The following is a 55,352-nucleotide window of genomic DNA, read 5'->3' as shown; positions in this document are numbered from 1 at the left end:
TGCACCCGGGAGGGTGTGGGAGAGTAGGTCACCGCCGGAACACCATTCAGGTCGAGGACCCCCAACCACAGGTTGGGGGTCCTCCCGCATTTAACGGACCCTTCCGCAGCGGTGGCGCCTGGTAGCGGCTGCGTCCGGACGGGACCACCCCACGCACGGCACAGCCACCGGGACCAACCACCGACGGCAGGCACCGGCACTGCCGTCGGGAACCAACCACCACCGCGCCCACCACACAACCGGCCCCGACGCCCCACCGGCCCGTCACACGGCCGCGGAAAGTCCGCCAGGCGGGAACCCTGCGGGGAACCCAACATGGACGGCGGCGGACCCCGCAGAAAGACCGCCGGCAAGGGGGCGTCCGCTCTCGGCGCAATTTCACCCGCGATCGGCACCGATTCCAGTGATTTTCCCCAAAAAACGCCGAAAACACGCGGAATTTGCCACCTCGAAGGCGCCAAGCTGGTAAGTTTTCGAACAGTGGTTTGTACGCATGCCGTGTGCAGGCTCCAAATATCGTGACCGTCCAGGAGGACATAAATGGCTAAGAACCGTAGTGAACTTGTTGCAGAGGTAGCAGGCAAGGCCGGCACCAGCCAGGCAGCAGTCAACTCCGTGCTCGACGCACTGTTCGAGGTCTTCGAGACCTCCGTCGCCGCGGGCGAGAAGATCACCATCCCGGGTTGGCTCGCAGTCGAGCGCACCGACCGTGCAGCTCGCACCGGCCGCAACCCGCAGACCGGCGAGACCATCCAGATTGCCGCTGGCCACAGCGTCAAGCTGACCGCCGGCTCCAAGCTGAAGGCTGCAGTCGCCAAGAAGAAGTAGTCTTCTTCCCAGGCTTCAGAGGAGCGGCAACCCTCGGGTTGCCGCTCCTTTTGCGTTCCCCGGCCGTTTCATGGGGGCGCATCCCTCGAGCCGGTCCGCTGGTGCCGATTCGCTGAGCAGGGCGGCGTAGCGGACAATGGAGTTGTGCCTTCCGCAGCAAATCCCACGCCCACAACCGCCGCGCCCGTCCCCTCAGGGGACGCACGCGGCCCTGGCTCAGGTCCCGGCGGGGTTGCCCGGCCGTGGCTGATCGCAGGCCTTGGCGCGTTGTTCGTGGGCCTGGTCGCGGCACTCATCTTTTCCGGCGCTGCAGCCGCCCGCGAAGTCTCGGACCCGGGCGCACTGGTCCGCTGGGGGCTGCCGGTGAGCAAAGCGGTCCACAACGTCGCCGTGGCCACCGTGATCGGCGGCCTCATCTTCGCCGTCGGCATCCTGCCGATGAACAGAAACGGCACCCGGTCCAAGGACCGGGACGCCCCGGAACACCCCGCCTTCACCCGGGCGCTGGCCGTTGCCGCGGCGGCAGGCGCCGTCTGGACCCTGTCCGCGATCTCCGTCCTGGTCCTGGGCTACTCGGACATTGCAGGGCAGGGCATATCCGGAGACCCGGAATTCACCCGCTCCCTCGTGTACTTCATGACGGACATCGAAACCGGACGCGCCTGGCTGGCTGTCGTGATCATCGCTGCCGTCGTCACCACCGCCCTCTTCGGGGTACGGTCCCGCGGCGGCCTGGCATTGACGCTGGTCCTTTCACTGATCGGGCTGGTCCCCGCCGCGTTGATCGGACACTCCTCAAGCTCCAGTGACCACGAGGGGGCCATCAACTCGCTCGGCCTGCACCTGGTGGGCGTCTCGGCCTGGGTAGGCGGGATCATCATGCTGGCAGTGCTTTCGGGCGTGCTGGGCGGCACAGGAACCGGCAGCCGCAACTCAGGGGCATCCTCCGGAACGGCGGACATCACCGAGCCAACCCTGCGCCGGTTCTCCTCCCTTGCAGGTTTCGCCTTCATCCTGGTCTTCGCCTCCGGCGTGATCAACGCCAGCATCCGCCTCACCTCCTGGGCCGACCTCTTTGGATCGGCCTACGGACAATTGGTCCTCGCCAAGACGGCGGCGGTCCTCGTGCTCGGCGGCATCGGGTTCATGCACCGCCGCTGGGTCATCCCGCAGCTGGGCAACCGTGCCATGGGACGCTCTGCCCGCCGCGTGCTGTGGCAGCTGGTGATCGTGGAGCTGCTGGTCATGGGAGCAACGTCCGGGATCGCCGTGGCACTGGGCCGCTCTGCCCCGCCGCAGCCCACCACGTTCGCGCCTGACGCGTCGCCGGCTTTCATCCTCTCCGGCTACGAGCTGCCGCCGGAACTGACGCCGGAACGATGGTTCACTGAGTGGCGGCTCGATTGGCTCTGGATCGCCGTCGCCGTCTTTGGCCTCGCAGCCTACGTCCTCGGTGTCCGGAAGGTGCTGAAACGGGGAGACTCCTGGTCCTGGTTCCGGACCATCAACTGGGTGATCGGCCTCATGGTCCTCACCTACGTGACCTCGGGCCCGCCGTCGGTCTATGGCAGGGTGTTGTTCTCGGCGCACATGGTGGACCACATGGCCCTGACCATGGTGGCCCCCATCTTCCTGGTCCTCGGAGCCCCCGTGACGCTGGCGCTCCGGGCCTTCACACCGCGGCGCGACAGCTCCCGCGGAGCGCGGGAGTGGCTGCTGATCTTCATCCACTCCAAGTTCTCGCAGCTGGTGACCCACCCGCTGTTCGCCGCCGCCAACTTTGCCGGCTCGATCGTGCTCTTCTACTACTCGGACGCGTTCGGCTACGCGATGCGGGACCACGTGGGCCACGAACTGATGAACCTGCACTTCGCCCTCACCGGCTACATCTTCGTGCTCACCATGATCGGCACCGACCCGCTGCCGCGCCGCGCACCGTACCCCATGCGGCTGCTGCTCCTGCTGGCCACCATGGGCTTCCACGCGTTCTTCGGCGTCGCCATCATGGGCGGCACCGGGCTATTGGCCGCAGACTACTTCGGCAACCTGGGACGGACATGGGGTCCCAGCGCCCTGCTGGACCAGCAGATGGGCGGTGCCGTGGCCTGGGGCATCGGCGAAGTGCCCACCTTGCTGGTGGCGATCGGCGTCGCCGTCATGTGGTCCCGCTCCGACGCGCGCGAGTCCAAACGCACCGACCGGGCGGCGGACAGGAATAACGACGCCGATCTGACTGCTTACAACGATATGTTTGCCAAGCTGGCCGAGCGCGATGCCAGGCTTGCCGAACGCAATTCAAAGCTGGAAGGACGCTCATGACCGAAACCGTACGCACCCACCTCCGGGTCCGGGCCTCCGAGCTTGTGGGCCGCAACTGGCTGAACACCGGCGGCAAGTCCTTGGACCTCGAATCCCTGCGCGGCAAGATCGTGCTGCTGGACTTCTGGACGTTCTGCTGCATCAACTGCCTGCACGTCCTGGACGAACTCCGCCCGCTCGAGCAGGAGTACTCCGATGTCCTGGTGACGGTTGGCGTGCATTCGCCCAAGTTCGAGCACGAGGCCGACCCCGTGGCGCTGGCGGCCGCCGTCGAACGTTACGAGATCCGCCACCCGGTCCTGGACGACCCTGAACTGGACACCTGGAAGGCCTACACGGCGCGGGCGTGGCCGACCCTGGTGGTCATCGACCCCGAGGGCTACATCGTGGCGCACCTCTCCGGTGAAGGCCACGCCGACGGCCTCGCCGTGCTCATCCCCGAACTCATCGCCGAACATGAGGCCAAGGGCACCCTGCACCGCGGCGACGGCCCCTACGTGGCGCCGGAGCCGACGTCGGGCACGCTGCGTTTCCCGGGCAAGGCCCTGTACCTCCCCGCCGGCCGTGGCGTCGCGACCTCTGAGGCCGGCTCATGGCTGGTCACCGACACCGGACACCACCGGCTCGTGGAACTCTCCACCGACTTTGAGACGGTTCTGGCCACGTACGGCTCCGGGGACAAGGGCCACGCCGACGGCAACGCCGCCACCGCCCGGTTCAACGAACCGCAGGGCCTGGTGCTGCTGCCCGAGGACGTCGCCGCGGACACCGGTTACGACGTCGTGATTGCCGATTCCGTGAACCACCGGCTCCGCGGGCTGTCCCTCACGGACGGAACCGTCCGGACACTTGCCGGCAACGGCGTGCAGCGGTTGCTGGAAACGGGCCCGGCGCGCGTGGACGAGGAAGGCGCCGCCTACGGTTCCCGGCTCGAGGCGGACCCGCTTACGGTGTCCCTGAGTTCCCCGTGGGACGTCGTCTGGTCCACCAAACTCAACGCCGTAGTGGTGGCGATGGCTGGAGTGCACCAGATCTTCAGTTTCGAGCCCACCTCCGGCGCCGTGAAGATCATCGCCGGCAACGGCCTAGAAGGGCTCCTGGACGGCCCGGCCGCCGAAGCCTGGTTTGCCCAGTCCTCCGGCCTGGCCGAAGACGCCGACGGCAACATCTGGGTGGCTGACTCCGAGACCTCCGCCCTGCGCAAACTCGTGATTGACGACGCCGGCAGCATCACCGTCGAGTCGGCGGTGGGCAAGGGCCTGTTCGATTTCGGCTTCCGCGACGGTCCCGCCGCTGACGCGCGGCTGCAGCACCCTCTCGGTGTGACGGTGCTCCCTGACGGCTCGGTGGCGATCGCCGACACGTACAACGGTGCAGTCCGCCGCTACGACCCCGCAACGGAAACGGTCTCCACGCTGGCGCGCGGGCTGTCCGAGCCCTCCGACGTGATTGTGGACCACACCCACGTTGCCGGGGCCGAGCCGCTGCTGGTGGTGGTCGAGGCCAACAAGCACCAGCTCGTCTACGTGCCCATCCCGAAGGAAGCCCAGCAGGTTGACGAGGGCGCCGCTCAGACCCACCGGCCCAAGAGCCCGGTGGCGCCCGGGCCGCTCGAACTGGCAGTGCGCTTCACGGCGCCCACCGGGCAGAAGCTGGACGACCGCTGGGGCGATCCCACCCAGCTGAAGATCTCGTCCACCCCGCCCGAGCTGCTGGTCTCCGGCGGCGGGACGTCCGTGGGGCTGCTCCGCACCCTGGAGCTTTCCTCCGACGTTCCCGAAGGCGTCCTGCACATCACCGCCCGCGCGGCGGCGTGCGACGGCCCCGAAGACGCCGACGGCGAGATCCCGGACCACGCGGCCTGCCACCTGTACCAGCAGGACTGGGGAATCCCCGTGCTCCTGCAGGCCGACGGCGACACCGAGCTGGTCCTGGACCTGCGCGGAATGGACTGAGGCTCCGCCGACTCTGACATAAAGGCTGCTGTCCGTGACCAAGCGTCACGGACAGCAGCCTTTTAGGTCTCTTCGGGCAGCGCGGGCGCGGAATTCCGCGGCCCGGCGTCGCCAGCGGATTCAAGAGACTGCCCTGCGTGACACGAAATTATCCACATACGGCCGCCTGCCCGGGCTAACCCGGCTCGGCGGGGCGAATCATGGGCCCATGGATGTCTCTTCGGCTTTGGCCCTCTGCGGGGGCGCGGCCCGGCGCCCGTCCCTGGCCCGGTTGGGCATCGACGACGCCGCGCTGCGACGGGCGGTGAGGGCCGGCGTCGTGCAGCCCTCCCGCGGACTGTATGCGCTTCCGACGGCGGCACCCGACTACGTCGCGCTGCTGCAGCGCAGGCAGCTGCTCACCTGTGTGAGCGCCGCGCCGTTCTACGGTGGGTGGACCGTGGTGCCGAATCCCTGCTCGAGACCCTGGCACGAACCTATTTCCGCCACGCCGGGATCCGCGTGGAAACACAGGTTCACATTGACGGCGTCGGGCATGTGGACTTGCTGCTGGAGGGCAGGCTGATCGTGGAGCTAGACGGCCGACATCACGGCGAATGGGCGCAGGTGAAGAAGGACCAGCGCCGCAACAACCGTTCCGTGGTCCGCGGCTACGCAGTGCTGCGGTCCTGCCCTGCGTTACGGCGCGGGACCAGGCGCCTCCCGGGCAGGCAGCTCCGGTTTAGTAGTTGAGCTGCGGCGTGATCTTGACGGTGTCGCCGTCGATGTCCAGGCGGGTCGTGAAGCTGAAGTCGTGGACAGCGTTGATGTCGGATACTGCGCCCGTGAACAGGTCCACCTGGCGGGCCTGGATCCGGGCCTTGCCGTCCAGCGGGGACACGACCCAGCGGCCGCCGAACGGCTCGATGCTGACGGTGGGGTAGTCCGTAATGCTCCAGTCGATGGTCCCGTCGATCACCCGGTTGTTGGTGGCGTGATAGAACGGGCAGTCGGGCTGGAGCTTCTGCTGCTTGTCGGCCTCGTCCGCGCAGGAGTCCAGGAACTCCTTGACCTTGCCGCTCACGGCGTCCTTAAGGGCCCCCGTGGCTTCGGTCAGCAGATTAAGCGAAGCCGGGTGCGCTTCCTCTCCGGCAACGGTGGCCCGGGAGGGCGGGGCGGAGAAGTACTGGCCGTTCAGAGAGGCCTCGTACTCGCCGGGGTAGAAGACCGCGAACGAGTTGCGGCCGTTGGGCATGTTCACCGGTACGCCGTTGACGGTTGCCTCGCTGGAGTTGACCACAGTGACGTCCAGGACGGGCAGCGCAGCGGGAACGAAGGACCATTTGTGGAAGAACAGCCACTCGGTGCCGGAGCGCTCCAGCAGGAACTCGGTCCGCAGCCGGCTGCCATCGATGGTGTAGTCCACGGGCACCATCACCCGGTTCGCGCCGCGCTCTTCGGCTTCGCCGAATTTGACGTCGGAGATGCGGGCGGCCGCGGTTTGCAGGGCGGTTCCATCGAGCATCGCCGGGTTGCTATCCGGCACTGACGCGCGCAGCAGGCCCAGGGCTTTTTCGCCCTCGCCTTTTTGCAGGGCGCTGAGATATTCGCGGATGGGCTGCTGGGGCCCGGCAATGGAGTCGTTCACCAGGTTGATCGACACGATGGCCCCGGCCACGGCAAGCATCAGTCCCAGCAGCCACGCTGCGGCGATTTTGACCAAGGCCTGACTCATCTGCACGATTCTTACGTTACCTGCACCCCACAGGAATCTCCGTGTCAAGGACCGCCTCTGTGACGCGGACCATGCCGGCCGCCGCCCGATTGGTGGCCAGGGACCTCCGGCGGGCCGCTGTGGCGGTCATCCCTAGCGGCGGCGGCGTTTCGAGGATGTGCCGAAGACGCCGCGGAGCAACTCCCTGCCGAGCTGCGTCCCCAATGAGCGGGCCATGCTCTGGAGGCCCCCGCCCAAGGCCCCCGCGAGGTCACCGCCGATGCCACCGCTTCTGGGCTGCGCCGGCCGGGGGGCACGCCGCTCGGGAGCCTCGCCGAAATCGGGCGGCGCCCCCGGCGCCGGAGCAGTACGGCTGCTGGGGCGGCCGAGGATTTCTTCCTCGATCCGCCGGGCTTCGGCGTCGATGGCGTTGGGGTCCAGACCGCCGCGCTGCTGCGCGGGGCCTCCATCTTGCTGCGCTGGGCCTCCCTCGTGCCGCGCGGGGCCGGCGGCCGGCCCGGTGGGGGCAGCGCCCTTCCCGGTGATCTTCTCGTACGCCGAGATGTTGTCGACGGCGGTGCCGTACTTGGGCAGGAGGGCGGAGGCGGCGACGGTGCTGGAGATCAGGGTGTCCGTGCTGGGACCCATCACGGACTCCGGGGCGCGGAGCCGGGTCAGGGCCACGGGCGTGGGCGCGCCGTTCTCGTTCAGGACCGTGATGACGGCCTCGCCGATGCCGGCAGTGGTGAGGGTCTCCTCGAGGTCGTAGTCGCTGGTGGGGAAGGTGGAGACGGTGGCTTTGAGGGCCTTGGCGTCCTCCGGGGTATAGGCGCGGAGGGCGTGCTGCACCCGGTTTGCCAGCTGGCCCAGGACGTCCGCGGGGACGTCCTTGGGGGTCTGTGTCACGAAGAAGATGCCGACGCCCTTGGACCGGATGAGCCGGACAGTGGTGGTGATGGCGTCCAGGAAGGCCTTCGACGCGCCGTTGAACAGCAGGTGTGCCTCATCGAGGAAGAACACGAGCTTGGGCTTGTCGAGGTCCCCGGCCTCCGGCAGGTCCTCGAAGAGGTCAGCGAGCAGCCACATGAGGAACGTCGAGAACAGCATGGGCTTGGTCTGCAGGGTGGGCAACTCCAGGCAGCTCACCACGCCGCGGCCGTCCGGTGCGGTGCGCAGCAGTTCGGCGGTGTCGAACTCGGGTTCGCCGAAGAACTTCTCCATGCCCTGTGCCTCGAGCGTGATCAGTTCGCGCAGGATCACGCCGGCGGTTGCCTTGGAGAGGCCGCCGAGTTCCTCGAGCGCGTCCTTGCCCTCGGCCGAGGTCAGGTACTGGATCACGGCCCGCAGGTCCTTGAGGTCGATCAGTTCGAGGTTGTTCTTGTCCGCGAAATGGAAGACCAGCTGGAGGCTGGATTCCTGGGTCTCGTTGAGGTCCATGACCCGGGAGAGCAGGATGGGGCCAAAGGACGTGATGGTGGCGCGGACGGGTATGCCCTTACCGTCGCCGCCGAGGGCCAGGAACTCCACAGGGAAAGTCTTGCCGGACCATGCCTGGCCGATCCCCTCGGTGCGGGCCAGGAGCTTCTCGCTGCCGGTGGCGGCGGTGGCCAGCCCCGAGAGATCGCCTTTGATGTCGGCCAGGAACACAGGCACGCCCGCAGTCGAGAGCTGTTCGGCCATCATGTGCAGCGTGACTGTCTTGCCGGTGCCTGTTGCGCCGGCCACGAGGCCGTGCCGGTTCATCATCGCGAGCGGCAGCCGGACGGGCGCGTCCTTGTGGAGCTCGCCGTCGACGATTGCCGCCCCGAGCTCGATCGTCGGGCCGTCCAGGGTGTAGCCCTTCTGGATCGTGGCGACTTTATCTGCAGTGGATTTGATGGCCATGCGGTTAGCTTAGCCGGGTCCTGTGTTCCCGGACCCGGCTTTAGCCGGCCTATTCGGCGGCAGTTTCGGTCGCGCCGTGCACACGGACCGCGTGCGGCACATCGACACCGTGAGGAATTACGCCACCGATTTGCGATTTTGCCTTTAGACTGTGGCATGCCCAACTCGCTCCCGCGCATCGTACTGGCCTTTGTTGTAACCCTCGGCCTTGTCCTCTTGGGTGGAGGCGCCGCCTCGGCCGCCACCGCCAGCTCCTCGGGGCCCGGCATCGACGTGTCCTGGCCTCAGTGCGGCACGACCCTGCCGAAACAGCCGGCGTTCGCGATCGTCGGCGTCAACTACGGCCTGGCCAACAACACGAACCCGTGCCTGGCCAGCCAGCTGGCCTGGGCGAAAACGGCCAAGTCCCCCGCAGCCACGGCGCAGCCCAGGGTGGCCCTGTACGTCAACACCGCCAACCCCGGCCGGCAGGGGTCCTGGTGGCCCAAGTCGAACACCTACAACGGGGTGAAGGTCACCAACCCCTACGGCAACTGCGCCCTGGGGTCGTTCAAGGCCTGCTCCTACATGTACGGGTGGGCCAAAGCATCCGACGACGCCAGGCGCCGCGGCGTCAGCAACCCGGAGTCCTACCTCTGGTGGCTGGATGTGGAAACGGAAAACACCTGGCAGGCAGACAAGGCCGCCAACGTCGCTGTCCTCGAAGGCATGACAGCCTACTTCAAGAGGATCGGCGCCCGCGTTGGCCTCTACTCGACTGCCTACCAGTGGGGGCAGATCGCCGGGACCGTGAAGTCGACCAGCCCGCTGGCAGGATTGCCGAGCTGGCTCGCCGGGGCGGGATTGGCGGCCGGCGCCAAGAAGAACTGCGCCCTCCCCGGTCTGACCCCGCGCAGCCGCGTCTCGATGACGCAGTACATCTCCGGCGGACTCGATTACAACTACTCATGCAGCTGAGCCGCTGACCCACTGATCTGCGAAAGCACGTAGCACTCAGCGCGGCCGCGGACGGCCGGGAATGGCAGGGCCGTCCGTGCGGTGCCGAACCACGTGCAGAAATATCCCGGGGGCCGCCGTCGTTGATCCCAGTGTGCCCGCGCCGGAAACCCGGTGCCGCAGGACCGTTGTCCCAAACTCCGGCCCGAACACTGCTCCGCTACGAAAGGCCGGCTTTCCGTGACTGTTCCGCTTTCCATCCTTGACCTCGCAACCATCGGCCCGGGCCAGACGGCGGCGGAGAGCTTCGCAGGCAGCGTGGCCATGGCGCAGCTCGCCGAGGACCGGGGCTACCGGCGGATCTGGTACGCCGAGCACCACAACATGTCCTCGATCGCCTCCTCCGCCACGAGCGTGCTGATCGCCCATGTCGCGGCCCACACCTCCAGCATCCGGCTCGGCGCCGGCGGCGTGATGCTGCCCAACCACTCGCCGCTGACCATCGCGGAACAGTTCGGCACCCTCGAAACCCTGCACCCGGGCAGGATCGACCTCGGGCTGGGCCGGGCGCCGGGCAGCGACCAGAACACCATGCGCGCCCTGCGCCGCGATCCGATGTCGGCCGACAGCTTCCCGCAGGACGTCCTGGAGCTCCAGGGCTACCTGACCGGCCCCACCCGCATCCAGGGCGTGGAGGCGACCCCGGGCAAGGGCACCAACGTGCCGCTGTACATCCTGGGTTCGTCCCTGTTCGGCGCCAGGCTGGCCGCCCAGCTGGGCCTGCCCTACGCCTTCGCATCCCATTTCGCGCCCAATGCGCTGCAGGACGCGGTTGCCACGTACCGCCGCGAATTCCGGCCCTCCGCACAGCTCGACGCCCCGTACGTGATCGCCGGCGTCAACGTCATCGCCGCAGACTCCGCCGCTGACGCGCAGGCCATGTTCCAGGCCACCAAGCGGGCCAGGGTCTCACTGTTCTTCGGCAATGGACGGGTATTCAGCGACGACGAGGCGGACATGATCCTGGACTCACCCCAGGGCCAGCACATGGCGCAGATGATGAAGTACTCCGCCGTGGGCACCCCGGATGCCGTCCTTGCCTACCTCGAGGAGTTCACGGAGCACGCAGATGCCGACGAGCTGATCGTGGCGCATCAGAGCACCGGCACCGAAGCCCGGCTCCGTTCCGTGGAACTTCTGGCCGACGCCGCCCGGCTCGTGCGGGCCTAGCCGGCAGCAGGCTGCCTATCGTTCCCGGCGGGCGCCCTCCGACGCGGTGACGGGGAAGATGTGCGGGGCCGTGTATCCGGCGCGGGCGAAGTCGCGGGCAATGCCCTCGGCCACTGCGCCGATGTCGTCGTTCCGGACCAGCGCGAGGGCGGCGCCGCCGAAGCCGCCGCCGGTCATGCGTGCGCCGATCGCGCCGAGCTTCTGCGCGCTGGACACGGCGAGGTCGAGCTCGGCGGTGGAGATCTCGAAGTCGTCGCGCATGGACACGTGCGATTCGTTGAGGAACGGGCCGATCGCGGCGGCGCCGGAGGTCCGCAGCGCCGCGACGGTGTCCAGCACCCGCTGGTTTTCCGTGATGATGTGGCGGACCCGGAGGTACGTCTGTCCGTCGAGCTGCGCCGCGGCCCGCGGGAGGTCGTCCGGGCCCAGTGCCCGCAGGCTGCCGACGCCCAGGCGGCGGGCGCCGTCCTCGCAGGAACGACGGCGGCTGGCGTAGCCGCCGTCGGCATGGGAGTGGCTGGTCCGGGTGTCGATCACGAGGAGGCCCACGCCGGCGCCGGCGAAGCCGAGGGCCACGCTCTCGGTCTTTAGGCTCTGGCAGTCGAGCAGGATGCCATGATCCGGCTCGCCCAGGAGCGAGGCCGACTGGTCCATGATCCCGGTGGGCGCGCCAACCACCCTGTTCTCGGCCAGCTGGCCGATCCGGGCCAGCTCCGGCCGGTCCAGCCCGAGCCCCCAGAGATCGTTCAGGGCCAGAGCCACCGCGCATTCGACGGCGGCAGAGGAGGACAGCCCGGCGCCGGCCGGGACATCCGAGGTCAGCGCCAGGTCCATGCCGGAGAGCCCGGGGGCGACGCCCGGACCGGACAATGAACCACCGCCAGAACCGGGGAAAGAACCGGTTCCGTCCGCCGCCGCCTTGGACATCGCCCAGGCGACGCCCAGGGGGTAGGCGGCCCAGCCGGTGAGGGCATCCGGGTCCACGTCATCGAGGCTCACCTCCACCGCGCCGGGGAAGGAGCTGCTTGTGACCCGCAGCAGGCGGTCTTTCCGGGCACGGGCCGCTACCGTGGTGCGCTTGTCGATGGCGATCGGAAACGCGAAGCCGTCGTTGTAATCCGTGTGCTCGCCGATCAGGTTGACCCGCCCGGGCGCCGACCACAAGCCGTCCGGCACGCCGCCGAACTGGCTGGCAAAGTACTCGCTTCCCGGTTGAAGGACCTCGTTCATGGCTGGGCGGTTTCCTGTTCTGTTGCTGGGAGTTCCGTGTCCGGGCGTTCTGTTGCCGGGCGTTCTGTTGTTGGGAGTTCGGGTTCGGGGAGATCCGTGCGGAACGGCTCGAGACCGGCTTTTTCCATCGCGTCGCGGAGCCGGGCCGCGGCCGTTTCCGGCGGGATGTCGGCGATGAACGCGCCCATCGCAGCCTCAGAACCGGCCAGATACTTGAGTTTGTCCTCCTCCCGGCGGGGCGAGGTCAGCTGCAGCATGAGCCGGATGTCGTCCCGGTGGGCATGCACGGGGGCCTGGTGCCACGCCGAAATATACGGGGTAGGGGTGTCGTAGAGGGCGTCGACGCCGCGAAGGAGCCGGCTGTACAGCCGGGAGAACTCATCACGTTCCTGCTCCGACGTGGCCGCGAGGTCCGGGACGTGCCGGTGCGGGAGGACGTGCACTTCCAGCGGCCAGCGTGCGGCAAACGGGACAAACGCCGTCCAGTGCTCGCCCTGGAGCAGCACCCGCTCGGATTTCTGCTCGAAGCTGAGGATGTCCTCGAACAGCGAGCCGCCGTAGCTTTCGATCGTGCGGACCAGCTGGGCCGTGCGTGGCGTGATGTACGGGTAGGCGTAGATCTGTCCGTGCGGGTGATGCAGGGTCACCCCGATCGCTTCCCCGCGGTTCTCGAACGGAAAAACCTGTTCGACGCCGGGCAGCGCGGACAGCGCGGCAGTCCGGTCCGCCCACGCCTCCACCACGGTGCGCATCCGGGACAACGGCAGCCCCGCCAGGGAACCGGTGTGTTCCGGGGAGAAGCACACCACTTCACACCGGCCTACAGACTGCCGGCTGCGCCCCAGCCCCACCAGGGCAAGGTCGTCCAGGCCCTCCGGTGCGGCGGCGACACCCGCCAGGTCCGGTCCGAAGGACGGGGATTTGTTTTCGAAGACCGCGACGTCGTAGGGGCTCGGAATTTCCGAAGGATTTTCCGGTGAGGCCGGGGCCAGCGGGTCAAGGTGTGAGGGCGGCAGGACCACGCGGTTCTGCCGGGCGGCCGCGATCGAAATCCACTCTCCGGTCAGGACGTCCTGGCGCATGGTGGCCGTGGGCGGACGGACCGCCGGCTCCCGGAGATCGTCGCCGCGCTCCGGGGGCAGGACGGTATCGGCATCATCGAAGTAGATGATGTCCCGGCCGTCGGAGAGCTTGTAGGAGCGTTTCGTAATCTGGCCCATGGTCAGGAGTTCCTCACGCGGTGGTCGCCGGTTGCCGCCGGATCGGCGGCCGGATCGGCGGATGTGACACGGCGTACGGCCAGGAGCAGCCCGTGTTCCGGGTTGAGGACAGGCATGGGGAGGCCGGACTCCGCCAGGAAACGTCCGGTCGCCTCGACGCCGCAGGCAAGCCATGCCGGGGGCACCACCTCCAGGAACGCCTGCTTGTCATCGGCCGCGGGGTAGACCGCTTCCACCCGGTACGCGGCCTCCGGCAGCAGCCCCGGCAGGCAGATCCGCCCGGGGACTTCGGCGAACGACGTCACCACGGACACCAGCGCGTAGAGGGCCTCGCCGCCGTCGTGGGACACGACGCCATGAAGCCGGAGGGACGGATCGGGCTCGTCGGCGCGGACCATCCGCCCGGTATGCAGCAGCGGACGGTACTGCTTGAACAGCGCGATCACCCCGGCAAGCTCGGTGCGTTCGGAATCGGTGAGGTGCCGGACATCCCATTCGAGGCCGAAGTGGCCGAACATCGCCGTGATCGCCCGGAACGAGAGATCGTGCGTCCGTGCGGTGGTGTGGCTCTTGGTGGGGCCGATGTGCGATCCGACGAGCTCCGGCGGCACCACCATGCCGGTCCAGCGCTGGATCGTCTGCCGCTCCAGGGCATCGTTGCAGTCCGAGCCCCAGACCCGGTCGGTGCGTTCCAGGATTCCCAGATCCACCCGGCCGCCGCCGGAGGAGCAGCTTTCAATCTCGACGTCCGGGTGGGCCAGGCGGAGCTCGTCGAGAAGCCGGTAGACGGCCTGCGTCTGGGCATGCACGGACGGGCGGCCGTCGTGCCCCATCTCGGTCAGGTCCCGGTTCTGGTCCCATTTGAGGTAGCTGATCCGGTTTTCGCTCAACAGGGCATCGAGCCTGTCGAAGATGTACTGCCAGGCCTCCTGGTTGACGAGGTCAAGGACCTGCTGGTGCCGCCACCGTTCCGGCAACCGGGGTGCCGGTCCGGCGATCCAGTCCGGGTGGGCGCGGGCCAGGTCCGAGTCTTCGTTGATCATTTCGGGTTCTACCCAGAGGCCGAATTCCATGCCGTGGCCGGTGACCGCGTCGATCAGCGGCGTGAGGCCTCCGGGCCACAGGTCCTCGTCGACGTACCAGTCGCCCAGGCCCGCCCGGTCGTTGCGCCGGCCGCGGAACCAGCCGTCGTCCAGGACGTAGCGTTCCACGCCCAGCCGGGCGGCAGCGGCGGCGAGATCGAGCAGCACCGGCATCCGGTGGTCGAAATACACCGCCTCCCAGACGTTGAGCACCACGGGACGGGCCTTGCCGGACCGCACGCCGGGGTGGTGCGGGCGGCTGCGGAACCAGGAGTAGAACGCGTCGCTGATGCCATCCAGCCCCGCAGCCGAGTACGCCGCGAACAACCACGGGGTCTCGTAGCTGGCGTTCGCCGCCAGGGTGATCTCGCCGGCGCCGAGCAGTTCCGAGGCGCCCATCACGGTCCGTCCGTCCGCGGCGGCGTCAACGAAGCTCTCGTGGTTCCCGCTCCAGCCCAGGTGCACGGCCCAGACCTGCCCGTGGCGGTTGCCGAATCCGGGGGTGCCGGCTGCCAGCAGCAGCGAGGCGTCATGGCCGGTCCGGCCGTGCCGGCCCGAACGGACCCACGTGCCTTGGCGCAGCGGCAGGCGCTGGGGGTGGGACTCCCGGCACCAGCGGCCGGTCAGGTCCAGGATCTCCGTGGCGCCGCGGCCCACCGGCAGCACGGCCGCGAGTTCGTCCAGGCTGTACCGCTCAGCGCCGTCGTTCTCGAGCCGGTGCCTGAGCTGGAGCAGGCCGCCGTCGTTGATCCTGATCTCCGTGCGGACGGTGACACCGGCGCCGGGGTCGGCCTGGGTGATGACGGCAGAGCACTGTTCCGCCTCGGAACCCTCCCCGCGGGAACGCTCCACATCAACAACGCGCAGGCAGGCCGAGAACGCCCGGCCGTTCCGGTGGCCGCGGAGGCCGGGCCGCCCGCGCCAGCCGGAGGACGCCTGCGGGATCAGCCCCAGCGTGACCGGGACGTCGAGGGCCGAGCGCGGCACGACGTCGCCCAGCAGTGAAAGGTCCGGCAGGACCGGGCCGAGGTCGGCGCCGAAGTGCAGCATGGCGGCCTCGCCGGAGCTGAAATCAATGAGCAGGGATGTTCCGGAGCGGCGCAGATACAACGGTTCCAGGTCCGAGGACTTCAGGGCCGGGACACCCAGGGAGCGGGTCTCGGCGGCAAGGGTGAGGTCCGGGTTGTTCACGGTAGCTCCAGGCGTAGTGGTTGGGGGTGGGCGGGGGCCGTGCGGGTCAGCCTGCGGTGGCAGCAGGGCTGGCGGCGGCGGGATCAACGGCGCTGCGCTGGTCGACGCCGGTGCTGGCCAGGCGGAGCCGCCCGACGCGCTCGCCGAGGATGCGCCGGGCCTCACTGCCGAGGTGGTCGTCGCTGATGAGTTCGTCAGCGTCCTCCAGGCTGGCGATCGTGCTGATGCCCAGGGTGCCCCACTTCGTGTGGTCGGCCAGCACCACAACGCGGCGGGCCGCGGTGACGAAAGCCCGGTCCGTTTCGGCTTCGAGCACGTTCGGGGTGGTGAACCCAGCGTCTGCGTCAACACCGTGGACGCCCAGGAACAGCACGTCCAGGTGGAGCTGCCTGAGCGAGGAGGTGGCCAGCGGCCCCACGAGGGCATCGGAGGGTGTGCGCTCGCCGCCGGTCAGGATCACGGTGGACGCCGACGAGCTCTGATGGAAGACATCCGCGATCCGCACCGAGTTGGTGACCACCGTGATCCGCGGCCCTGCGGACAGCAGCTGCGCGAGTGCCCACGTGGTGGTGCCGGCGCTGAGCCCCACGGCCATGCCCTCCCGCACCTGGGCGGCCGCCTCCTGCGCAATCGCCATCTTCTCGTCCTTGAGCTGGGTCACCTTCAGCTCGAAGCCGGGCTCGTGGGTGCCGGCCCCGCCGGGAAGCTTGGCCCCGCCGTGGATTTTCTCCACGGAGCCTGCAGCGTCGAGGGACTCGATGTCCCGCCGCACGGTCATCAGCGAGACGCCGAGCATCTTGGCGAGGTCCGCGACACGGACGATCCGTTCACGCTGGACCTCCGCGAGGATGGCGGTATGGCGGGCTGCGGCTAGCATGTGGAGTCCTTACAGGCTGGAGTGGTTTGGAAGGCTGGACTGGTTTGGAAGGCTGGACTGGTTTGAGTGGCTGGCGGACGTGCCGACAAGTTGGGCGGCACGTGAACGGACGACGGCGACACCTCCGGCCGGGAGGCCCAGGCCGCCGTCGAGCTCGGCGCCGGTGAGCAGGTCGACGCCGTCCAGCGGCAGGCGGACGTCGTGGGCACCGTGGTTGATGCAGAACGTCCAGTCGGTCCCGTCCTTGCTGCGCCGGGCCACTTCGACATAGTCCGGCAGATCCGGGACGAGCGGCTGCACGCCGGCGTCGGCGCAGATGAGGGTGAGCAGTTCGCCCAGGCCCTCCGGTGCGAGCGTCGTGGCGACGTAGTAGCCACGGCCGCTTCCGGCGCGGTTGCGGGTCACGGCAGGGGAACCGGCGGCCGGTCCCTCGACCACGGCCGCGAGGACCTCGGCGGTGGTGGCCCGGCCCAGCTCGTTCCAGTGCGTGCCCGAGCCGAAGCCGCCGAGCCGGACGCTTTCGCCTGCTCGCAGCGGAAAGAACTCTTCCATCCGGACGCCGAGCAGGGTGCTGAACGCGCCGGGGTAGCCGCCAAGCCTGATGTGGTCATTTTCGTCCACGATACCGGAGAAGTAAGTCACCACGAGGTGGCCGCCGGAGCGCACGTACGCCTCCAGATTCGCGGCGCCGGCATCGCTGATGAGGTACTGCATCGGCGCGACGACGAGCCGGTAGCCGGAGAGGTCCTCGGTGCTCTGGCGGAAGTCGGTGGGGATCCCGGCGCGGTAGAACGCATCATGCCAGCGCCGGGTTTCCGCGATGTTCGAGGCGTCCACGCTCGGGTGCGAGTCCAGTTCCGAGGCCCAGCGGGCGTCGGTGTCGTGGAGGATGGCGACATCCACCCGGCCGGACGCACCTGTAACCACCGAGCCGCTGACTTCGGCAAGGCTGCGCAGCGCCTGGCCCAGCTGGACCACTTCGCGCCACACCTTGGTGTCCGTGCCGGCGTGCGGCAGCAGCCCGGAGTGGAACTTCTCGGCGCCGGCGCGGGAGGCCCGCCACTGGAAGAAGAGCGCGCCGTCGGCGCCGCGGGCAACGTGCTGCAGGGAATTGCGCAGCATCTCGCCGGGCGCCTTGGCGATGTTGCGGGGCTGCCAGTTCACGGCGGAGGTGGAGTGCTCCATGAGCAGCCACGGCTTGCCCTTGGCCCAGCCGCGGGTGAGGTCCGCGGTCGCAGCCAGTTCCTGGAAGTTTCGTGCGTCCTCGGCAATGAGGTAGTGGTCGTTGGAGACCACGTCCATCTCCTCGGACCAGCGCCAGTAGTCCACAGGCTGGTGCAGGCCCATGTTGAAGCCCATGAAGTTGGTGGTCACGGGGTGCCCCGAGTGCGAGCGGATGATCGCGGCCTCGGCCTTGTAGCACTCGAGCAGCTCGTCGGAGGAATAGCGGGCGAAGTCCAGCTGCTGGGTCGGGTTGACCCAGGTCCCGGAGGTCCGCGGCGGCAGGATCTCATCCCAGGCCGTGTAGCGCTGGGACCAGAAGGCGGTGCCCCACGCGGCATTGAGCGCATCAAGGCTGCCGTACCGGCGTTCGAGCCAGGCGCGGAAGCCGGCGGCGGCGCCGTCGGAGAAGTCCGGCTGGTTGTGGCAGCCGTACTCGTTGTGGACATGCCACATCACGACGGCGGGATGGTCTTTGTACCGGACGGCGATCTGCTCGGTCAGAGCCGCGGCCGCCAGGCGGTATTCGGGGCTGGAGGCGGCGAAAGCCTGCCGCGAACCGTAACTGTGCCGGACGCCGTCGGCCGTCACCGGCAGCGACTGGGGGTACTTGTGGCTGAACCAGGGCGGCGGGGAGGCCGTGGCGTTGGCCAGGTCCACCCGGATGCCGTTGGCATGCAGCAGGTCCAGGACGCGGTCCAGCCAGCCGAACTCGTAGACGCCCTCGGACGGTTCCAGCAGGGACCAACTGAAGATGCCCACGCTGACCAGGTTGACGCCGGCCTCGCGCATCAGCCGGACGTCCTCATCCCAGGTCTCCTCGGGCCACTGCTCCGGGTTGTAGTCGCCGCCGAAGGCCAGCATCGGGGAACCCTCAGAACCCAGGCGGGCGGTGATGTAGTCCATCGCTAAGTGATTGCTCTCGTTGTTGTTGTCCACGTTTATCCTTTGCTGGAGCCGAGGGTCAGGCCCGCCACGAAATGGCGCTGCAGGAGCAGGTAGATGACCAGGGCCGGAATGGCCGTAATCATGGCACCGGCGGCGATCAGGTTGTAGTTGGAGAGGAACTGGCCCTGGAGGTTGTTGATGGCGGTGGTCACCGGGAGGCGGTCGCCGCTTTGGATGAACAGCAGGGGCCAGAAGAAGTCGTTGTAAATGAAGATCACTTCGAGGGTTGCCATCGCGGCCAGGGCAGGGCGGCACAGCGGCAGGATGATGTCCCAGTACTGGCGCCAGACGCCGGCGCCGTCCACCAGGGCCGCCTCGGTCAGCTCGGGGGAGAGGGCCTTCATGTAGTTGGAGAGCACGAAGGTCACGAAGCCGATCTGGAAGGCGGTGTCCACGGCGATCACGCTGATGTAGGTGTTGAGCAGGTTCCCGGAGTCGCTGACGGCGTACGGTAGCTCGAAGTGCTTGAACATTTCAAAGAGCGGGGCCGCGAGCACCTGCGGGGGCAGCAGGTTGCCGGCGGTGAACATGATCAGCAGGGTGATGTTGAACTTCCAGCTCACCCGGCTGACGGCGAACGCCATCATGGAGGCGAAGAAGAGGATCAGGAGTACGGACGGGACTGTGATGAGCACGGAGTTCCAGAACAGCTGGGCGAAGCCGCCCTGCGTCCAGGCCTGGGTGAAGTTGTCGAAGTTGAAGGCGCCGCCGGTGCTGAAGTAGCCGTATTTGTCCGTGTCCGCCTTGGGCCGGAGGGCTGTGAAGATGGCCCAGCCCAAGGGCACCAGCCAGATCGCGGCCATGACGATCAGGAAGGCGTGGGTGCCGTAGTGCCGCTTGCCCTGCTTGTTGGCGGGCTGGCCGGGTCGGGGCCCGGTGCTGCCGGCGCCGGAACTGCGGCGCCCGGCGTCGGCCGGGGTGCCTGCGGCGGCGGCATCGGTTGGATGGGCGATGCTCATGCCTCTTTGTCCTTTCCGAACGCGCGGGAGAGGTAGAAGGTGATGGGGATCAGCGAGATGACGAGCAGGATGACAGCCAGTGCCGAGCCGATGCCGATCACCTGCCCCTCGCCCACAAGGTTCTGGATGACCAGGGCGCTGATGAGTTCCAGGCCGTTGGTGCCGCGGTTGATCACGTAGACGATGTCGAACGCCCGGAGCGATTCGATGACGGTGATGACGATGACGATGACGTTGACCGGCCGCATGGCCGGGAAGATTACCCGGAAGAAGGTCTGGACCTCGTTGGCGCCGTCAATCTGGGCCGCTTCGCGCAGGGTGGGGTCCACTCCCTTGAGTCCGGCCAAGTACAGGATCATGACGTAACCGGCGTGCCGCCAGGTGGCGGCGAAGAGGGCCGCCCAGATGTTGACGCTGGAATCCCCGAACCAGTCGACGGCCTGGGGCGTGCCCGCCGTGCCGAGGAGGAAGTTCAGGAGGCCGCTGTCACGGTTGTAGAACAGTTGCCAGATGATCCCGATCAGGGCCAGGGAGAGCATCACCGGGGCAAAGAAGATGCTCTGGTAGATCCTGGTGCCACGGATGTTCTTGTCCAGGAGTACCGCCAGCAGCAGCCCCAGCGGAGTGGCGACCAGCGCCAGGAACGCCAGCCACAGCACGTTGTGCTGCATGGCGGGCCAGAACGGCGGGTAGTCCTGGGCGATGAACTGGTAGTTCTCGACGCCGGCGGGTTTGATGTCGGTCAGCTCCAGCCCGTTCCAGCGGGTGAAGGACAGCCCGACCGACATGAGCGTGGGGATCCAGACCAGGACGAGCTGGATCAGCGTGGGGACGCCCACCATCAGGCCGAGCACCACTTTGTCACGGCGGGACAGCCGCCGAACCCGCCGCGCGGGGGCGGGAACTGCTTGGCGCCCCCGCGCCCGCGGATTGGTAGAGACACTCATGGAGATTCCTTGCCTTGGGAAATACAGGGGGTAATGCGGGACACGCCGTTACTGCGCGGCGTACAGGGACTTGGCCTGGGCTTCCAGGTTCTTCACATCCACGTTGCCGTCCTTGATGAAGGACTGCAGGGCCGGGATCATCACGTTGTTGGCCATGGCGGGCAGGGCGTCGCGGTCGAAGAACTGGCTGATGTTCTTGGCGCCGCTGATGGCCTCGGCCAGTTTCTTGTTGAGCGGAGTGAACTTGGAGGTATCCGCTCCCTTGGCGGTGGCGATGTTGGACGAGTCAACGGAGGCGTACACGTCCTGCCCCTCCGGGGTGCCGACGTAGGCCAGGAAGTCCCTGGCGGCCTGGTTCTGGCCGCCCTTCTTGGAGAGCAGGAGGCCGTCGATCGGTGCCTCGATGGCGTCCTGTCCTTCCACCGCGACCTCGGGGAACGGGAAGAAATCGATGTCGTCGGCGATTGCCTTGTCCGTGTACTGCTGGGTCAGGAAGGACCCGAGCAGGTACATGCCGGACTTCTTGTCCGCGAGCGACTTCGCCGAGTCCTGCCAGGTCATGCCGAGGGCGTTCGGGTTCTGGAACGGCAGCAGGGCTTTCCAGGTGTCGAAGACATCGCTGACCTTCTTCTGGTCCCAGCTTTCCCGGTGCGCGGTGAGGTCCATGTGGAACTGGTAGCCGTTCAGGCGCATGTTCAGGTAGTCAAAGGTGCCCATGGCCGGCCAGCCGTCCTTGTCCGCGAACTCAATCGGGATCAGACCGTCGGCCTTCATCTTGGTGGCGAGGGCCTTCAGTTCATCGAACGTCGTGGGGACGGTGTAGCCCTTTTCCGTCCAGAGGCTCTTCCGGTAAAAGAAGCCCCAGGGGTAGTTGTAGTTCGGGATCAGGTACATCTTGCCGTCCGCGCCGGTCGAGGCCTTTTTCAGGGCCTCCGAGTAGTTCCCACCGACCTTTTCCCAGACATCGTCGATCGGGGCCAACAGTCCCTTGCCGGCGTAGTACTGCATGCGGTAGCCGGCGAACCACGTGAACGAATCGTCCGGGCTGCCCTGGAGGTAGGTGTTGATCTTGTTCTGGAAGTCATTGTGCGCCACCACGTTGGTGGTGATCTTGATGCCGGACTTCTTTTCGAAGGCGTCGGTCACCGCCTTGTAGGCGGCCTTGGGGACCTCGTCCGAGGATCCGGAGCCGAAGGTGGCCGTGTTGGCGCCGCTGCTGGCAGGGGCGCTGCCGCCCGTGCAGGCTGTGAGCAGGGGGATGCCGGCCATCGCGACTGCTCCGGCGCCGAATGTCTTCAGCAGCGTCCTCCGGTCCCACCCGCCTTGGCTGGAGGCCCGGAGCAGTGCGTCTTCATGCATGGTCATAATTTCTCCTTTGAAATAACGCGGGTGGCGTGAAGCAGCTCACATAATTAGCAATCATAATCGCACAATAAAGAACGTCAAGTAGCAAAAAAGAACATTGCGGGCTGTCCGTTGACTTAGTGCCGACCCGCTCTTAGCCTTAAGCCCCTCAGGGTGCCGATGTGGTCCGCCGGCCGGCGGTGGTGCCCGGATCCGCGGATACACGGCGAAAACCCAGGTGCACCCATGAAGATCAAGGCCACAGCCGCCGCCACGCTGCTCATCCTGCTGTTCCTGGGGGGAATGCTCGGCGGCGTTACCGTGCCGGCGTCGGCCGAGGGGGCAACCTACTATGTAGGGGCGGACGGCAACGACGCCAACGACGGGACCTCGCCCCAGGCCGCCTGGGAAACCCTCGACAAGGTCAACGCGACCATACTGCGGCCCGGGGACTCGGTTAGCTTTCGCCGCGGGGACGTCTTCTCCGGGGGCCTCGTGGTCGGCAACAGCGGCGCCGGCCGGCTCAAGATCACCCTGAATGCCTACGGAAGCGGCGATCCGCCCGCCATTACGGGAGGACTGGCGGGCACCTGCGTCAGGCTCGACGGCGACTACATCACCGTGGACGGCCTGCGGGCCGAATCGTGCGGCTACGCCGGCTTCAGCGTCTACGGCGACCACGGATCCGTGCGGAACTCCGCCGCGAGGAACAATGCCGCGGGGATCAAGGTGAGCGAGGGCTCCGACTTCGGCACCTATGCCAACAACACCCTCGCGGATAACAACATCATGAACGTCAACACCCCGGGGGCGCGGTGCGGCACCGCGACGGCCGTGAAGTGCACCGATGATTCGGGCGCCTTCGGCTTCCTGATCAACGGCAGCGACAACGAGTTCTCCGGCAACACCATCACCGGCTCCACCGCGTTGTCCTACGACTTCGGCCACGACGGCAGCGCGTTCGAGATCTTCAACGGCAACCGGAACAGGATCCACCACAACGTGTCAGTGGACAACAACGTCTTCTCCGAGCTGGGGCGTGGACGCGGGGGCACCGCCGACGGCAACACCTACAGCTACAACCTGGTCCGGGCCACCTGCGGCCCCAACTGTTCCCAGGCCATGGGGCTGATCGCGCGCGGCAGGACGTCCTCCTTCGGCCCGACCAACGGCACGACGTTCGAATACAACACCGTCTGGCTGGACGGGCCGGACTCCCAGGCCGTCGTCTGCCACGCCTCGTGCCCGGCCTCGACCGTCATCAGGGGGAACATCCTCGTGGCAGTCCGTAACGCCCTGTGGATGGACAGCACCGGCTGGACCGAGGAGCAGAATGTCCTCAACGGCCCCACCAACATCGTTCCCAGCGCCACCTCCACGACCGATCCGGCCGAGTTTGTGAATGCCCCCGGCGATCTCCACCTTTCCAGCGCTAGCCCGGCCATCGACCGTGCCGGGGACAGCCCGTTTCCGATGGACCTGGACGGCAGGCCGGCCAACCAGAAGGGCGACTGTCAGGGCGGCGGCGCGGCCGACGCGGGAACCTACGAGTACAGGCCGCCCGGCTGCTGAAGCGGCGCGGCCAGCGCGGTGCGCCGGCCAATCCTTGACAAACCACAACTGAACCGGTTTAGTAGTTGACATCACTTAACCGGTTCAGTGCAGGAAGCTGCCTCAGGACCATATCCGAAAGGAACGGCCCCCATGGCAGTCACCATCAGCGATGTCGCCCAGGCGGCCGGCGTCAGCAAGGGTGCCGTGTCCTACGCCCTAAACGGTCAGCCCGGGGTCAGCCCGGACACCCGGGAGCGCATCCTTAAGGTGGCCAAGGACCTCGGCTGGAAACCAAGCCTCCGCGCGAAGGGGCTGTCCTCGGCCAAGGCCTACGCGTTGGGCCTCGTGGTGGCCCGGGACCCTTCCCTGTTGGGAACCGATCCGTTCTTCCCGGCCGTCATCGCCGGGATCGAGACCGCGCTCGCCGAGCACGATTACACCCTGGTGCTGAGCGTCGCCACGGCGCCGGGGGCCGAGGAACGCTGCTACCGCAAGCTGGTGGACAACGGCAGGGTCGACGGCGTGATCCTCACCGATGTCCGCCGCAACGACTCCCGCATTCCGCTCCTGCTCGAGCTCAAGTTGCCTGCAGTCACACTGAACCGGCCGGACGCCAGCTCGCCGTTTCCGGCCGTGTCGGTGGATGAATCGGCCGGCATCGTCGCGGCAGTGGAGCATCTCGTGACCCTCGGGCACCGCCGGATCGCCCACGTGGGCGGTGGGCAGGAGTACATCCATGGGCGGAGCCGCCGCAAGGCCTGGGAGGATGCGCTGGCCGCTGCCGGTCTCCCCTCGGACCTCTTCGCCGGCGCCGACTTCACCGCGGCGGGGGGAGCGGCCGCCACGGCCGAACTGCTCCGCCGGGCGGACCGGCCCACGGCCATCGTCTACGCCAACGATCTCATGGCCACCGCCGGGCAGTCGTATGCGCAGTCCCTGGGGCTCAGCATCCCGGGGGACCTGTCCGTCACCGGCTATGACAACGCGGAGTTCACCCAGTACTTGAACCCGCCGCTCACCACCCTGGCCACCGACCCCATGCTGTGGGGCCGGGTTGCGGCCCAGGTCCTCCTCAGCCAGCTGGCGGGGGCCCACCCCGGCGAGGACACCGTCCTCCCGGCGCCCCGTCTTCTGGTCCGGGCTTCCACGGGACCGGCCCCGGCCTGACCGGGGCCGTCGACCGAACCGAAAGCCCACCCCTGACCGTCATTTCTCTTCCCGCATGAACCCCCAACCTGGCACGCATCCGTCAGCAAACCCTCCCAAGGAGACGCAATGAAGCGCTTTTCAATTGCCACGCGAGTTTTGTCCGTGGCCGCACTGACCATCATGGGGGCGGGCCTGGCCGGCTGCGGCGGCGGCGCCAGCGGCGGCACCGCCGACTCGGCCGCCACGGCCAAGGGACCCATCAAGGTCTGGTACTCGAACAACGAGTTCGAGGTCAAGTGGGGCAAGGCCATGGTGGAGTCGTGGAACTCCGCCCACCCGGACCAGAAGATCGATGCCCAGGAGATCCCGGCCGGCAAGAGCTCCGAGGAAGTCATCGGTGCCGCCATCACCGCCGGGAACGCCCCCTGCCTGGTCTTCAACACCGCTCCCGTCGCCGTTCCCCAGTTCCAGAAGCAGGGCGGACTCGTCGCGCTGGATTCCTTCCCGGACGGCGCCCAGTACATTAAGGACCGCACCGGCGACCTCGCGGACCAGTACAAGTCCGGCGACGGCAAGATGTACCAGCTGCCCTGGAAGTCCAATCCCGTGGTCCTGTTCTACAACAAGGACCTCTTCTCCAAGGCAGGCCTGGACGCCGAGCACCCTAAGCTCGGCACGCAGGCCGAATTCCTGGACACCGCCCGCACCCTGGTGAAGTCCGGAGCCGCGGCCAACGCAATCTGGCCGTCCCCGGCCAGTGACTTCTTCCAGTCGTGGTTCGATTTCTACCCCTTCTACGCGGCCAACTCCGGGGGCGCTCCGCTCATCAAGGACGGCAAGGCCACCTTCGACAGCGAGCAGGGCAAACAGGTAGCGACCATGTTCGAAACCCTCTACAAGGAAAACCTGGCTTCTAAGGAGGTCTATCAGGGTGACTCCTTCGCCGAGGGCAAGGCCGCCATGTCCCTGGCCGGGCCGTGGGCCATCGCCGCCTACAAGGACAAGGTCAACTGGGGTGCCGTGCCCGTGCCGGCCGCGCAGGCCCAGACCGAAGGTTCCACGTTCTCGGACGCGAAGAACGTCGCGATGTACTCCGCGTGCGAGAACCAGGGAACGGCCTGGGAAGTCATGAAGTTCGCCACCAGCAAGGAACAGGACGGCAAGCTCCTTGCCGACACCGGCCAAATGCCGATGCGCAAGGACCTCCCGGCCACGTACGCGGACTACTTCGCCAAGAACCCCCTCTACAAGCAGTTCGCGGAGCAGGCCGGCCGCACCGTCGAGGTGCCCAACGTGCCCAACTCCGTTGAGGTCTGGCAGACCTTCCGCACCGCCTATGCCAAGTCCGTGATCTTCGGCAACGAAAGCATCGACGCCGCGTTCAAGGGCTCTGCCGAGAAGATCAACCAACTGGCAGCCCAGAAGTAGCTGGTGAACCCCCATGTCACTTCGCTCAGCTGACGGCGCCCCCGCCGCAGGGGACAGCACCTCCCGGGTAGGGGACCGGGGGCCAAGGGACCGGCGGCCGGCGGCCAGGAAGCGCAAGAACCTCCTTGGCCGCCAGCCCCTGGGCCTGCTGTTCAGCGCCCCGTACATCATCTACGTCCTGGGCGTGCTGGCCTTTCCGCTCGGCTACGCCGTCTACATTTCCTTCCACGACTACTTCTTCACCGCGCCGCGGGTCAAGGTTGACCGCCCGTTCGTGGGCCTGGAGAACTACATCACTGTCCTGTCGGACCCCGCGGTGCAGCGATCGTTCCTCAACATCGGCATCTTCCTGATCATCAACGTCCCGCTGACCGTGGGCCTGTCCCTGGTCCTGGCCAACGCCCTGAACCGTGTGACGAGGCTCAAGACCTTCTTCCGGGTCAGCTACTACGTCCCGTACGTCACGGCGAGCGTCGCCGTCGTCGGGGTCTGGCTGTTCCTGTTCCAGCAGAACGGCCTGGTCAACTCGCTGCTGGGGCCGCTGGCCCCGAACCCTTCGTGGCTCGTGAACTCCTGGCTGGCGATGCCCACCGTGGCGCTGTTCGTGACCTGGAAGCAGCTCGGATTCTTCATCCTGCTGTACCTGGCGGCGCTGCAGAACATCCCGGACGAGCTGTACGAGTCCGCCTCGGTGGACGGCGGCAGCAAGTGGGTGCAGTTCTGGAATATCACCGTTCCCGGCGTCCGTTCGGCGAGCGTGCTGGTGACCCTGCTGGCCACCATCACCGGCGCCAACCTGTTCACGGAACCGTACCTGCTCACCGGCGGCGGCGGTCCGGACGGAGCGTCCACCTCACCGGTGTTCCTGATGTACCAGATGGGCATCCTGCAGGGGAATCCCGATCTGGCCGCCGCACTGGGTGTGGTGCTGGTGATCGGCGTGCTGCTGATCGCCCTGATCCAGAAACGCCTCGTGGGCGGAAAGGAGGACTGACATGTCGATCCTCAACAAGGCAGCTGCGCCCAACGATGAAAACCGCGGGAGCAACAACAGCAACGACGGCGGCGCCCGCCGGCCCGGCGGCCCCCGCCTCGGCAAGCAGGCGGCCGGCGCCTCACGCGTGGACAAACGCAGGAGCCTCGGCCCGGGCAGTTTCGTGCTGCTGGCCGTGGGCGCGTTCGTCTTCCTCTTCCCGTTCTACTACATGTTCATCGGCTCGCTGCAGACCTCACCGGACACCTCGGTGGCCGGGGCGTTCCCCGACCCGGCGAACATCACCGGCGAGAACTACGCGAACATCAACAACTCCATCAACCTGCTCAAGGGCCTGGTCAATTCGGGCATCTTCACCAGCGGCGTCATCTTCTTCACCGTGGTCTTCGGGCTGCTGGTGGGGTACGCCCTGGCGCAGATGCACTTCCGGGGCAAAGGGCTGGTGTTCGGCATGATGTTGCTGGTGCAGATGATCCCGTTCCAGCTGCTGCTCATCCCGCTGTACGTGATGATCGTGCGGGACTACGGCCTGGCGGACACGTACCTGGGCATGATCCTGCCCTTCGCGATCAATTCCACAGCCGTGTTCGTCTTCCGCCAGTACTTCATGCAGCTGCCCTCCACGCTCTTCGAGGCGGCCAGGATCGACGGCGCCTCCGAACTCCGGATCCTGTGGCAGATCGCCATCCCGCTGGTGAAACCCGCGATTGTCACGGCGGTCCTGCTGACCTTCATCGGGCCGTGGAACGAGTTCCTCTGGCCGTTCCTCGTGACCAAGGACCAGTCCATCCAGCCGCTCGCCGTCTCGCTGGCGAACTACATCTCCAACATCTCCGCGACGGCGTCCAACCCGTTCGGCGCCATCCTGGCGGGCGCCTGCGTCCTCGCCGCACCCGCCGTCGCACTCTTCATCTTCTTCCAGCGCCAGTTCATTTCCACCAATATCGGCTCCAGCGTAAAGGGTTAACCTATGACCTCCCCCCAGACTTCCGCACTCCCCACCGTCCCGTTCACCCTCACCCGTGCCGGCGTCGTCATGACTCCGGAACCGGGCAACGAATTTGAGGCCGAGGGCGTGCTCAACCCGGCCAGCGGCCGCGGCGCCGACGGCGAGCTCTACCTGCTACCGCGCCTGGTGGCCAAGGGCAATGTCTCCCGCGTGGGACTGGCCAGGGTGGTTATCGAAGACGGCATCCCCACCGGCGTCGAACGCGAGGGCATCGTCCTGGCCCCCGACGAGGGCTGGGAACGCGGCCTGAACAACGCCGGCACCGAGGACCCCCGCACCACCTGGGTGCCGAGCCTCGGCAAGCACCTGATGACCTACGTCGCCTACGGCCCGCTGGGTCCGCGCCTGGCCTTCGCTTACTCCGAGGACCTGCGCAACTGGGAACGCCTGGGCCCGTGCCTCTTCGGCTACCAGGCCGACCTGTCGATGGACCTGAACCTCTTCCCGAACAAGGACGCCGTGTTCTTCCCGGAGCCGGTCAACGACCCCGACGGCGTGCCCTCCTACGCGATGCTGCACCGCCCGATGTGGGACCTCGGCTGGATCCGCGAGGGCGAGGGGGAGCACCTGCCCGACGGCGTCACCGACAACCGCCCCGGCATCTGGATCTCCTACGTTACGGTCGCGGACGTGGAGAAGGACATCAGCAACCTCGTGCACATGGCCAAGCACCGGCTCGTGGCCCTGAGCGAGTTCCCGTTCGAGGAACTGAAGATCGGCGGGGGCCCCGCCCCGATCCGCGTGGACGAAGGCTGGCTGCTGATCCACCACGGCGTCTCCGGCGAGCTCGCGAAGTCCGCGTTCGACCACCAGCAGAACGTCAACTACACCGCGGCCGCAATGATCCTCGACGGCGATGACCCTTCCAAGGTGATCGCCCGCAGCGACAAGCCGCTCCTGGCACCCGAGACCGAGGACGAGATGTCCGGAATCGTGCCCAACGTCGTGTTCCCGACCGCGATCGAGAAGATCGGCGAGCAGCTGTTTGTCTTCTACGGCATGGCTGATTCGAAGATCGGCGTCGCCAAGCTGGACCGGATTCCCGCCGCCAGCTAGCACCGCCGTCCGCGCTGCCGCCGGCCAGCAGGAGCACGCAACATCAAGAACAGGAAAACCCAGATGCAGAAAATCACCACGCAGGCACTGCTGGAGAGTTACGAGGGAGCGCTCGCATTCAGCAACCCGCTGACCGATACCATCTCCACCGAGCAGTTCTCCGCCGAGTACCCCGAGCGCCCGGAATGGGCAGTGGGCCCGTTCCGCAAGGATGATTCCCTATCCTTCCGGCAGGTCCAGGACTGGGAGGACCCCACCGGCATCGGCTGGACGGCGGATTCGATCTTCAATCCCTCCATCATGGAGCGGGACGGCAAGCTCTACCTGTTCTACCGTGCATCTCCCCGGAAGGAATCAGTTTCCAGCCGCATCGGCGTCGCCGTGCTCGATCCCGAAACCGGGTGGCAGGACAACCCTTCCAATCCGGTGATTTATCCCACGATGGACAACGAGATTCTTGGCTGCGAAGATCCCAAGGTGTACCAGGCCAATGGCCGGTACTACATGTTCTACAACGGGATCTGGACGATCGAGGGCAGCGACCAGCTGGCCGGCCAGAATTCCGATGCCTATCCCCTGGGCGAGGTTGGTTGCGACATCAATGTCGCCGTGTCCGATGACCTGATCCATTGGGAAAAGCTCGGGTTGGCGGTCCCGCACGAGATTTCGCGCTACTGGGCCAAAGGGGCCGTCATCCCGCGAAATGCCCGCGGCGAAGCCGTCAAGATCGGCGGGGACTACCTGATGTACCTGTCCGAGGGCTGCGGCGGGACCACCCACGTTGGGCGGTCCTCCGACCTGGTGAACTGGACGTTTGAGCCGCAGGAGTACCTGGACCTGGAACCGCTGGGCGGCTCACTGCACGAGGTGGCCTGCGCAATCGTCAATGAAGGCGAGCGGACCGAGCTGGTCCTGGACTTCTTCTACGGCGACGCCGACGGCCAGTTCTCCGCGGCACAGGCTCTGTATGACATCAGCGAGCCCTTCACCCAGAAAGCGGTCCACAAGGGTGGGTCGCTGGCGTGGGGCGGCCTGCTCAAATTCGGCGGAAGCTGGGTGTTTGCCCAGGGCTGGGATGCTCCCAAGGGATCCCGGGAGATGTACTTCTACCGCGCCGAGCAGGGCTAGCTGGCGGCCGCACGCCGTCCTGGTCCCGGGCTCTCATTTCGGGGTATCCCTGGCGGCGGGCAGAAGTTACATAGTTGCAACGGCCGGGACACGGATGCGAAATCGGGGGCGGAGCATACTGGAACTACGCCCTCCCGGGGACGATTCTCATGCTGGCATTGGGGACTACTCAAAGGACTCCGCGCATGCCCACTCCGCTCAACCAGTCCTTGGCTGACTCTGCCCTTTTGACCAAATCCCTACCGCTGGGCCTGCTCCGGGCCTTTGTGCAGACTGACGCCGCTGATGACGGGCTGACGCCGCAGCTGCTGGCTGACCTCAAGATCCTGGCCCGCACCCCCGGGCTGCTGGTGGCGTGCAACTACGGGGGAACGCTCTGCACGGCGGAAGGCATCTCAACCGAGACCCTGCCCCTGGCCAGCGCGGCGATCGCCCTGCGCGCGCTCGCCGCCCTGCCCAATACGCACTTCGCCATCATTTCCGGCCGGTCCCTGCGCGATCTCGCGGCAGTCTCACGCCTGCCCGCCGAGGTGCATCTGGTGGGGTCGCACGGCACCGAGTTCGACATGGGCTACGCCCACGGCCTCTCGCTGGCCACCGAGTCCGTGCTCCAGCAGACCCACCAGGCACTTGCCGAAACCATCGGGGCTTACCGGGGCATCAGCATCGAACGCAAGCCCGTCGCGGTTTCCGTCCACACGCGGTCGGCGGCGCCGGACACGGTTGACCTGGCCATCCAGAAGGCAGCAGGGATCGCCCAGGACAACGGGCTGCACTTCATCGTGGACGGCTCGGTGCTGGACCTTTCCGTCGTCGAACCGTCCAAGGCGTCCGCCCTGGAACACCTGCGTTCCGTGCTCGGCGTCAGCGCCGCCCTCTACGCCGGCGACGCGTCCAGCGATGAGCTGGCCATGGCGACACTGCGCGGGCCGGACATGGCGCTGCGGGTGGGGGAGGGGCCCACCGTGGCGAACCACAGGCTCCGGGACCCGGAATCGTTCGCCCGAGTGCTGGCGATCCTGTTCGAATTGCGGCGGGCCTGGCTTTTCGGCGAGGACGCCGTTGGCCTGGAACGGCATTCCCTGATCGGCAACGGCTCGTCCACGGCCCTGGTCACACCGGACGCGAAGATCTGCTGGATGAGCCACCCGCTGCCGGACTCGGGGTCGCTGTTCGCCCACCTCCTCGGCGGCGACGCGGCCGGCCACTTCTCCGTAGAACCGGTGAAGTCCTCGCAGGTCCTGGGCCAGCGCTACGTGGACAGCACCATGATCGTGGAAACCCGCTGGGCCGACGTGACCGTGACGGACTACCTGGAGCCTGCCCCGGACGGCATCACCAGCCTGGTCCGTGTGCTGTCCGGCACCGGCGCGGCGAGAGTCGTGTTCGCGCCGCGGCCGGACTACGCGAATGCCCCGTTCAGCATGGAGTCGCGCGGCGCGGAGCTGCACGTCGTGGGCACCGCGGACCCGATCATTCTCCGGGCGCCGGGCGTGGATTTTTCCGTTACGTCGGACGGCCGGCACGCCACCGCCACGTGTGAAGTCGACCTGCGGGATGGGCCGGTGGTCCTCAACCTGCGCTGCGGCGACACTGAACCGCAGCCCGCGGTGCCCGACGACGAGACGGGGCGCCGCGCCGCCGTCGCGCATCACTCGCGCCGCTGGGTCCATGAGCTGCAACTGCCCGGCGTCAAGCCGTCGCTGGTCCGCCGGTCCGCGCTGGTGCTCCGGGCCCTGGTCCACGAACCCACCGGCGCTGTGCTGGCCGCCCCGACCACCTCGCTGCCGGAGGGAATCGGCGGGACCCGGAACTGGGACTACCGGTACTGCTGGCTGCGGGACGGGTCCATGACCGTCAACGCCCTCGTGGACCTTGGCTCAACGGCCGAGGCGGAGGGTTTCCTGGCGTGGCTGGGCCGGATCCTGGCCCACGCCCCGGGCCCGGAATGGCTCCATCCGCTATACTCGGTGACCGGGGCGCCGCTGTCCACCGAGGCGATCATCGAGAGCCTGCCGGGCTACGCGGGATCCCGCCCGGTCCGGATCGGCAATGCCGCCGACCACCAGGTGCAGCTGGATGTGTTTGGCCCGGTCGCCGAGCTGATCGACGCCCTCAGCGCCCGCCAGGGCGTGCTGTCCGACGCCCACTGGGAACTGATGGTCCAGATGGCCGCGGCCGTGCTGGCCCGCTGGCATGAGGCGGACCACGGCATCTGGGAAGCCAGGAGGGCGCCGCGGCACCATGTCTACACGAAGGTGATGTGCTGGGTGGCGCTGGACCGGGCGCTGCGCACGGCCGCCCGGCATGGCCGGGAACCAGTGCCGGCCTGGGAGCCCGCCGCGGCAAGGATCCGGGAGGAAGTCCTGCACGAAGGCTGGGACGAGACCGCGTACTCCTACACCGTGGCGTACGACAGCCCGGACCTGGACGCGGCCGTGCTGCATATCGGTCTCTCCGGCCTGCTGGACGTCAACGACCCCCGCTTCCTGGCCACCGTCACGGCGGTGGAGCGGGAACTGCGGGTGGGGCCCACCGTTTTCCGCTACCGGTACGACGACGGCCTGCCGGGCTTGGAGGGCGGCTTCCACATCTGCACGACGTGGCTGATTGAGGCCTACATCGCCGTGGGCCGGATCGAGGAGGCCTGGGACCTCTTCGACCAGCTGGTCAACCTGTTCGGTCCCACGGGGTTGCTGCCGGAAGAGTACGATCCCGGCACGGAAACCCACCTGGGCAACCATCCCCAGGCGTATTCGCACCTGGGTTTCATCCGCTGCGCCCGGCTCCTGCACGAGCACCAGAGGAACTGACCGCCGCTGTTGGTGCTCTACGCAGGCTGCGCTACTCGCAGCCGACGCCGTCCCCGTCGCGGTCCAGCTTGGCGCTGTACCCCGGCTGGCCGGCGCGGATGGGGGCAGCGCCTGCGGCCCGGACCGCGGCGCAGTTCGCGTAGGACACTGCGGCAGCAGGTGCCGGGGCGGGCGCCACCTGGACTTGTGCGGGGGCTTGCGCCGGGGCCGGTGCCGCAGCCGCCGGCTGCTGGGCGGCTTGTGCCGGCGCGGCATGCGCCGGAGAGGCGGCCGGCTGGTTGGTGGGAGCCACGGCGTTGGGGCAGTCCGACAGGACCCGTGCTATGGCATCGTGCTCGGCCTGGGTCACCCAGAGCCCGTAGCTGGATTTCACCGAAATCTGGCGGGCAACGTAGTCGCAGCGGTAGGACTTGTTCGGCGGCAGCCAGGTGGCGGCGTCGCCGTCGCTCTTGCTTTGGTTGGCCGGGCCGTCCACCGCCAGCAGGTTCAGGGGATCGTTGGCGAAGGACAGCCGCTGCGCCGGACTGAGCTGCTGCGCGCCCTTCTGCCAGGCGTCGCTGAGGGCCACGACGTGGTCGATCTGGACCGCGGTGCTGGTGGCGTTGCCGCGCTGGAAGTTGATGGCGGTGGCGGTGTAGGGGTCGGCCAGGACCCCGGAGAGCACCACGCAGTCCCGCGTCCCGGGCCTGAGCGCGAGGGCCGTGAGGTCGCGGCGGAGCATGTCGTTGCGGGTGTCGCAGCCGTTATGGTCGACGTCGGACCACGCCGGGCCGAACTGGTCGCGCGAATAGCCGGTTTTCGGCGCTCGGCCCTTGACGGGCAGGGTCGCCAGCACCTCGAGGGCCTTGCTGGCAAAGGCTGGCTGCTGGTGCGGCGCGGCGACGCCGGGACCCTCGACGCCGGGGGTGGTCTCGGGATCCAGCGGAGCGCTGTCCAGTCCGGCTGACGGGGCAGCGGGGGAGCTCGCGGCGGGGGAGCCATTGGCGGCGGCCGGGGCCGTCGCAGGGCTGGCGCAGGCCGTGGCGGAAACCAGCAGCAGCCCCGCCAGCCCGGCAGCGATCCAGTCGACTGGGCCAATCTTCCGGCCGTGTACTGGGCGTGGTCCGAGGCTGTGCAATGTGCGTTCCCTATGTTCTCGCTGCTGATCCGTGTGCGGTCCGCTGGAGTCGACGGACCGCCTCCAGCCTAGCGGCGCCTCTAAGGTTGGACCGCCCGGCCACGCCGGTCGCCGTGGCGCCGCGGATCGTGATTCGGGGCGGCATTCGCCGTTGGCTCGGGCGATCGCGCAGAATAGCCCCATGACTAAAAGCAACGCGCGAATGCCGCGGCTTGAGGATGTGGCGGAACGCGCCGGCGTCTCGCACCAGACCGTGTCCAGGGTGGTCAACAGCCACCCCAATGTCAGCAAGGCCACGCGCGAGAGGGTGGAGGCGGCCATTGCCGAGCTGGGTTACCGACGCAACACTGCGGCACGGAGCCTGGTGACCCGGCGGTCCCAGACTATCGGGGTCCTGGCCAGTGAGCTCTCCCAGTTTGGCCCGGCCAACACACTGCTGGGAGTTGAACAGGCAGCCCGGGACGCCGGCTATTTTGTCAGTATCGCGGCCCTGAAGTCTGTCACCCGCGAAGCGATCTTCGATGCCGTCCGGCACTTCATGGACCAGTCCGTCGACGGCATCGTGGTGAGCGTGCCGCATTCCGAAACGCTGCTCGCCCTGGCGGAACTGAAGGTCGACGTGCCGGTGGTGGCGGTGGGCTCATTGGGAAATGAAACCGTGAGCGGCGCCAGGGTGGACCAGACACGTGGTGCAGAACTCGCCGTCGGCCATCTGATTGAGCTGGGCCACCGGCGGATCGGACACATCGCCGGACCGCAGGACTGGATCGACGGCGTGGCGAGGGCCGAAGCGTGGAGCACCGCCTTGCGTTCCGCGGGTCTTGAGGACGATCTCCTGATGACCGGCGACTGGAGCGCCGGTAGCGGTTACGAGATTGGCAGGAAGTTGGCTGCCGAACGCTCGGCCACCGCGATTTTCGTGGGCAACGACCAGATGGCGCTGGGCCTGCTGCGCGCATTCAATGAAGCAGGCGTCCGCGTGCCCGACGACGTCTCCGTGGTCGGTTTCGATGACCAGCCGGAATCGGGCTACTTCACGCCGCCGCTCACCACCGTCCGCCAGGACTTCGAGGAACTCGGCCGGCGCTGCATTGACATCATGCTGGCCGCAATCGACGATGGCGAAAGTGTCAGCAGTACCGTCGTGGAGCCAGAACTGGTGGTGCGTCAGAGCACCTCCGCCCCGGCCTGAGCCCCGGTTTTCGCTACCTGATCCGGCCGTAGCTGGTAAGCTAATTGTTAGCGCTAACTAAGGGGGGGGGAATTGTCAGTAGAGTCAGAGACCAGACGTCCTCCCGTGATGGAGGACGTGGCCAGGCTGGCCGGCGTTTCACACCAGACTGTCTCCCGGGTCCTCAACGCGCATCCGAACGTCAGCCCACGGACCCGCGAACGCGTCGAGCAGGCCATCCGGGACCTGGGCTACCGCCGGAACACTGCAGCCCGCAGCCTCGTTACACGGCGGTCCCAAACGATAGGCGTCCTGGGAAGCGACATGTCCCACTACGGTCCGGCCAATACGCTGCTCGGAGTGCAGCAGGCAGCTCGGGGCAAGGGCTATTTCGTCAGCGTGGCAAGCCTCAGTGAGGTCACGCCCGTCGCGATTAAGGACGCCCTCGAATACTTCATGATGCAGTCAGTGGACGGCATCGTCGTGATCGTGCCGCACGAGGCCATGTTCGAATCCCTCAGCACCATCGGCATGGCCGTCCCGCTGGTTGCCGTGGGCTTCGGCGTCGATGAGCGGCTGAGTGTCGCCGCGGTGAACCAACGGATGGGCGCCGGCCTTGCCGTGCAGCACCTGGTGGATCTTGGCCATACGGCCATCGCCCACGTTTCCGGGCCGCCGGACTGGATTGACGCCGCCGCCCGCATTGAGGGCTGGCGCCGTACCCTCGCCCAGGCGAAACTGGACGACTCTGTGCTGATCCGGGGCAACTGGAGCGCCGAAAGCGGTTACCGCGCCGGGCTTGAACTTGCGGCTGCCGGAAACGTCACCGCTGTATTCGCAGCCAATGACCAGATGGCGCTCGGAGCCCTGCGCGCCTTCTGCGAAGCCGGGCTGCGCGTCCCGCAGGACATCAGCCTTGTTGGCTACGATGACCAGCCCGAGGCCGCCTACCTTGTGCCGCCCCTGACCACTGTCAACCAGGGTTTCAAGGAACTCGGAGCCCGTTGCATGCAAATGCTCCTCTTCGATATGGCCAACGGCCATTCAGGCGCATCGTCGGTGGTCAACCCCAGGCTTGTGGTTCGCTCCACCACTGCGCCGCCACGCGCCGCCCACTGAGCCCAGTGCCCGCGAACTGAACCCAAGGCGGGGCGTTGGCCGGCGCCAGCGCATTTCTCTGGGTGTATTTCTCTGGGGTGCACTTCTCGGTGGGTGTACTTCTCGGTGGGTGCACTCCTTTGACATCGCCAATGCTTGACGCGCAGTTATGTTAGCGTTCACAATCTAAGTGAATCTTTTACGTTTTCGATACCGGGCACAGGGGTTAGTACCTCCCGGATGGAGGTTTGAGCATGCAATCCAGTGATGACGCCGGTTTCAACCCCGGCGGTGAAAACTATGTCATCGGGGTGGACTACGGCACCCTGTCCGGCCGGGCCGTGGTGGTCCGGGTCCGGGACGGCAAGGAGCTGGGCAGCGGAGTGTTTGAGTACCCGCACGCGGTTCTCACCAGTGAACTCCCCGCGGACCTCGTTGACACTGCAGACGGTACAGCCGCCCGGCTCCCCGGCGAATGGGCGCTCCAGGTGCCGAATGACTACCGGGACGTGCTCCGGCACGCTGTTCCGGCGGCGATCGCGGATGCGGGAATCGACCCGGCCGCCGTCGTCGGCATTGCCACCGACTTCACGGCCTGCACGATGGTGCCGGTCAAGGCCGACGGAACGCCGCTGAACGAATTGCCCGGCTACGCGAACCGGCCGCACGCCTACGTGAAACTTTGGCGCCACCACGCAGCGCAGGGCCAGGCCGACCGCATCAACGACCTCGCCGGCGAGCGTGCAGAGACGTGGCTGCCGCGTTATGGCGGACTGATTTCCTCGGAGTGGGAGTTCGCCAAGGGCCTCCAGCTGCTCGAGGAGGACCCCGAAGCATATGCGGAGATGGACCACTGGGTGGAAGCCGCAGACTGGATTGTCTGGCAGCTGTGCGGCAACTACGTCCGCAACGCCTGCACCGCCGGGTACAAGGGCATCTACCAGGACGGTCGCTACCCGTCGGAGGACTTCCTTGCGGCGCTGAACCCCCTGTTCAAAAACTTTGTTAGCGCTAAACTACAGCACTCCATCGGCCGTCTGGGCGACGCCGCCGGCTACCTGACCGCCGAGGCCGCAGCCTGGACCGGCTTGCCGGAGGGAATCGCCGTCGCGGTGGGCAACGTGGACGCCCATGTCACGGCCCCGGCGGCGAAAGCCGTGGAACCGGGCCAGATGGTGGCCATCATGGGCACCTCCACCTGCCACGTGATGAACGGCGACGCGCTGCACGAGGTCCCCGGCATGTGCGGTGTGGTGGATGGCGGCATCGTGGACGGGCTCTGGGGCTATGAAGCCGGCCAGTCCGGTGTGGGGGACATTTTTGGCTGGTTCACCAACAACGGCGTTCCGCCCGAATACCACCAGGCCGCCTCCGCCGCGGGGCTCGGCATCCACGAATACCTCACCGAACTCGCCTCCGCCCAGGCGATCGGCGAGCACGGCCTGATCGCCTTGGATTGGCACTCGGGCAACCGTTCCGTGCTGGTGGACCACGAACTCTCCGCAGTGGTGGTCGGCCAGACGTTGGCCACCCGCCCCGAGGACATCTACCGTGCCCTGCTGGAGGCCACGGCCTTCGGAACCCGCACCATTGTGGACGCCTTCCGTGACTCCGGCGTGCCGGTTCGGGAATTCATCGTCGCGGGCGGGCTGCTGAAGAACAAACTCCTCATGCAGATTTACGCGGACGTGACAGGCCTGCAGCTTTCCACTATCGGATCGGCCCAGGGGCCCGCGCTGGGGTCGGCAATCCACGCCGCCGTCGCCGCCGGCAAGTATCCGGATGTCCGGGTGGCCGCTGCTGCCATGGGCTCCGCCCCCGGCGCCGTCTACACCCCGGACCCGGCAAATGTCGCCGCCTACGAGGAGCTCTTCCGGGAATACCGTACCCTGCACGATTACTTCGGCCGGGGCGCCAACGAGGTCATGCACCGGCTCAAGGCCATCCAGCGCAACGTCAGCGGGGCCGGCAGGGCTAGTCGCAGTACCGAAGTGTCCCCCCTCGCAGAAGGAGTGCCCGCATGAGCGACTTCCTGCACACCCTCGCCCGGATCCGCCAGGAGGTCTACGCCCTGCACGCGGAACTGACCCGCTATGAGCTGGTGGTGTGGACCGCCGGGAACGTCTCGGCCCGGATTCCCGGCTACGACCTCATGGTGATCAAACCCTCCGGTGTCTCGTACGACGACCTCACCCCGGAGCTGATGGTGGTCACCGACCTGTACGGGACCCCGGTCGCAAGCCTAACTGCGGACGCCGCCGGTTCACCCGTCGAATGGTCGAACCCCGGGCTGTCGCCGTCGTCGGACACCGCCGCCCATGGATACGTGTACCGGCATATGCCGGAGGTGGGCGGCGTGGTGCACACGCACTCCACCTACGCCACCGCCTGGGCGGCGCGCGGCGAAGCCATCCCGTGCGTCCTGACGATGATGGGAGACGAGTTCGGCGGCACCATCCCCGTGGGGCCGTTCGCGCTCATCGGGGATGACTCGATCGGCCGCGGAATCGTCGAAACCCTGCAGGCCTCCAACTCCCCGGCCGTCCTGATGCAGAACCATGGCCCGTTCACCATCGGCAAGGACGCGCGTTCCGCGGTCAAGGCGGCCGTGATGTGCGAGGAAGTGGCCCGCACAGTGCACATCGCGCGGCAACTCGGCGAGCCGCTGCCGATCGACGCGACACTGGTCGAATCCCTCTACGACCGCTACCAGAACGTCTACGGCCGGTAGCCGGACTCCCAAAAGCCCGGGGCGCCCGGCCACCGCACCGCTAGCAAGCCCGGTGCCCCGTCCAACGACTATTCCCATACCCAAGGAGCCCTTCGTGCCTTACGCCAACAACACCTCCCTTGACCACTACGAGGTCTGGTTCCTCACCGGCAGCCAGCACCTGTACGGCGAGGACGTCCTGAAGCAGGTAGCCGCCCAGTCGCAGGACATCGCCGCCGCCCTGAACGCCTCCGCAGACGTCCCCGTCAAGGTCGTCTGGAAGCCTGTGCTCACCGATTCGGACGCCATCCGGCGCACCGCGCTGGAAGCAAATTCCGACGACGCCGTCATCGGCGTGACCGCCTGGATGCACACGTTCTCACCTGCCAAGATGTGGATCCAGGGCCTGGACCTGCTCCGCAAACCCCTCCTGCACCTGCACACCCAGGCGAACGTCGAACTGCCGTGGGCGGACATCGACTTCGACTTCATGAACCTGAACCAGGCCGCGCACGGCGACCGGGAATTCGGCTACATCCAGTCCCGCCTCGGCATCCCGCGCAAGACCGTCGTCGGGCACGTGTCCAACCCGGAGGTCTCCCGCCAGGTCGGCGTCTGGCAGCGCGCCTCCGCGGGCTGGGCCGCCGTCCGGACCCTGAAACTCACCCGCTTCGGCGACAACATGCGCAACGTCGCCGTCACCGAAGGGGACAAGACCGAGGCCGAGCTGCGCTTCGGCGTCTCGGTCAACACCTGGTCCGTCAACGAACTCGCCGACGCCGTGCACGGCGCCGCGGAGGCCGACGTCGACGCCCTGGTCGACGAATACGGGCGGCTCTACGACGTGGCCCCCGAACTGCGCGCCGACGGCGCCCGGCACGAATCACTGCGCTACAGCGCCCGGATCGAACTGGGCCTGCGGTCTTTCCTGGAAGCCAACGGCTCCGCGGCGTTCACCACCTCCTTCGAAGACCTCGGCGAACTGCGCCAGTTGCCCGGCATGGCCGTGCAGCGGCTCATGGCCGACGGCTACGGCTTCGGCGCCGAGGGCGACTGGAAGACCGCCATCCTGGTCCGCGCCGCCAAGGTCATGGGCGCCGGCCTGCCCGGCGGCGCCTCGCTCATGGAGGACTACACCTACCACCTCACCCCGGGCCAGGAAAAGATCCTCGGCGCGCACATGCTCGAGGTCTGCCCCTCCCTGACCGCTACCCAGCCGCGCGTCGAAATCCACCCGCTGGGCATCGGCGGCAAGGAAGACCCCGTCCGGATGGTCTTCGACACCGACGCCGGCCCCGGCGTCGTGGTGGCGCTGTCCGACATGCGCGACCGCTTCCGCCTCGTGGCGAACGCCGTCGACGTCGTGGACCTTGACGAACCGCTGCCCAACCTGCCGGTGGCCCGGGCCCTCTGGTCACCCAAGCCGGACTTCGCCACCTCCGCGGCGGCCTGGCTGACCGCCGGGGCCGCCCACCACACCGTCCTGTCCACCGCCGTGGGCATGGACGTGTTCGAGGACTTCGCCGAAATCGCCCAAACCGAACTGCTCACCATCGACGACGGCACCACCATCCGCGGGTTCAAGAAGGAACTGGCCTGGAACGCCGCCTACTACAAGCTGGCCGGCGGGCTGTGACCGAATACGAAATCCGCGCCGGTGGGTACACAGCCGTCGTCACGGCACGGGGAGCTGCCCTGCGCCTGCTGCAGTTCCGGGAACGGGACCTCGTGGTTCCGTTCCCGGCAGGCGGCCCCATTCCCGACTACCGCGGCGTCATCGCCACTCCCTGGCCCAACCGCATCGCCGACGGCCGGTACACCTTCCGAGGCGCCGACTACCGGCTGCCGGTCAACGAGGCAGAACGGGACTGCGCCCTCCACGGCATGGCATTCCCGCTCGACTGGACCCTGACGGAGCTCTCCGAGTCCGCCGTGGTCCTTGGCTGCTGCGTTGGCCCAGCCCCCGGATACCCGTTCCTGCTCGGAGTCACCGCCCGCTACCGCCTGGACGACGACGGCCTGCACGCCGGCGTCACGGCGACCAACTTCAGTGCGGACACCGCGCCCTACGGCGTCTGCCCGCACCCCTACCTGGTCGCCGGACCCGCCCCGCTGGACGAATGGACGCTGGAGTTTCCGGCTGAAAAGTTCCTGGACGTGACCGCAGACCGGTTGCTCCCCGTCGCCGTGCGGGCTGTGGAGGGCCACGAGTTCGATTTCCGCTCGCCCCGCGCTATCGGAGCCACCGCGATCGACCACGCCTTCACCGGCATCAGCTTCACCGGGGCCGGCCGGGCGGAATTGATCGCCCGCGATCCGGGCGGGACCGGCGTCGGCATGTCCTGGGACCGGAGCAGCCCGTGGCTGCAGATTCACACCGCGGACAAGCAGCCGCCGGCCCGCAGCCGGCTGGGCCTGGCCGTGGAGCCAATGTCGTGCCCGCCCGATGCCTTCAACAGCGGCCAGGACCAGGTGCATCTGGAACCCGGCGCCTCCCACGATGCCTCATGGAGCATCTTCGCCGCCTGACCTGATCCCCGGGAGGGATTACCGTGCCGTCCCAACCGACGTCGACTGATACAGGATTGGAGGGTTACCAATCTGTGATTTGATTCACAGAAAAGTTTGACCTACGCTAGTAAATAATTGTTAGCGCTAACACAGAAGTTGGCGCCGACATTGCCACCAGTTTGGCCACGAGTCAGCATCGACCCTTGGGATCCCGAAAGCTGCGACCGTGTCCGATCGTATGGCGAAGAGCATTGCTTTTCCGTTTCAGCACCAGTTCGCGGCGCACAGTGTCCGCGGGAGGAGAACATCGTGAGAATCAAGAAACTTCTGGGCGTCGTTGCCGTCGTCCTGACGCTGGCGGTGGGGGCCACTGGCTGTGGCTCCCGGCCCGGCAGCACCCAAGCCAGCGGCACGGCTAATCCCACAGACTCCCTGGTGGGCATCTCGATGCCCACGCAGACGTCCGAAAGGTGGATCGCCGACGGCGGGAACGTGGAAAAGTCCCTGAAGGAGCTCGGCTACAAGACCGACCTCCAGTACGCCAATGACGACATCCCCACCCAGGTGTCACAGATCGAGAACATGCTGACCAAGGGCGCCAAGGCCTTGATCATCGCGGCCATCGACGGCACCACGCTCACCGACGTCCTGGCGAAGGCAAAGGAACAGAACGTCAAGGTCATCTCCTATGACCGGCTCATTAACGGCACGCCGAACGTGGATTACTACACCACGTTCGACAACTACACCGTGGGCGTCCAGCAGGCCACCTCGCTGCTGACCGGACTGGGCCTGGTGGATGCCAGTGGCAAGAAGGTGGACGGCAAGGGCCCGTTCAATGTCGAACTGTTCGCCGGCAGCCCCGACGACAACAACGCCAACTTCTTCTGGACCGGGGCCATGGACACCCTCAAGCCCTTCCTGGATGCCGGCACCCTCAAGGTCCCCAGCGGCCAGACCAAGTTCGAACAGGCCGCCATCCTCCGCTGGCAGGCACCCGTGGCCCAGAAGCGCATGGAAGACATCCTCACCGCCGCCTACAGCTCCGGCACTAAGCTCGACGGCGTCCTGTCGCCGTATGACGGCCTGTCGATCGGCATCATCTCAGCACTGACCAGCACCGGCGGCTACTCGAAGGGCAGCCTCCCGATCGTGACCGGTCAGGACGCAGAAAAGGGCTCGGTGAAGTCCATCATCGCCGGCGAGCAGTACTCCACGATCTTCAAGGACACCCGCCAGCTCGGTGCCCAGGCAGTGAAGATGGTCGACGCCGTCCTGAAGGGACAGCAGCCGGAGACCAACGACACCAAGACCTATGACAACAAGGTCAAGGTAGTTCCGGCCTTCCTGCTGAAGTCTGTCGTCATCACCAAGGACAACTACCAGAAGGAGCTCATCGACTCCGGCTATTACACCGAGGCCGACGTCAAGTAGGCGCCGCGCAGGGTGCGGTCCGGCCGACCGCCTGGCCGCACCCTTCCTGGGGCTCTGCATCCGCAGTTGCCCGGTTTCAACCACTCAGCGGGAAATGACCATGAACGCACCCATCCTTCAAATGCGGGGAATCACCAAGACCTTCCCCGGCGTCAAAGCCCTCCAGGACGTCACCCTGGACGTCAACCGCGGCGAAGTCCACGCTATCTGCGGTGAAAACGGGGCCGGAAAATCGACCCTCATGAAAGTGCTGTCCGGCGTCTACGCACACAACACCTTTGACGGCGACATCGTCTTCGAAAACGAACCCTGCAGCTTCTCCGCGATCAGCGACAGCGAAAAACGCGGAATCGTCATCATCCACCAGGAGCTGGCCTTGAGCCCGTACCTGTCCATCGCGGAGAACATCTTTCTCGGAAACGAGCTCGCCTCACGCGGCTGGGTGGACTGGCGAAAGACCAACCTGGAAGCTGCCAAACTGCTCGCCCGGGTGGGACTGAGCGAGAACCCGGTGACACCCATCCAACACATCAGCGTCGGGAAGCAACAGCTGGTCGAGATCGCCAAGGCCCTGTCCAAGGAAGTGAAGCTGCTCATCCTCGATGAGCCGACGGCGGCACTGAACGACGAGGACTCGGATCACCTGCTGGACCTCATCCTGCATTTGAAGGGACAGGGCGTCACCTGCATCATCATCAGCCACAAGCTCAATGAAATCCGCAAAGTGGCCGACGCCGTTACCATCATCCGTGATGGCAAGAGCATCGAAACCCTCCGCCTGGACCAGGGTCAGATCACCCAGGAGCGCATCATCCGAGGCATGGTGGGCCGCGACCTCGACAGCCTCTACCCCGAACGCACTCCCGTCATTGGCGAGGAAGTCCTCCGCATCGAAGACTGGTCCGTCCAGCACCCGCAGGACCACACCCGCACCGTGGTCCACAACGCCAGCCTCAACGTCCGCAAGGGCGAAGTGGTCGGGCTGGCCGGGCTCATGGGCGCCGGCCGGACTGAACTGGCCATGAGCGTCTTTGGCCGCACGTACGGGCGCGCCGTGTCCGGGAAGGTGTTCAAGTACGGAGAGGAAATTGACACCTCCACCGTGCCGGAAGCCATCCGGCACGGGATTGCCTACGCCACTGAAGACCGCAAGCACTACGGCCTGAACCTCATCGAGGACATCAAGCGCAATGTCTCCATGGCCGCCCTTGGGAAGCTGGCCAGCCGGGGCTGGGTGGACAAGAACGAAGAGACCACCGTGGCGAACCGGTACCGGAAGAGCATGAACATCAAGGCTCCCTCGGTCGCATCCATCACCGGAAAGCTCTCCGGCGGCAACCAGCAGAAAGTGGTCCTCAGCAAATGGATGTTCTCTGATCCGGACGTGCTGATCCTGGATGAACCCACGCGCGGCATCGATGTGGGTGCCAAATTTGAGATCTACACGATCATCGCCGAGCTCGCGGCCCAGGGGAAGGCCGTGATTGTGATCTCCTCCGAGCTGCCCGAACTGCTGGGCATCTGCGACCGGATCTACACCCTCTCCGCGGGGCGCGTCACCGGCGAGGTTCCCATAGCGGCGGCCTCCCAGGAGACCCTCATGCACTACATGACACAAGAGAAGGAATAACGCACCATGTCTGCCCTACGAGAATCCCTCGGCTTCCTGACAAGCCGCCTCCGCCAGGTCGGCATCTTCGTCGCCCTGATCCTGATCGTCATCCTGTTCCAGGTCCTGACCGGCGGCATTCTGCTGGAGCCGCAGAACGTCACGAACCTCGTTGTCCAGAACAGCTACATCCTGATCCTCGCCATTGGCATGGTGATGATCATCATCGCCGGCCACATCGACCTGTCGGTCGGCTCGATCGCCGGTTTCGTCGGCGCCGTGTCCGGTGTGATGATCGTCCAGTGGGGTTGGCCGTGGTGGCTCGCCATCCCCGCCTGCCTGCTCGTTGGCGCCCTGGTCGGCGCCTGGCAAGGGTACTGGGTGGCCCACGTGGGCATTCCCGCGTTCATTGTGACCCTGGCGGGCATGCTGATCTTCCGCGGCCTGACCCTCATCACCCTCAAGAACCAGCAGATCACGCCGTTCCCGAACGAGATGCGCGCCCTCGGCGGCGGCTTCCTCCCGGATATCTCCGGCGGCACGTCAGTCCTGGAATGGCTCACGGTCATCCTCGGCGTCGCCGGAACCGCAGCCATCGTCTTCCAAGCCGTCAAGGAACGCCGCGTCCGGGGGAAGTTCAACCTGGAGAACGAACCCATGGCGTGGTTCGTGACAAAGACAGCCTTCATCGCGCTGCTGATGCTGACCATCACGTTCCTGCTCGCGAGCTACCGTGGCACCCCGATCGTCCTGGTCGTGCTCGCCGTCCTGGTCATCGGCTACTCCGCACTGATGAACAACAGCATCTTCGGCCGGCACACCTATGCCATCGGCGGAAACCTGCACGCCGCCCAGCTCTCCGGCATCAAGACCAAAGCCGTGACTTTCCGGTTGTTCGTGAACATGGGCGTGCTGGCGGCCCTCGCCGGCCTCGTCTTCACCGCCCGGTTGAACTCCGCCCAGCCGGCCGGCGGCACCGGCTTCGAACTGGACGCCATCGCCGCGGCCTTCATCGGCGGCGCAGCGGTGACGGGCGGAATCGGCACCGTGGCCGGAGCAATGGTGGGAGGGCTGATCATGGGCGTCCTCAACAACGGCATGTCCATCCTTGGCCTGGGCACCGACTACCAGCAGCTCATCAAGGGCCTGGTGCTCCTGCTCGCGGTCGCTTTCGACGTCTTCAACAAGAACCGCAGCGGTGGGGGCTCCATCGTCGGAACGCGGTTCAAACTCAAGACAACCCCTCCAGCAGACGCCGGGACGCCGAAAAAGGCCGAGCCCAAGGCGCAGGCGCCCGTGACCGTCGCCTCAGCCCCGGGTGGGCAGGCCGGGGAGTCCTGAACCAGCCCGGCCCTGAATGAACCAGCCCGGCCCTGAATGAACCCGGCCCTGATCCAGCCCGGCCGGGGATCCGTTGAGAGCGCTCAGCGGATCCCCGGCCGGGAGGCCGCGAAGATGGCCGGTGCCCCGTCGTCGCCGGTTGCGAGGTCGGCAAGGATCCGGCCCACTGCCGGCGTGAACTTGAATCCGTGGCCGGAGAAGCCGGCGCCGATGACCACCGGGCCGATCCGGTCCAGGACGAAGTTCTCATCCAAGGTGGTCGTGTAGATGCAGCTGATGTCGGTGAGGGAATCGGCGTCGACCCCGGGCAGCCAGTCCCGGGCGTAGCGCTGCAGGGCCGCCCGCTGGTCCGGCTCCGGGGCGAAGGTGCGCCGGTCCGGGTCCACCACCGGACCTACACCGTGCCACCCGGCCTTGATTCCCTCGCCCGGCGTTTGCATGCCGTACACGGGGGACCGCCAGTACGCGTAGGCTTCCGAACGGCCGGGCGTGTGGTTGAACCCCGGCCACTGGGCGCCGTCGTCCGTGATGGCGAAGTGCGCCGGCTGCTCCTGGGTGACCGTCAGCCGGGGCAGGGGCGCCACGCCGGCGAGCAGCTTCGTGGTCCACCCGCCGGCGGTGACCACGGCCTGCCTCGCGGAGAGCGTCTCGGTGCGGCCGCCGGACTCGACCGTGAGCCGGACGCCATCGTCGAGGATTTTCAGCTCGAGGACTTTCACGTGATGGCGGATCTCGGCGCCCAGGCCGGCGGCGAGGCGCTGCAGCGCCGGCAACGCGGCGTCGGGGTTCAACTGGCCGCCGTCGGCCATGTGCAACACGCGCGACTCGAACCGGATGCCCCGCCAGCGCTCGGCGGCTTCCCCGGCGGAGAGGAACTCCGCCCGGAGCCCGGCGGCAAGCAGCGCGTCCCGGACCTCGGGCAGCCGCGGATCCGCGCCGTGGTTCACGACGCCGGTGCGCGCCAGCAGGCGCTCGCCGCTGTCCGTTTCGAGCTCGTTCCACAGCCGCGCGGCCTCGGCCAGCAGGGCGACGTAGTCCGGATCCGCGTAGCCGGGGTTGAAGTTCCGGGTGGTGCCGTGGGAGGCGCCCTTGCGGTGGCCGGGCCCGAACTGCTCCAGCAGGGTCACGTCCCGGCCGCGCCGGGCCAGCGCCCACGCTGCGGCGGAGCCCATCGCGCCGCCGCCGATGACCACTGTGTCCAGGGTTGTATTCAAGGGTCCTCCTCCGGGATAGCTGCCGGTCCGCCCGTCCGGGCAAGACCAGGCGGGGTCAGGCCAGCAGCAGGGCCACGCCGATCATGGCCGGCACAGCTACCACGGTAGTGATCAGCACGGTGTCCTTGGCTACTGTGACGCCGGTGCGGTAGCGGCTGGCCGCGACAAACACGTTTTGGGCGGTGGGCAGGGCTGCCGTGACGACGGCGGCGAACAGCGCCTGCTCCTGCATGCCGAGGGCAAAGCGGGCAAACAGGTACGCCACCAGCGGGTGGACGAAAAGTTTGAAGCCGCTGGCCAGCAGGGCGTCCAGCCGGCGGCCGGACGAAGCCTGCAACGGCTTGGAGCCGTTGAGGCTCATGCCGAAGGCGATCAGCATGGCCGGGATGGCGGCTCCGCCGATCAGGTGAATGGGCTCCAAGATCAGCGGCGGCACCTGCCAGCCGGTTCCGGCCACCAGGAGACCCAGTCCGGTGCCGACGATCATCGGGTTCCGCAGGATCATGAGCACGAACCTCAGGGGCGTGGTGCGGTGCGAACTGGTGGTGGCGTCCAGGGCCATCAGGAACATGGGGGTGAAGAAGGCCAGCTGGAAGATCAGCAGGGGCGCCACATAGCTGGCATCACCGAGCACGAAGACGGCGATGGGAATGCCTAGGTTGGCCGAGTTGGCCAGGGAGGCGCTCATGGAGGAGATGAGGGCCTCCGGTACGGGCCGGTTGAGGGCGAAACGCACAATGCCGAAGAACAGGACCGCCGTCGTCACGGCCCCGACTGCCGTCACGAGCAGCGGCGCGGCAAAGACGTTGTGCAGGTTGGCCTTGCTGAGCGTCTCGAACAGCAGGGCCGGGCTGGCGACGAAGAACGTCAGGGCGCTGAGGACGGAGCGGGCGTTCTCGCCCAGAATGTTGCGCCGGCCCACGAACATGCCGACCAGGATGATGGCCCAGACGACGAAGAAGCCTGCCAAGACCCCTAACATGCGGTTCTCCGCAGCGGGGCGGGAGGGCACGGGGTAGGGGTCACCGTTCCAGAGTAATCAGCTTTATTCCGCAGGCCGTCCTATTACGCCCGACGGCGTGATGTCGCGTCATGGGCGCGCCCGCGGATGGGCCAGCGCGGCGGACCCGCCCGGGATGCGCAGGGCGCAGGCTGTTGACGCTAGTTGAGCGCGGCGTTGTTCAGGGAATGCGGCGGGCGCATGAGGCCGGGCGTCATGCCCTCCGCGGGGTCGTTGCCGATCTGGACAATCTTGTTGTCCTGGTCAACGTGGACGACCTTGGGGTTGTACGCCTTCGCCTCGTCCGTGGTCATCTGGGCGTAGGTAATGAGGATGACGATGTCGTTCTCGTGCATCAGGTGCGCGGCCGCGCCGTTGATGCCGATCACACCGGAGCCGCGTTCGCCGGCGATCGTGTAGGTCTCCAGCCGGGCGCCGTTCGTGACGTCGACGATCGCCACGAGCTCCCCGGGAATGATGTCGGCCGCCTCCAACAGATCCAGGTCCACGGTGACGGAACCGACATAGTGAAGGTCCGCGTGCGTGACCGTCGCGCGGTGGATCTTGGATTTGAATATTGTGCGATTCATAACGTCACCAGTCTAGCGCGGGGCCAACGCCGGCGCTGTGGCGCACTGCACACACCGGGCACAGTACGAGGCCGTCACACCGCCCGTCACGCTGAACTTCACACCGCCCGTCAAGTGAGCCGCTCCGTGGAAGCATGACCAAGGGTGCCGGCGGCTGCCGTCGGAACGATCGATGCCGCCGTAGCGGCCAGGATTTCGCGGGCTGCCAAGAGGGCTGGCCGCTTGGCACTGGACCGCCGCACCGAGGTGAAGACCGTCCGGTGCGGGTCCCCGGGCAACTCCAGGAGCTGTGCGCTCGTGCCGCGGCCGGTCCACACGAGGTCGGGCATCAGGGCCACCGCATTCCCGGACTCGATCAGCCGGATCTGGGCCTGCAGGTCGGCGGTTTCAAAACGGACATCGGGCTCAAACCCGGCACTCCGGCAGGCCTGCTCGGCCCAGTGCCGCGAGGCGGCTCCGCGGGGCTCCATCACCCACGGAAGCCCCGCGGTGTCCGCCAGTGTCCTGACGGCGGGGCGCCCCGGCGCGGAGGGCGGAACGGCGAGCCGGATGGCGTCGCTCGTCAGGGCCACGCGGTCCAGCTCCGCGTAGTGCGGGGCGGCGTGGCCCGGGTATTGCTCGGCGATCACGAGGTCGAAGTCGCGGGCCCACGTCTCGTGAAGGGCGGTCTCGGGTTCCCGCTGGGTCATTTCCACCCGGACCTCCGGGTAGCTGGCGGACATCCTGGTCAGGGTGCCCGGCATGAGCGCCAGCGCTGCCGACTGGAACACCGCGATCCGCACAGTGCCGGTGACCGTGGTCAGCGACGCGGCGAGGTCCGCCTCCGCCTGCTCCAAGGTTTCCAGCAGCTGGGACGTGTGGGCCACAAGGACCTCGGCCTGGGGCGTCAGCTGTACGCGGCGCCCGGTCTTCCTCAGGAGCTCCACTCCGGCCTCCTTCTCAAGGAGGGCCAGCTGCTGCGAGACTGACGATGGGCTGTACTGGAGCGCTTCGGCCACCTCGGCCAGCGTGCCCCGGATCTTCAGTTCGCGCAGCAGTCGCAAGCGCCGGACGTCAAGCATCGCTATTCCCTTACGAATTCTAACGGTTATTGATTAAGAGAATTCACTTTATCTAATGCAATCGGGCTTGCATACTGTTGCCACTCGGTAACGCCCATCACGGCGTGTATTGGTGGGCATCACACCTAAGCAGGAGGCCCTGATGGCTACACAAGATCCGGCCCGGTCGATCATGCGGCGCAAGCCCATCGACGACATCGAAGAAGAAAACAAGCACAGCGGACTGCACAGAAGCCTGGGGCTCTGGCAGCTGACGGCCATCGGCGTCGGCGGCATTATCGGCGTCGGGATCTTCTCGCTGGCGGGCCTTGTGGCCCACGGCAGCGGGGGCGAGCCCGGTGTCGGCCCCGCTGTGCTCGTCTCGTTCCTGATCGCCGGCCTGGCGTCCGCCGCCGCGGCGCTGTCCTACGCGGAGTTCGCCGGCATGATCCCGCGCGCAGGCTCGGCATACACCTACGGCTACGTGGCCCTCGGCGAGGTGATCGGCTGGTTCATCGGCTGGGACCTGCTGCTGGAGTACATCGCCATCGTGGCCGTGGTGGCCATCGGCATTTCAGGCTACTTCGACGCCTTCCTCTCTGGCATCGGAATCCACATGCCCGCTTGGATGACGGCGACGCCGGATGAGGGTACAGGGGGCATCATCAACCTTCCCGCTATCCTGGTCTGCCTGCTGGTGACCTGGATCCTCTCCCGCGGCACCAAGACCTTCGGGCGATTCGAACTGGTGGCCGTCGCCATCAAGGTGCTGCTGATCATGTTCATCATCGGCCTGGGTGTCTTCTACATCAACGCCAACAACTACGACCCCTTCATGCCCAGCGGCTTCGGTCCCGTGGTGGCAGGCTCCGCCACGGTGTTCTTCGCCGTGTTCGGCTACGACGCCATGAGTACGGCGGCCGAGGAGGCGACGGACGGCAAGAAACACATGCCGAAGGCGATCATCTACTCGCTGATCATCGCCATGCTGCTCTACGTCGCCGCCACGCTGGTGCTCACCGGCATGCAGCACTACACGCAGATCGATCCCAAGGCCGGGTTCGCCTCCGCCTTCAACAGCGTCGGGCTGCCGGTGATCGCAACGATCATCTCCGTGTTCGCGGTCCTGTCCATCCTCACGGTGATGCTGACGTTCCTCCTCGGCGTCACCCGGGTCTGGTTCTCGATGAGCCGCGACGGACTGCTCCCGGGCTGGTTCGCCAAGACGGACCAGCACGGCACCCCGCAGCGCGTGACCTGGATCGCCGGCGCCGGAGCCGCCATCCTGGCCGGCGTCCTTCCGATCAAGGCTGTGGCGGACCTGACCAACATCGGCATCCTGGCCGCGTTCGTCGTCGTCTGTGTGTCGGTGATCGTGTTCCGCTACAAGAAGCCCGACGCCCCACGGACTTTCCGCCTGCCCCTGATGCCGCTGGTGCCGGCGTTTGGCGTGTTTTCCTCGCTGTTCCTGATGCTCCAGCTGCACTGGGAGACCTGGCTGCGGTTCATCATCTGGCTCGTGATCGGCCTGATCATCTACTTCACTTATGGCCGGAGGCACTCGTTGATGAACCCGGACAGCCCGCGGCACGAAGAGATCGTGGAGATGCACCGCCCCCTGACCTAGCCACCCCGCCCTCACCCCACCCCCCCAGTTGCGCTATCACTTTTGGCTCCCATCCGCAGGTTTTAAGGACCAAGAGCGATAGCGCAACGGGGGTTTTTGGGGCGTTCAACGGGGTGGTTCTCGAACGTTCGGACAGGATTTGGAAGCTTCGGGTTTGCTAACCGGTATTGCTCAGAAAACATCGCTTTATCTTATGAAAATACGGTCGCATACTGATTCATAAGAGGTCCACATTTTGAGAAAGTACGAGTTTCAGCCATGACCAACATCTCCACGGAATCCGGCGCAGCCACCGGAAACGCAGCAGCCGGCGCCGCAGGCAACGAAGCCGCGCACGCGGCCGTTTCGGAGGGCTCGACGGTGCTTGAGGCCGCAGCCCTGGCCGAGGACACCATCGCGCTGGTGCGCCACTGGCTCACCGAAGCCGCCAAGGTGCCCGTCGACGCCTCGGCCGCGCAACTCGCCGGCGTGCTGAAGGATCCCAACGGCCTGGACTTCACGGTCGGGTTCATCGACGGCGTCGTCCGTCCAGAAGACCTGCAGGTCGCCGCCCGCAACCTCGCCGCCCTGGCCCCGAAGGTCCCGGCGTTCCTGCCCTGGTACATGCGCAACGCCGTCCGCCTCGGCGGCACCATGGCCCCGGTCCTGCCGCAGGTGGTCATCCCGGTTGCCCGCCGCGTGCTCCGCGAGATGGTCGGCCACCTGATTGTCGACGCCACCGATGCCAAGCTGGGCCCGGCCATCGCCAAAATCCGGAAGGACGGCATCAAGCTCAACGTCAACCTCCTCGGCGAGGCCGTGCTGGGCGAGCACGAGGCCTCCCGCCGGCTCGAGGGCACGCACACCCTGCTGGCCCGGCCCGACGTCGACTACGTTTCCATCAAGGTCTCCTCCACCGTGGCCCCGCACTCCGCGTGGGCCTTCGACGAGGCCGTGGAGCACGTCGTGGAGAAGCTCACCCCGCTCTTCGCCCGCGCCGCCTCCTTCGCAGCCGGCGGCCAGAAGGCCAAGTTCATCAACCTCGACATGGAGGAATACAAGGACCTGGACATGACCATCGCGGTCTTCACCAAGATCCTGGACAAGCCCGAGTTCAAGAACCTTGAGGCCGGCATCGTGCTCCAGGCCTACCTGCCGGATGCGCTCTCCGCCATGATCCGCCTGCAGGACTGGGCCGCCGCCCGCCGTGCCGAGGGCGGCGCCGCGATCAAGGTCCGCGTCGTCAAGGGCGCCAACCTCCCCATGGAACAGGTCGAAGCCTCCCTGCACGACTGGCCGCTCGCCACCTGGAACACCAAACAGGACTCGGACACCAACTACAAGCGCGTCATCAACTACTCGCTGCACCCGGACCGGATCCGCAACATCCGGATCGGCGTCGCCGGCCACAACCTCTTCGACATCGCCTTCGCCTGGCTGCTGGCCAAGCAGCGCGGCATCGCGGATACCGCAGGGCAGAGCATCGAATTCGAGATGCTGCTCGGCATGGCCCAGGGCCAGGCCGAAGCCGTCAAGAAGGACGTCGGCTCCCTCCTGCTGTACACCCCCGTGGTCCACCCGGCCGAGTTCGACGTCGCGATCGCCTACCTGATCCGCCGCCTCGAAGAGGGCGCCAGCCAGGACAACTTCATGTCCGCCGTCTTCGAACTCAGCGAGAACGAATCCCTCTTCGAACGCGAGAAGCAGCGCTTCCTCGCCTCCCTCGCCAAGCTCGACGACGAGGTCCCGGCCCCGAACCGCCTGCAGAACCGCGCCCTGGCGGCCGCGCCGCTGCCGCGCGAGTCCTTCGAGAACACCCCGGACACCGATCCGTCGCTACCCGCGAACCGCGACTGGGGCCGCGCCATCCTGGGCCGCGTCAAGACCTCGACCCTGGGCAACGCCGCCGTCGAGGCTGCCACCATCAACGATGCCGCGACCCTGAACACGGTCATCGAGACCGCCGTCGAGAAGGGCAAGGCCTGGGGCGCACTCTCCGGCGCCGAGCGCGCCGAGATCCTGCACCGCGCCGGCGACGTCCTCGAGGCCCGCCGCGCGGACCTCCTCGAGGTCATGGCCAGCGAGACCGGCAAGACGATTGACCAGGGCGATCCCGAGGTCAGCGAGGCCGTCGACTTCGCGCACTACTACGCCGAGTCGGCCCGCAAGCTCGACGACGTCGACGGCGCCACGTTCGTCCCGGCCAAGCTCACCGTCGTGACCCCGCCGTGGAACTTCCCGGTCGCCATCCCGGCCGGCTCCACCCTCGCGGCCCTCGCCGCCGGGTCCGCCGTCGTGATCAAGCCCGCCAAGCAGGCCCGCCGCAGCGGTGCCGTGATGATCGAGGCCCTCTGGGAGGCCGGCGTTCCCCGCGACGTCCTCACTATGGTCCAGCTGGGCGAACGCGAACTGGGCCGGCAGCTGATCTCCCACCCGGCCGTGGACCGGGTCATCCTGACCGGCGGCTACGAGACCGCCGAGCTGTTCCGCTCCTTCCGCAAGGACCTGCCGCTGCTGGCCGAAACCAGCGGCAAGAACGCCATCATCGTCACCCCGAGCGCGGACCTGGACCTCGCGGCCAAGGACGTCGCGTACTCCGCCTTCGGCCACGCCGGCCAGAAGTGCTCCGCCGCCTCACTGGTGATCCTGGTGGGGTCCGTCGCGAAGTCCAAGCGCTTCCACAACCAGCTGATCGACGCCGTCACCTCGCTGAAGGTCGGCTACCCGGAGGATCCGACAAGCCAGATGGGCCCGATCATCGAGCCCGCCAGCGGCAAGCTCCTCAACGCCCTCACCACGCTCGGCGAGGGCGAGACCTGGGCCGTCGAGCCCCGGAAGCTCGATGAAACCGGCAGGCTCTGGAGCCCCGGCGTCCGCTCGGGCGTCCGCCGCGGATCCTACTTCCACCTCACCGAGTTCTTCGGACCAGTCCTGGGCGTCATGACCGCTGAGACCCTCGAGGAGGCCATCGCAATCCAGAACCAGATCGACTACGGCCTCACCGCAGGCCTGCACTCGCTCAACAGTGAGGAGCTCGGGATCTGGCTGGACACCATCCAGGCCGGCAACCTCTACGTCAACCGCGGCATCACCGGCGCGATCGTCCAGCGCCAGCCCTTCGGCGGCTGGAAGAAATCCGCCGTCGGCGCCGGCACCAAGGCCGGCGGGCCGAACTACCTCGTCGGCCTGGGCGAATGGATTTCCAAGCCCAGCACCGCCGCCGGCACCGCGGGCACCTCTCCCGCCCACGCCGGCGTCCGCCGGATCGAGGACGCCGCCAAGGGCTTCCTGACCGCGGATGAACTGGCGCCGCTGCAGCGCGCCCTGGCCTCCGACGCCCGCGCCTGGGCCGAGGAGTTCGGCACCGCCAAGGACGTCTCCGGCCTGAGCGCCGAGCGAAACGTCTTCCGCTACCGCGCCCTGCCCGTCACGGTCCGCCTCTCCGAAGCCGAGCCGCTCGCCGCGCTCGTACGGACCGTCGCCGCCGGCGTCCTGGCCGGGTCCGCCCTGACGGTCTCCACCGCCGTCGAACTGCCCGCCCAGCTGCGCGCCATCCTCTCCGGGCTGGGAATCGCCGCCACCATGGAGAACGACGCCGACTGGCTCGCTTCCGCCGGCACGCTCGCCGCGGCGGGCAAACTCTCCGGCGCCCGGATCCGGCTGATCGGCGGGGACGCCAAGGCACTGGCCGAGGCCACGGGCGGCCGTCCGGACCTGGCGGTGTACGTCCACCCCGTCACGGAAGCCGGACGCGTGGAACTGCTGCCGTTCCTGCACGAGCAGGCCATCAGCATTACCGCGCACCGCTTCGGTACGCCCAACCACATCTCGGATGACCTGATCTAACCCGGCAGTGCTAGAACACTAAGCCGGGCGTGCCAAAACGCCGTCGCCGCCGTGCAGCACCATCCGGTGC

At 67.1% G+C, this 55,352-nt stretch carries 40 protein-coding genes; 25 read left to right on the top strand and 15 right to left on the bottom strand.

The genetic code is table 11. The annotated features are described in order from the left end of the window. Positions 1-540 precede the first annotated feature (540 nt). The 4 genes from ACFVTM_RS22085 (at position 541) to ACFVTM_RS22070 (ending at position 5,834) form a co-directional block, all read left to right on the top strand. Positions 541-828 (top strand): HU family DNA-binding protein, encoded by a 288-nt coding sequence (locus tag ACFVTM_RS22085; protein WP_011776355.1) that lies wholly within the window; start codon positions 541-543, stop codon positions 826-828. A gap of 144 nt (positions 829-972) precedes the next feature. After that, complete coding sequence (locus ACFVTM_RS22080; protein WP_390206294.1) at positions 973-3,147, top strand: cytochrome c oxidase assembly protein; 2,175 nt, start codon at positions 973-975, stop codon at positions 3,145-3,147. Beyond that, on the top strand, positions 3,144-5,102 hold the full coding sequence (locus tag ACFVTM_RS22075) for an NHL domain-containing thioredoxin family protein (RefSeq protein WP_390206293.1): 1,959 nt from the start codon (positions 3,144-3,146) through the stop codon (positions 5,100-5,102). Before ACFVTM_RS22080 ends, ACFVTM_RS22075 begins: the two co-directional genes overlap by 4 nt. Before the next feature lie 432 nt (positions 5,103-5,534). Beyond that, positions 5,535-5,834, top strand: coding sequence for an endonuclease domain-containing protein (locus ACFVTM_RS22070; protein ID WP_390206292.1), 300 nt, complete (start codon positions 5,535-5,537; stop codon positions 5,832-5,834). Here ACFVTM_RS22070 and ACFVTM_RS22065 read toward each other — a convergent pair. Beyond that, positions 5,824-6,816 carry a hypothetical protein gene (locus tag ACFVTM_RS22065; RefSeq protein WP_390206290.1) on the bottom strand — a complete coding sequence of 331 codons (993 nt, stop codon included), beginning with the start codon at positions 6,814-6,816 and terminating at the stop codon, positions 5,824-5,826. The two genes, ACFVTM_RS22070 and ACFVTM_RS22065, sit on opposite strands and share 11 nt — an antisense overlap. Before the next feature lie 132 nt (positions 6,817-6,948). After that, on the bottom strand, positions 6,949-8,679 hold the full coding sequence (locus ACFVTM_RS22060; protein ID WP_390206288.1) for a helicase HerA-like domain-containing protein: 1,731 nt from the start codon (positions 8,677-8,679) through the stop codon (positions 6,949-6,951). A 156-nt stretch (positions 8,680-8,835) separates the two neighbouring features. On the opposite strand from ACFVTM_RS22060, the gene ACFVTM_RS22055 reads away from it, so the two are divergent. Next, positions 8,836-9,636 (top strand): hypothetical protein, encoded by an 801-nt coding sequence (locus ACFVTM_RS22055; protein WP_390206287.1) that lies wholly within the window; start codon positions 8,836-8,838, stop codon positions 9,634-9,636. Between the two features lie 219 nt (positions 9,637-9,855). Further along, a complete protein-coding gene (locus ACFVTM_RS22050; RefSeq protein ID WP_390206286.1) occupies positions 9,856-10,845 on the top strand; it encodes an LLM class flavin-dependent oxidoreductase in 990 nt (329 codons plus the stop codon). A gap of 15 nt (positions 10,846-10,860) precedes the next feature. On the opposite strand, the gene galK is transcribed toward ACFVTM_RS22050, so the two are convergent. The 8 genes from galK to ACFVTM_RS22010 all read right to left on the bottom strand — a co-directional run bounded on the left by galK (position 10,861) and on the right by ACFVTM_RS22010 (position 21,885). Continuing rightward, the gene (galK, locus tag ACFVTM_RS22045; protein ID WP_390206285.1) at positions 10,861-12,075 is read right to left on the bottom strand and encodes a galactokinase; all 1,215 of its coding nucleotides are present in this window, start codon (positions 12,073-12,075) and stop codon (positions 10,861-10,863) included. Continuing rightward, on the bottom strand, positions 12,072-13,295 hold the full coding sequence (gene galT / locus ACFVTM_RS22040; protein ID WP_390206283.1) for a galactose-1-phosphate uridylyltransferase: 1,224 nt from the start codon (positions 13,293-13,295) through the stop codon (positions 12,072-12,074). The genes galK and galT overlap by 4 nt, the downstream gene beginning before the upstream one ends. A gap of 2 nt (positions 13,296-13,297) precedes the next feature. Continuing rightward, positions 13,298-15,496 carry an alpha-galactosidase gene (locus tag ACFVTM_RS22035; RefSeq protein WP_390206296.1) on the bottom strand — a complete coding sequence of 733 codons (2,199 nt, stop codon included), beginning with the start codon at positions 15,494-15,496 and terminating at the stop codon, positions 13,298-13,300. A 118-nt stretch (positions 15,497-15,614) separates the two neighbouring features. After that, on the bottom strand, positions 15,615-16,445 hold the full coding sequence (locus ACFVTM_RS22030; protein WP_390206282.1) for a DeoR/GlpR family DNA-binding transcription regulator: 831 nt from the start codon (positions 16,443-16,445) through the stop codon (positions 15,615-15,617). A gap of 9 nt (positions 16,446-16,454) precedes the next feature. Further along, complete coding sequence (locus ACFVTM_RS22025) at positions 16,455-18,605, bottom strand: beta-galactosidase (protein ID WP_390206281.1); 2,151 nt, start codon at positions 18,603-18,605, stop codon at positions 16,455-16,457. Between the two features lie 2 nt (positions 18,606-18,607). Next, the gene (locus ACFVTM_RS22020) at positions 18,608-19,573 is read right to left on the bottom strand and encodes a carbohydrate ABC transporter permease (RefSeq protein ID WP_390206280.1); all 966 of its coding nucleotides are present in this window, start codon (positions 19,571-19,573) and stop codon (positions 18,608-18,610) included. Next, the gene (locus ACFVTM_RS22015) at positions 19,570-20,520 is read right to left on the bottom strand and encodes a carbohydrate ABC transporter permease (protein WP_390206278.1); all 951 of its coding nucleotides are present in this window, start codon (positions 20,518-20,520) and stop codon (positions 19,570-19,572) included. Before ACFVTM_RS22015 ends, ACFVTM_RS22020 begins: the two co-directional genes overlap by 4 nt. Before the next feature lie 48 nt (positions 20,521-20,568). Continuing rightward, on the bottom strand, positions 20,569-21,885 hold the full coding sequence (locus ACFVTM_RS22010) for an ABC transporter substrate-binding protein (protein WP_390206277.1): 1,317 nt from the start codon (positions 21,883-21,885) through the stop codon (positions 20,569-20,571). Positions 21,886-22,110: 225 nt separating this feature from the next. Here ACFVTM_RS22010 and ACFVTM_RS22005 point away from each other — a divergent pair, with 225 nt between their 5' ends. From ACFVTM_RS22005 to ACFVTM_RS21970, 8 genes are all read left to right on the top strand, one after another. Then, on the top strand, positions 22,111-23,436 hold the full coding sequence (locus ACFVTM_RS22005) for a hypothetical protein (protein WP_390206275.1): 1,326 nt from the start codon (positions 22,111-22,113) through the stop codon (positions 23,434-23,436). Positions 23,437-23,568: 132 nt separating this feature from the next. Continuing rightward, complete coding sequence (locus ACFVTM_RS22000; RefSeq protein ID WP_390206273.1) at positions 23,569-24,585, top strand: LacI family DNA-binding transcriptional regulator; 1,017 nt, start codon at positions 23,569-23,571, stop codon at positions 24,583-24,585. Positions 24,586-24,693: 108 nt separating this feature from the next. Next, positions 24,694-25,995, top strand: a complete 1,302-nt coding sequence (locus ACFVTM_RS21995; protein WP_390206272.1) for an extracellular solute-binding protein — start codon at positions 24,694-24,696, stop codon at positions 25,993-25,995. 13 nt (positions 25,996-26,008) lie between these two features. Further along, entirely contained in the window at positions 26,009-26,989 is a 981-nt protein-coding gene (locus ACFVTM_RS21990; RefSeq protein ID WP_390206271.1) for a carbohydrate ABC transporter permease, read from the top strand. 1 nt (position 26,990) lies between these two features. Continuing rightward, complete coding sequence (locus tag ACFVTM_RS21985; protein WP_390206270.1) at positions 26,991-27,956, top strand: carbohydrate ABC transporter permease; 966 nt, start codon at positions 26,991-26,993, stop codon at positions 27,954-27,956. A 3-nt stretch (positions 27,957-27,959) separates the two neighbouring features. After that, positions 27,960-29,054: a glycosidase gene (locus ACFVTM_RS21980; protein ID WP_390206269.1), complete on the top strand. Its 1,095-nt coding sequence runs from the start codon at positions 27,960-27,962 to the stop codon at positions 29,052-29,054. Positions 29,055-29,117: 63 nt separating this feature from the next. Then, positions 29,118-30,182, top strand: a complete 1,065-nt coding sequence (locus ACFVTM_RS21975) for a hypothetical protein (protein ID WP_390206268.1) — start codon at positions 29,118-29,120, stop codon at positions 30,180-30,182. Positions 30,183-30,367: 185 nt separating this feature from the next. Then, positions 30,368-32,995: a trehalase-like domain-containing protein gene (locus ACFVTM_RS21970; protein WP_390206266.1), complete on the top strand. Its 2,628-nt coding sequence runs from the start codon at positions 30,368-30,370 to the stop codon at positions 32,993-32,995. A 31-nt stretch (positions 32,996-33,026) separates the two neighbouring features. Here the strand turns inward: ACFVTM_RS21970 and ACFVTM_RS21965 are convergent, their stop codons facing one another. Further along, positions 33,027-34,112: a DUF1524 domain-containing protein gene (locus tag ACFVTM_RS21965; protein WP_390206265.1), complete on the bottom strand. Its 1,086-nt coding sequence runs from the start codon at positions 34,110-34,112 to the stop codon at positions 33,027-33,029. A gap of 181 nt (positions 34,113-34,293) precedes the next feature. On the opposite strand from ACFVTM_RS21965, the gene ACFVTM_RS21960 reads away from it, so the two are divergent. The 9 genes from ACFVTM_RS21960 to mmsB all read left to right on the top strand — a co-directional run bounded on the left by ACFVTM_RS21960 (position 34,294) and on the right by mmsB (position 45,986). Continuing rightward, positions 34,294-35,304: a LacI family DNA-binding transcriptional regulator gene (locus ACFVTM_RS21960; RefSeq protein WP_390206264.1), complete on the top strand. Its 1,011-nt coding sequence runs from the start codon at positions 34,294-34,296 to the stop codon at positions 35,302-35,304. A 108-nt stretch (positions 35,305-35,412) separates the two neighbouring features. Beyond that, on the top strand, positions 35,413-36,402 hold the full coding sequence (locus ACFVTM_RS21955) for a LacI family DNA-binding transcriptional regulator (protein WP_390206295.1): 990 nt from the start codon (positions 35,413-35,415) through the stop codon (positions 36,400-36,402). A 233-nt stretch (positions 36,403-36,635) separates the two neighbouring features. Beyond that, positions 36,636-38,405, top strand: a complete 1,770-nt coding sequence (gene araB / locus ACFVTM_RS21950; protein WP_390206263.1) for a ribulokinase — start codon at positions 36,636-36,638, stop codon at positions 38,403-38,405. Further along, positions 38,402-39,112, top strand: coding sequence for an L-ribulose-5-phosphate 4-epimerase (locus ACFVTM_RS21945; protein ID WP_390206262.1), 711 nt, complete (start codon positions 38,402-38,404; stop codon positions 39,110-39,112). Before araB ends, ACFVTM_RS21945 begins: the two co-directional genes overlap by 4 nt. A gap of 94 nt (positions 39,113-39,206) precedes the next feature. Then, entirely contained in the window at positions 39,207-40,727 is a 1,521-nt protein-coding gene (araA, locus tag ACFVTM_RS21940; protein ID WP_390206261.1) for an L-arabinose isomerase, read from the top strand. Beyond that, positions 40,724-41,620: an aldose 1-epimerase family protein gene (locus tag ACFVTM_RS21935; protein WP_390206260.1), complete on the top strand. Its 897-nt coding sequence runs from the start codon at positions 40,724-40,726 to the stop codon at positions 41,618-41,620. Before araA ends, ACFVTM_RS21935 begins: the two co-directional genes overlap by 4 nt. 291 nt (positions 41,621-41,911) lie before the next feature. Then, positions 41,912-43,036 carry a multiple monosaccharide ABC transporter substrate-binding protein gene (gene chvE / locus ACFVTM_RS21930; protein WP_390206258.1) on the top strand — a complete coding sequence of 375 codons (1,125 nt, stop codon included), beginning with the start codon at positions 41,912-41,914 and terminating at the stop codon, positions 43,034-43,036. 100 nt (positions 43,037-43,136) lie between these two features. Further along, the gene (gene mmsA, locus ACFVTM_RS21925; protein WP_390206256.1) at positions 43,137-44,666 is read left to right on the top strand and encodes a multiple monosaccharide ABC transporter ATP-binding protein; all 1,530 of its coding nucleotides are present in this window, start codon (positions 43,137-43,139) and stop codon (positions 44,664-44,666) included. Between the two features lie 6 nt (positions 44,667-44,672). Beyond that, a complete protein-coding gene (gene mmsB, locus ACFVTM_RS21920; RefSeq protein WP_390206254.1) occupies positions 44,673-45,986 on the top strand; it encodes a multiple monosaccharide ABC transporter permease in 1,314 nt (437 codons plus the stop codon). A gap of 83 nt (positions 45,987-46,069) precedes the next feature. Here mmsB and ACFVTM_RS21915 read toward each other — a convergent pair whose 3' ends face one another. The 4 genes from ACFVTM_RS21915 to ACFVTM_RS21900 all read right to left on the bottom strand — a co-directional run bounded on the left by ACFVTM_RS21915 (position 46,070) and on the right by ACFVTM_RS21900 (position 49,851). Continuing rightward, entirely contained in the window at positions 46,070-47,200 is a 1,131-nt protein-coding gene (locus ACFVTM_RS21915) for an FAD-dependent oxidoreductase (protein WP_390206253.1), read from the bottom strand. Between the two features lie 55 nt (positions 47,201-47,255). After that, the gene (locus tag ACFVTM_RS21910; RefSeq protein ID WP_390206251.1) at positions 47,256-48,182 is read right to left on the bottom strand and encodes an AEC family transporter; all 927 of its coding nucleotides are present in this window, start codon (positions 48,180-48,182) and stop codon (positions 47,256-47,258) included. 179 nt (positions 48,183-48,361) lie between these two features. Beyond that, positions 48,362-48,790: an aspartate 1-decarboxylase gene (gene panD / locus ACFVTM_RS21905; RefSeq protein ID WP_390206250.1), complete on the bottom strand. Its 429-nt coding sequence runs from the start codon at positions 48,788-48,790 to the stop codon at positions 48,362-48,364. A 110-nt stretch (positions 48,791-48,900) separates the two neighbouring features. Beyond that, a complete protein-coding gene (locus ACFVTM_RS21900; RefSeq protein WP_390206248.1) occupies positions 48,901-49,851 on the bottom strand; it encodes a LysR family transcriptional regulator in 951 nt (316 codons plus the stop codon). Positions 49,852-49,993: 142 nt separating this feature from the next. On the opposite strand from ACFVTM_RS21900, the gene ACFVTM_RS21895 reads away from it, so the two are divergent. Both ACFVTM_RS21895 and ACFVTM_RS21890 read left to right on the top strand, forming a co-directional pair. Beyond that, positions 49,994-51,457 carry an amino acid permease gene (locus ACFVTM_RS21895; RefSeq protein ID WP_390206247.1) on the top strand — a complete coding sequence of 488 codons (1,464 nt, stop codon included), beginning with the start codon at positions 49,994-49,996 and terminating at the stop codon, positions 51,455-51,457. A gap of 258 nt (positions 51,458-51,715) precedes the next feature. Beyond that, positions 51,716-55,282, top strand: a complete 3,567-nt coding sequence (locus tag ACFVTM_RS21890; RefSeq protein ID WP_390206246.1) for a bifunctional proline dehydrogenase/L-glutamate gamma-semialdehyde dehydrogenase — start codon at positions 51,716-51,718, stop codon at positions 55,280-55,282. The last annotated feature ends 70 nt before the right edge of the window (positions 55,283-55,352 follow it).

It is taken from the genome of Arthrobacter sp. NPDC058130, from assembly GCF_042884475.1.
GTDB lineage: Bacteria > Actinomycetota > Actinomycetes > Actinomycetales > Micrococcaceae > Arthrobacter.
The sequence above is the reverse complement of the archived record's forward strand: the minus strand, read 5'-3'. Positions and strand labels throughout refer to the sequence as shown.

Coding starts and splice junctions, on each gene's coding strand:
- ACFVTM_RS22085 (WP_011776355.1), top strand. CDS start 541: ATGGCTAAGAACCGTAGTGAACTTGTTGCAGAGGTAGCAGGCAAGGCC.
- ACFVTM_RS22075 (WP_390206293.1), top strand. CDS start 3,144: ATGACCGAAACCGTACGCACCCACCTCCGGGTCCGGGCCTCCGAGCTT.
- ACFVTM_RS22065 (WP_390206290.1), bottom strand. CDS start 6,816: ATGAGTCAGGCCTTGGTCAAAATCGCCGCAGCGTGGCTGCTGGGACTG.
- ACFVTM_RS22060 (WP_390206288.1), bottom strand. CDS start 8,679: ATGGCCATCAAATCCACTGCAGATAAAGTCGCCACGATCCAGAAGGGC.
- ACFVTM_RS22055 (WP_390206287.1), top strand. CDS start 8,836: ATGCCCAACTCGCTCCCGCGCATCGTACTGGCCTTTGTTGTAACCCTC.
- galK (WP_390206285.1), bottom strand. CDS start 12,075: ATGAACGAGGTCCTTCAACCGGGAAGCGAGTACTTTGCCAGCCAGTTC.
- galT (WP_390206283.1), bottom strand. CDS start 13,295: ATGGGCCAGATTACGAAACGCTCCTACAAGCTCTCCGACGGCCGGGAC.
- ACFVTM_RS22030 (WP_390206282.1), bottom strand. CDS start 16,445: ATGCTAGCCGCAGCCCGCCATACCGCCATCCTCGCGGAGGTCCAGCGT.
- ACFVTM_RS22020 (WP_390206280.1), bottom strand. CDS start 19,573: ATGAGCATCGCCCATCCAACCGATGCCGCCGCCGCAGGCACCCCGGCC.
- ACFVTM_RS22015 (WP_390206278.1), bottom strand. CDS start 20,520: ATGAGTGTCTCTACCAATCCGCGGGCGCGGGGGCGCCAAGCAGTTCCC.
- ACFVTM_RS22010 (WP_390206277.1), bottom strand. CDS start 21,885: ATGACCATGCATGAAGACGCACTGCTCCGGGCCTCCAGCCAAGGCGGG.
- ACFVTM_RS22005 (WP_390206275.1), top strand. CDS start 22,111: ATGAAGATCAAGGCCACAGCCGCCGCCACGCTGCTCATCCTGCTGTTC.
- ACFVTM_RS22000 (WP_390206273.1), top strand. CDS start 23,569: ATGGCAGTCACCATCAGCGATGTCGCCCAGGCGGCCGGCGTCAGCAAG.
- ACFVTM_RS21995 (WP_390206272.1), top strand. CDS start 24,694: ATGAAGCGCTTTTCAATTGCCACGCGAGTTTTGTCCGTGGCCGCACTG.
- ACFVTM_RS21990 (WP_390206271.1), top strand. CDS start 26,009: ATGTCACTTCGCTCAGCTGACGGCGCCCCCGCCGCAGGGGACAGCACC.
- ACFVTM_RS21985 (WP_390206270.1), top strand. CDS start 26,991: ATGTCGATCCTCAACAAGGCAGCTGCGCCCAACGATGAAAACCGCGGG.
- ACFVTM_RS21980 (WP_390206269.1), top strand. CDS start 27,960: ATGACCTCCCCCCAGACTTCCGCACTCCCCACCGTCCCGTTCACCCTC.
- ACFVTM_RS21975 (WP_390206268.1), top strand. CDS start 29,118: ATGCAGAAAATCACCACGCAGGCACTGCTGGAGAGTTACGAGGGAGCG.
- ACFVTM_RS21970 (WP_390206266.1), top strand. CDS start 30,368: ATGCCCACTCCGCTCAACCAGTCCTTGGCTGACTCTGCCCTTTTGACC.
- ACFVTM_RS21960 (WP_390206264.1), top strand. CDS start 34,294: ATGACTAAAAGCAACGCGCGAATGCCGCGGCTTGAGGATGTGGCGGAA.
- ACFVTM_RS21955 (WP_390206295.1), top strand. CDS start 35,413: ATGGAGGACGTGGCCAGGCTGGCCGGCGTTTCACACCAGACTGTCTCC.
- araB (WP_390206263.1), top strand. CDS start 36,636: ATGCAATCCAGTGATGACGCCGGTTTCAACCCCGGCGGTGAAAACTAT.
- ACFVTM_RS21945 (WP_390206262.1), top strand. CDS start 38,402: ATGAGCGACTTCCTGCACACCCTCGCCCGGATCCGCCAGGAGGTCTAC.
- mmsA (WP_390206256.1), top strand. CDS start 43,137: ATGAACGCACCCATCCTTCAAATGCGGGGAATCACCAAGACCTTCCCC.
- mmsB (WP_390206254.1), top strand. CDS start 44,673: ATGTCTGCCCTACGAGAATCCCTCGGCTTCCTGACAAGCCGCCTCCGC.
- ACFVTM_RS21910 (WP_390206251.1), bottom strand. CDS start 48,182: ATGTTAGGGGTCTTGGCAGGCTTCTTCGTCGTCTGGGCCATCATCCTG.
- panD (WP_390206250.1), bottom strand. CDS start 48,790: ATGAATCGCACAATATTCAAATCCAAGATCCACCGCGCGACGGTCACG.
- ACFVTM_RS21900 (WP_390206248.1), bottom strand. CDS start 49,851: ATGCTTGACGTCCGGCGCTTGCGACTGCTGCGCGAACTGAAGATCCGG.
- ACFVTM_RS21895 (WP_390206247.1), top strand. CDS start 49,994: ATGGCTACACAAGATCCGGCCCGGTCGATCATGCGGCGCAAGCCCATC.
- ACFVTM_RS21890 (WP_390206246.1), top strand. CDS start 51,716: ATGACCAACATCTCCACGGAATCCGGCGCAGCCACCGGAAACGCAGCA.